This is a genomic window from Pedobacter sp. GW460-11-11-14-TSB4, from assembly GCF_059423705.1.
The window spans coordinates 115,343-173,013 of sequence record NZ_JBWKYI010000007.1; the positions used below are offsets into that span (position 1 = coordinate 115,343).

Sequence of the window (57,671 nt, forward strand, 5' to 3'; positions counted from 1 at the left end):
CTACGGCTGAATTATTACCAAATGAAGCGATTGTAGAACCTGTAACCTGTAGTGCTAACGGATCAATCACCATTCCCGAAGTGCGTGAGGGTTTTACTTTTAGCTGGGTAAAAATAGAAACCGATGGTAGTCGCGTACCTAAAGGGAACACACAGAGCATCTCTAATTTAGATGTCGGCACTTACGAAGTAACTGTTGATGATGGCTGTAAAGCATTCCCATCGGTGTTTATCATCAAAGATCAAAAGTTAACCAAACCTGCTATCCTGCCGGTTTCGCCTGCGTGTGGACAAACTACTTTTACCTTTACCGCTGAGGTTTTAAGAGGGAAAGGTGTGCTAAAATACGAATGGATAAATACGGCAACAAATGCTGTGGCAAGCAGAAGTAACCCCGCTAGTTTACCTGAAGGTACTTACTTCGTAAAAGTATCGGATGAGGCAAACTGCTCATTAGATTCTGATCCGATAACGGTTAAAAGGAAACCTCAACCTAAAATTGGGAATCCCACTAAAACTACTTCTGCAGCATGTGGTAAAGAAAACGGGGCTATTGTAGGTATTACCATTACAGATGCAACGGGTACCCTAAGCTACAAATGGTTTAAACGTGATCCGATCACAGGGATTTTAGGTACAGATGTGGTATCAACTACGCTGGATCTTGAAAATGTAGGAGGCGGCAACTATACCTTATCTGTTTCTGATGAAGGTCAATGTTCACCAGTTTCTTCATCTTTCTTTATCGGCACTTATAGTGATGTTGCCATTAACGGAGGAACAGTTACACCAGCCCGATGCGGTGTTAACAATGGTGTTATTGATGGTGTGTCGATTACCAATGCCGATACCTACGAGTGGTTAAGCCCAACCGGACAAAGCATTAAAAAAGGACCGTACTCGCCCGGAATGTCTATAAAAATGATTGACCTTGCACCAGGCACTTATACCTTAAGGGCCAGCAATTCGCTATATACCTGCACTTTAGACAAACCTTTTAGAGTGGATGCATTAACACCAACGGTTTATACTTTCACACCAACCGTTAATAATACCACCTGTGAACTGATTAACGGAAGTATCAACCTAAACTTCAGTTCCGTTCTTCCAACATTGTTTAAATGGGTAGATGAATCAGGCGCTACAGTTGCCGGAGCAACCAAAACAGGGAACATGATTGAACTGAAAAATTTGCCTGGAGGCAATTACAGAATGTTCGCTTATGATGTAAACAATTGCGAAACAGTTTTAGGACCTTATGCCATCAATATTACACCAAAACTAAACATCGTATCCAATACTGCAACCGTAATTAAAGATGGCTGTACCTTACAGAGAGGTTCTGTTAAAGGCATACAGGTAATTGGTGGTGTACCAGGTTATGATTTTAAATGGATAAACGAAGCTGGCGAAGCCGTTCAGTATACCCAGGATCTGATTAATGTTGGTGCAGGTACGTATCGCTTAGAGGTAAAAGACAAAACATCTTGTGGTTATGCGATCAGCGAGGCTTATACGGTAGTAGACGAACCTTTTAAAATCCTGGCTCCCATCATTAACGACTTACGTGTTTGTTATGTTTCTGATATCGTTTTACCTGTAATTGCACCAGAAGAAGGAACTTACCAGCTCTTTGAAAAAATTGATGATACCAAACCGTTTTTAGAAAACACCAACGGGATATTTAAATTTAAAGTCGCCAAAACAGCCGATTATTTTGTGCGGCGAAAATTGGGTTCCTGTACCAGCGAATTTACCAAAGTACATGTAGAGGTAACACACGACAATTTAGAGGTTACCAATACCATGACCCCAAATGGTGATGGTATGAACGATGTTTGGCAAGTTAGGGGTTTACCAGATTTTAAAGGCACCAACATTAAAATTTATACCCGGGGTGGGCAATTGGTGTACGAATCAATCGGTAATTACACAAAACCTTTTGATGGCAGGTTTAGGGATAAGGAATTACCGGCAGGTGTTTATTATTATGTGATCGATTTGCGGGCTGAATGTAAACCATTGGGTGGTAGTATAACCCTTTTACGTTAAAACTGCCTGCTCGGGCAAACTACCTGATAACGGTTGTTTAATAAAATACCCAGCACAATTTCGTGCGTGCCATTATTTACCGAGCGTAAACCTGAAGTATTTACATCATACGAATAACTTAGGTTTACTAACGATGCAATGTTAAGTCCGGCCAGAAGTGAAAAAGAATCGTTGTTCCTGAAACTGGTTCCAACCCAGAATTTATCCTGATAGGCAAATTTCAAATTCGCATCAAAAGTAGCCGGAGAGTTGGCCCAATACGAAATCAAACCAGACGGGATCATTGCGATATCCTCATCCAGAAATATTTTATAGCCCGCTGTTCCATAAAAAGTAGCTGCTTGATATGGGCTGGTTTTAACCTGGTTATTGACAATGCTGCTTTTATTTCCAATAAGCTGTTTAGCCGAAACACCAGCAAAAAACCTTGGGCTATATAGCCAAATACCTGCACCAATATCGGGTCTGATTTTATTGTTGTAATCGGCAGAGAATAAAGGGTCACCCGACTCGTCAGCTATAATTCCGCGCACATCAACACTAATTGATTTAAATCCGCCAGATAAACCAACTGATAAATTTACTTCATTTGTAATACCCAAATGATAGGCATAGGTTAAGTTTACATTGGTCTGCCGAACTAATCCTGCTTTATCAGTCATGGCCACCAGGCCAATTCCGTGGTGAGGTTCCGCTGCAGTATAGCTGTTTACAAAACTTCTGCTCATTGGATTATCGCCATTCCCGGCAAATGAGTTTACATTGCTCCGAACAAAATCTTCGCCAATAGCGGTACTTAAAGAAAGGTATTGCGTACTTGGTGCACCTTCTAATCCACTCCACTGTTTACGTAAACCTATTTTTAAATCTGTGTAATTATCTATTCCCGATAGTGCAGGGTTCAGCAAAATATTGTTAAAAATATATTGGGTGCTCCGGGGGATTTCTTGCGCATAGCTACAAAAATGTAAGCAGGCAAGCAGAGAGAGCGCGTAAAAAAATTTCATTTAAACCTTAGTGATGCGTTAATGGATTGATAAAGAAAGCCTATCAATACAAGGACTAAGATAATAAGTTGTAGCCAATTATAAAGTATTTAATATTTATCTGTCCTTTAACTTCAAATAGCGCTCCATCCAACATCTGCATTTAAGCGTTCTTTAAGATTTCGAGAAAAAACTGATAATTTTTACTTCAAAAACCGATACTTCTTTTGATGTAACCTCAAAATATTGTAAGTTTAAAGTTTTTTAAGCGCTTAGCTTAGAAAAAATTTTAAACCAATCAATGTTACGTGTCGATAGTTCTAAAGCCTGTAAAGTGGTGTACTCTTTGTGCAAACATGAGTACTTGGGCTATTTAATTGAACCTCACGTTGTTCAGCTCAATCCACAAGGAGATTTTTCTTTTACCTATCAACGGATTTTCACACATACCGCAGAAGAATTTAATGCCTGTTTAAGTGATATTGATTATAAGCTGATCAAGATTTTAGATGACATTGAGCAAGACTCGCTGATTAAAAAATATTACAAGAAACTAATCAGGCCAACTGAGTTTTTCACTAAAATTTTCGACAATAAATTTTACGAAAATGTTCGCCCTAAAATCGAAAAGAAACTTGCCGAAGCTTTAGAGCTTTTAAAGGTTAAAAACGAGCTTTATGTAATGGACAAAGATGGCTGGCCGGTAGAACGTAAAATCGAACTGGCCGATGAGCCCGCCTCTATCCTTTTTCATTTCCGCCGAAATGAAACGGAAACACGTTATTTCCCGACCATCAAGTATCAGAATCTACGCATCGAATTTATGTTTAAAGAAGCGCAGATTATCAGTAACAAACCTGCGTGGCTATTGCTTAACGATGTATTGTACTTTTTTGATCAGGATATTGAAGGGAAAAAACTGCAACCCTTTTTAAATAAACGCTTTATTGCCATACCCAAAACAACCGAAGCTACTTACTTTGAAAAGTTTGTTGCCCCTTTAATAGAAAAACACCATGTGTATGCCGAAGGTTTCGAAATCAGAACCGAACAGTTTGAAGCCACACCTGTAATTAAAGTTTTGTATGTGGATGGCGGACTTTCTCAGATTCAGTTGTACTTTAAATACGGCGAATATATTTTCCCTGTAGAAAATGCGCATAAAGTAACCGTACGTTTAGAAAAAACGGCCGATAACTATATTTTCCACCGCATTAAACGTTCGGCAGAATGGGAGAAAAAACAGTTCAATCTGTTATTATCATTAGGATTAAAAAAAACAAGCTCGCTGTTTAGTAACCTGGAAGTGATTTCAGCTGATGAAAACCCGAGTTATGCAGCCATTAATTGGGTAAACGAACATATCGAACTTTTACAGGCAGCAGGTTACGAAATTGAACAGGCCACAGGCCAGAAAAAATTTGTTTTCGGTGCCAGCAAAATCGATCTTGAAGTTAAAGAAGGAAACGATTGGTTCGATATCCATGCTGTGGTATGGTTCGGAAAATACCAGATTCCTTTTCTTTCGCTAAAACAACATATCCTACACAAAAAGCGGGAATTTTTATTGCCCGATGGCGAAGTGGCCATTATTCCCGATAAATGGTTTACGCAATACGGTAGTTTGTTCAGTTTGGCAGAGGCCGGAAAAACGCTGAAATTAAAGAAACACCATATCGGTTTAATCAACGATTTGGCCGAAGATAGTTTAGCTAACGTGACACTTGAGCGTAAGTTGCAGCGCTTATCAGATTTCGAAGATATCGCCGATACGCAAATGCCTGTTCATTTTAAGGGCAGTTTACGCGATTACCAGAAAGCCGGTTATAACTGGTTCAGCTTTTTACGCGAATACAATTTCGGTGGTTGTTTGGCCGACGATATGGGTTTGGGTAAAACCATCCAAACATTAGCCATGCTGCAAAAAGTGAAGGAAGACGATCAATTGCTTGAAACGCAAACGACCTCACTTATCATCATGCCTACCTCTTTAATTTATAACTGGTTAACAGAGGCTAAAAAATTCACTCCAAAGCTAAAAATACTGGCACATACGGGTACTAACCGAAATAAAGATGTAGCCAATTTTGCCAATTACGATATTATCATTACCACCTACGGTGTAACCCGAGTGGATGTAGATGAACTGAAAAACTTTTATTTCAACTACATTATTCTTGATGAAAGTCAGAATATTAAAAACCCGGCATCAAAATCGTTCAAAGCCGTGAGAAGCTTAAAATCGAAACATAAACTGATTTTGAGCGGTACGCCCGTAGAAAATTCAGTAAGCGATTTATGGTCGCAGTTAACCTTTTTAAACCCAGGTTTATTGGGTACACAAGCATTTTTCTATGAAGAATATGTACAAGCCATAGAAAAGAAAAAGGACGAAGAAAAAGCGCGCAAACTACAATCGATTATCAAGCCATTTGTACTCCGCAGAACGAAAGAGCAGGTGGCGGCAGAATTACCACCTAAAACGGAACAGGTAATTTACTGCGACATGAGCGAAGATCAGGCTGCTTATTACGAGAAAACAAAATCAGCCTACCGCAACGATTTATTGCAGAGCATGGACGATGGAACTTTCGCGCAGAAACAGGTGCAGCTTTTACAGGGATTAACCGCCTTACGTCAGCTGGCCAATCACCCCATAATGATTGACGGGGCTTATGTTTCAGATTCTGGAAAGTTTGAAAACGTGATCCACACACTGGATAATGTGCTTAAAGGCGGACATAAGGTTTTGGTTTTTTCTCAGTTTGTAAAACACCTCGATATCTTCAAAAAACATTTTGAGGCGGAGCATATCCCTTTTGCTTATTTGGATGGTGCAACGCGTAACCGGGGTGAAATTGTTTCCGAATTTCAGCAGAATACCGAATTGAAGGTCTTCTTAATCTCTATAAAAGCGGGTGGCGTGGGTTTAAACCTAACTCAGGCCGATTATGTTTTTATCCTCGATCCATGGTGGAACCCGGCAGTAGAACAACAAGCCATTGATAGAACGCACCGTATCGGTCAGGATAAAAAGGTTTTCATTTACAAATTCATCGCAAAAGACACCGTTGAAGAGAAAATACTGGCCTTGCAAAACCGCAAAAAATCGCTCGCCAATTCTTTAATTACCACTGAAGAGAGTTTCTTTAAATCGCTCAGCAAGGAAGATATACGTGATATTTTGAATTAGGCATTCAATATTAACTCGTCATCTCGACTGAAACGCAGTGGAATGGAGAGATCTATCTTAATAGATTTCTCGACTACGTTGCACTCCGCTCGAAATGACGATAAATCTTATGGGCCACACATTTAATTTTCTTTTCAAAACTCAATTCCCTCTTACTTGTTATACAGTAGAACATAAATTCTACCATCATGACAAATCAAGATTTTAATACTGCTGTAAATAACGTTAAAGAAGCCTGGAAGTATCCGGAATTATTCGAAAACGTTTCAAAATCTGAGCGCTGGTTATCTGGCGCGGCAGGAACATATTTACTTTTTAAAGGCATCACCAGCATTTTTTCGCATCCGGTAATTGGTTTAACCGGTGCTGCAATTGGTGCAGGATTATTGTACCGCGGCATTACAGGTTATTGCCCTATGCGCGATTTGGCAGAACAGCGCAGCGCAGACATTGCGCCTGATGAAGTAATTATTAGCGAAACTTACGTTGTTGACGATTTGGGGTAAAATTTTAAATACCAAATTTCCATTTCTTAATAAACTGGTTAACTTTAAAAAGTTAAACCACAATCATGAACAAGTATACACTATTATTTATTCCTGCGCTTTTTGCAGGGCAAGCGATGGCACAAGATAAAAAACCAGATCCTGCCAAAGACCCAAAAACAACCGAGGTTTGGGAACCCGTTCCAAAGGTTGTTACACCAGGTAAATTGCCTCAGGATGCGCCATCTGATGCAACCATTCTTTTTGGTGGCAGAAATTTAGATGCATGGCATTCAGTTAAAGATCCATCTAAACCAGCCGAATGGACAATCGACGATGGATTTTTCACCGTTAAAAAAGGGACTGGAAACATTGAAACGAATAAAAAGTTTACCGATTACCAGCTGCATATGGAATGGAAAATCCCTGAAAACATATCGGGCGAAGGTCAGGCCCGTGGCAACAGCGGGGTATTTTTAGCCTCAACCGGCGGCGGCGATAATGGTTATGAAATCCAGATTATGGATGCTTATAACAACAAGACTTATGTGAACGGACAAACAGGTAGTGTTTACAAACAAGCGATTCCATTAGCCAATGCCAACAAAAAACCAGGCGAGTGGCAATATTACGATATCATTTGGAACGCACCACGTTTTAACGAAGATGGAACCGTACAAAAACCTGCGAGCGTTACCGTATTTTTAAATGGCGTACTTTTACAGAATGGTTTTGTATTAAAGGGCGAAACCAGGTATATCGGTGCCCCTGAATACAAAAAACATGGCCCTTCTTCAATTAAATTACAAGATCACGGCGATCCAAGTCCTGCGATTAGTTACAGAAACATTTGGGTTAGAGAATTATAATTTCAACAAAACAACAATATAGTCCTCGTTTGTAACGAGGATTATTGAAAATTGCGATTTTATCGCTACAACAAAACAACAATACAAAACCTGCAGGCCAAAAGCTTGCAGGTTTTGTTTTATAAGATAATTTGACGGATAATTGCATCAGATTATTAGCGTTGAATTTTATGAACAAAGGCAGATTAGAAGCATTTAGTGATGGCGTAATTGCAATTATCATCACCATTATGGTTTTAGAGATTAAAGTACCGGAGCATGGCGATACATTGGCCAGCTTAAAGCCCCTTATTCCGAAATTTATCAGCTATGTTTTAAGTTTCACCTACGTAGGTATTTACTGGAACAACCACCATCACCTCATGCATGCCGTAAAAAAAGTAAGCGGATCAATGTTATGGGCTAATTTAAACTTACTGTTCTGGTTATCGCTTTTCCCGGTTACGGCCGGATGGATGGGTGAAAATCACTTTGCCTTTTGGCCGGTTGTGGCTTATGGTATCGTATTGTTTTTAGCGGCAATTGCCTACTTAATCCTGGTTATCACGATTAAAAAAACAGAGGGTGCACACTCGCTTGTCGTTGAAGCAATAGGCAACGATAGTAAAGGGAAAATTTCTTTAGTTTTTTATGCATTGGGCATTGGGCTTAGCTTCATAAACCCATGGATTGGCTGTTCGATGTATGTAATTGTTGCGGCCATTTGGTTTATACCTGATACCAGAATTGAACGGGCTATACATCAATCGCTAGAGAATAAAGATTAGTCTTTTCTCAAAATACCCATAAATGTTTCCCTGTCCATCATTTCGGCGCCTAAGCTCATTAAATGATCGTTCGGTAACTGGCAATCAATTAAATCGATATTCATTTTGCTTAAAAAAATCAATGCGGCTTTAGAAGCATTACTTACATGGCTAAACATACTTTCGCCACAAAAAACGCGGTTTACTTTTAAACCATAGAGCCCGCCAACCAGTTGATCAGCTTGCCAAACCTCTACACTGTGCGCATAACCTTGCTGATGGAGATTAATGTAAGCCGCTTGCATTTCGTTGGTAATCCAGGTGCCATCCTGCCCTTTCCTTTCAGTAGTTGCACAATTGCGGATCACTTCGGCAAAAGCCTGGTTAAAAGTAATCTTGAAAATTTCCTGCTTTAAAATTTTACGCATGCTTTTACTGATCCTGATCTGATCAGGATAAATTACACATCGCTCGTGTGGCGAATACCAAAGGATGGGCTCACCTTCACTAAACCATGGAAATATTCCATTCGAATAGGCCATTAACAACCGCTCCGTACTTAAATCACCGCCAATAGCCAATAAACCGTCCTCTTCTGCCAAGGCCGGATCAGGAAAGCCCGGGTGATCATCTGGTAACTGAAAAAACATAAACAAAAATAAGAAAGAAAACAAAGATTAAACCCTGGCGTTTTAAATATGTCATACTGTAAAACAGTCCATTATGAGCGCAAAAGATAATTTCTTAAAAGTAAAACATCTTTATAACCGGGCGGGTTTCGGGATTTCTTATGCAGACTTACAAAAATTAAGCAGGAAAAACATCGATAAGGTGGTGGATAATCTGCTTAAAGATTCTCAAAAAAACGATCCCATCAATTTAGTGAACGATTACGAATCGAAGCGCCAGCTTCTGGTTCAGGCGGGTTTATACTCAAAAAAAGACCTGACCGATGAAGAAAAGAAAATGCGCCAGCAGATTGTGCGCGAGCAAAACGAAGTAAGCCGCGACCTGAATATTGCTTTCATTAACAAAATGATCAATACCGATGCCCCGCTAAGGGAAAAGATGACGCTCTTTTGGCATGGCCATTTTGCCTGCCGCAGCAACAACCCTTTTTTTGCGCAACAGTTAAACAATATTCAAAGAACAAATGCCTTAGGAAGCTTTAAAACTTTACTGGTTGAGGTTTCTAAGTCGCCGGCAATGTTGCAATACCTGAATAACCAGCAGAACAGAAAAGGTAAACCAAATGAGAACTTCGCACGCGAGCTCATGGAACTTTTCACCTTAGGCAGGGGAAATTATACCGAGCAGGACATTAAAGAGTCTGCCCGCTCATTTACCGGCTGGATGTACGACAAGGACGGCTCATTTATTTTCAGACAAAATCTGCACGATGCCGGAACAAAAACATTCTTTGGTAAAATCGGGAATTTTGAAGGCGAAAACATTATCGATATTATCCTCGAGAAACCAGAAACCGCACAGTTTATCGCCCGGAAAGTATATAAATTCTTCGTAAATGATAACCCAAACGAGGCGCACATTAAAGAACTTGCTACTCATTTTTACAACTCGAAATACGACATCGCCTCGATGATGAAAAAAATGTTTACAGCTGATTGGTTCTATAGCCCTGAAAATGTAGGCACAAAAATTAAGTCACCAGCCGAATTTTTAGTGGGTTTAAGTCGCGAGTTTTATGTTACCTACAACAAACCACAGGTTTTAATACAGCTACAAAGCAGTTTGGGGCAATATTTATTTAACCCACCTAATGTTGCAGGCTGGCCTGGCGGACAAAGCTGGATTGATAGTTCATCGTTAATGTTAAGGATGCGCATTCCCTCTCTTGTTTTAAATGATGGGGAAATCGATTTCAGCGGTAAAGCTGATCCTGAAGACGAGGCCGTAATTGCCTTAAGCCGGACAGCTACCAGCAATGCAAATGCCAACATGAAACCAAAATCGTATGTAAACGCAAATGCAGACTGGCCTAAATTTTTAAATACCTTACCAAAGGGATTAACGCCATTGGAACTTACCGAGTTTTTATTGCAGCCCAAATTAAACGCCAAAATCACAACGATGGTAAGCGATAATAAAGGATTGCGAAGTACAGCAGTAGAAATTACCAGCATGCCCGAGTATCAGTTGTGCTAGAGAACAGTTAATAGTTGATGGTGAAGAGCCCATTAGCTAAACACCCAAACCAATGAACTATTGACTGATGAAAAAGCGAACCAAAACATTAACAAGATGAACAGAAGAAACTTTTTAAGAAATACAGGATTTGTTGCAGCAGGTTCGCTATTCGTTCCGGCTTTTATGAAACCACTGGAGGCCATGGCGCTTGATGAACTGAGTCTTTATAAAAACCTGGTTGTGGTACAGCTTTCTGGCGGAAATGATGGTTTAAATACCGTTATTCCCTTTGGAAACGATATTTATTATCAAAAAAGAAAAAGTATTGCCATTAAACCTGAAGAGGTGATTAAACTGAACGATATGCAAGGGCTAAATCCGAACATGGCCGCCCTGCAAGAAATTTATGATCAAGGTTGGATGACCATTATCAATGATGTTGGCTACCCCAATCCCGACCGTTCACATTTCCGTTCGATGGATATCTGGCAAACAGGGAGCGATAGCAATCAGTTTCTATCAACCGGATGGATTGGCCGCTATTTAGATAGCAATTGCCAGACCTGCAAATTTCCCTATACGGCGATAGAAGTGGATGACTCACTTTCTCTGGCCATGAAAGGGCAAACCAAAAAAGGAATTGCCTTAAAAGATCCTGCGGCTTTGTTCCGTAATACAAACGATCCGTTTTTTAAAGCGATGTTGCAGAATGATAAGGAACATTTGGATGAAGATAATTTAGGTTATTTATACAAAACCATGATCGAAACGTCATCTTCTGCCAATTATATCCAGAATACATCTAAAATTTACCAGTCTAAATCCACTTACCCTACTTCAGGCTTTGCAAACCAGTTGAAAACCGTTTCTAAATTTATTTCTTCGGGATTAAAAACCAGGGTTTATTATGTGTCGTTAAGTGGTTTCGATACACACGTGAATCAGATTGGTCAGCAAGGCAATTTGCTTAAACAATACAGTGAGGGTATGGCTGCTTTTTTAAAAGATTTAAAATCAAACAATAAACTGGAAGATACCTTGGTGATTACTTTCTCTGAATTTGGCCGTAGGGTAGAGCAAAATGCCAGTAATGGTACCGATCATGGAACGGCAAATAACATGTTTGTTTTTGGTGGAAAATTAAAGAAACAAGGGATTTTTAATGCTGCGCCTAATCTAAGCGATCTGGATACAGGCGATTTAAAATACCAGCTGGATTTCAGGCAGGTTTATGGTACCATCTTAGATAAATGGCTGGATGTAAACAATGCTGATATCCTGAACAAAAAATTTAATACACTCGATTTTATATAGGTTTACCAAAAAGTCAAGTTTCATAGCACCTTGGCTATTAAACTTGACTTCTTTTTTATTTATTTCCTTTTCAATACATACACAGGCCTGCTGCTGTCCTTATCAATCTGATCGGTATAGGTATTAAAAAGTTCATAACCATATCTTTTCAGTTTATTGAGGCAATCCATCTGAGAATTGAAAAGTAAATCATTTCCATCGTCGTCTCTTACGTTCAATTCTTTATTTCTTTTGAATTTTTGTCCATAATCTATTCTGGCAATATAGGTATCGCCACCGTTGTAAATCGGTTTTACCTCAATGTATTCTACCTTGATGTCGCTTAATTTAAAGCCGTTTACATTTTGTCCTTTGGCATTAGACAGCCCAAAGCACGCGACAATTGCCGCTGCAAGAATTAATTTTTTCATGTTGTGTTTCTTTTGTGTGTAATTCTAAATTACAAAGAATACAAGTAGAATGCATGAATAAACTGTAACAAAATACCCAATATTAAATCTTAACCTTTAAAAAATATAATGAACTTTTTAGGCAATATTATCTGGATTATTTTTGGCGGTATCTTTATTTTCTTTGAATACATTATCGGGGGGCTAATCCTTTGCCTAACCATTGTGGGTATTCCTTTTGGTATCCAATGTTTTAAATTCGCCATTGTAGGCCTTGCTCCGTTTGGGGTTAAAATCACCGATACTTCATCAAATACAGGCTGCCTGTCTACCATTATGAACCTGATCTGGATTTTATGTGGTGGTTTCTGGATTGCATTGACCCATTTATTTTTTGGTATCCTGCTTTGCATTACCATTGTGGGTATTCCATTCGGGCGCCAGCATTTTAAGTTAATGAATTTGGCTTTCACCCCGTTCGGGAAGTCGATTTCTTGATTTGGATAATCTATATCGTTCCGTCATTTCGACCGCAGTGAAGAACCCGAAGGGGCTGCGAAGCAAAATCTGTATACATTTTTTTGAAAAGCAGGGTTCTATGTTTATCGGATCCGAAAGTCCCGCCATTCGCTTTATCCCGATGGCAAAATCGGGATGCCCGCTGCTGTCGGGTTTATTGAACTGTGGCCTGTTTCCATTAGCAAAAAACGCTATACCTAGCCCCGATTGAATGGATGCCCACGATACTTCATCGGGGCAGGAAAGAAAGCGGGACTGTTGAAACCGATGAGCACAACAACTGCGCTCCAAATTATTGGATCAAGCCTATAAATTTAGAATGTTCGATCGCTTCTTCACTATAATTAAATAAACATGCCTTCACCCCTCTCTCTTCGACCATTTTAAGCAATTGTCTTGTTTTTGCTTCTTTCTCTGGCCGAATATTACGGATGTATACCGCTTCGATATTTTTTGGATACTTCTCCACTATAGTTGAATAAATTTCGGGGTCCTGCTGGGAGTTATCTCCAAAGAAAACAAACTTCTGATTGGGGAAAACGTCTAAAATCCGCATTACCCTCAATAATTTACCTTCATGCCCTGTTTTACCTGTTCTAACTAAATCCTTCCATCGTTTTAATGTATTTAAAAGGAAAGCACCTTCCGGCAGTTTATTGAATCTGAAAGTCTCGACCAGATAATCGTAAAGGTTCCATTCGCTGCTGCTTACATAAAAAAAGGGATTGGGCTGATTTACTTCGGTGTGCGACAGGGCCAATTGCTGATAGTGACTGGCTGCCTCTGGAAAAGTTTTACGTGTATGCGGATTTTTGATAAACAGCTCCCTTAACCGCCGCCCAATAGTTGCCGAATGAGAAATCATTACGGTATCATCCACATCAGAAATAAAGGCATACTGCGTAATGTGTGGTACATATACCCTGCCTTCTCCTTCACTTAAAACCGTCCCGTCTTTACCAATGGCTTGCACGTTAACAAAATGCCAGCCCGCAGGCACATCGTTTTCGGCCTTCCATTCGAATTTAAAAAAGCCATCTCCTTCGGTTTTATTGTAAATCGTCTGGTCGAAAAATTGCAAACGTACCTCTACAAAAGCATAGGGTTTTAAGATGAAAAGCTTTAAAAGATGTGCAATATTAACAAAGAGATTGTTGCTATAAACCTGCTGTGTTTTTGCCTTGCGTTTAAAAACATGACCATAAACAACCAAATTATGTGCGTGGCCATAGCCATGGTATACTTTAACGCTTACAGATTTATTCATCAATATTAAAACAGAGTTTATTAAAAGTTGTTTGTGATGTACACTTAAGATAGCCAAATGAAATTATTATTCATCATCAACCCAGGCTCAGGCAGTCATGACATTAACTTGAAGGAAGTAATTTCTACCCATTTCGATGCAAAAAATACGGAGATCGATCTTTTTGAATTACCAGAAGACTGCTCTTTAGAAAAGATAAAGGCGCGGATTAAAAGTGCAAAAGCAGATCGTGTAGTGGCCGTTGGTGGCGACGGGACCTTAAAACTGGTGGCCGAATGTTTACTGCACACCGAAACCCCTATTGGCATTATCCCTGCCGGCTCGGCCAATGGGATGGCGAAAGAATTAGGCATACCAACTGATATTGAACTGGCTTTAGCCATTTTGGATAAAGGCCGTTTACAAAAAATCCATGTGGTTAAACTTAACGATGAAATCTGTATCCATTTATCCGATTTAGGTTTTAATGCTTACCTGGTAAAGAAATTTGATAGCCTGCCTCAACGCGGGATGTGGGGCTATGCAAAAGCCACCTGGCATGCCCTTTGGAACCATAGCAGAATGGAAGTACAATTGAAGCTTAAAGATGAAACCGTTACTTCTAAAGCAGCCATGGTGGCCATAGCCAATGCAACCATGTATGGTTCTGGCTTAAAAATAAACCCTGATGGAAAGTTAGACGATAATCTCTTTGAAGTGGTTTTGGTAAAAGATTACTCTTACCTCGAGATATTAAAAATATGGATCACCAAACTGCCTTTCAATCCTAAAAAAATAGAGGTTTTTCAAACTGCTGAAGTCAAAATTTCTTCGAAACACAAAGCACACTTCCAGGTTGATGGAGAATACATTGGCAGGGTGAATACGGTTGAAGCAAAAATTCTTCCTGCTGCCATAACCGTGGTTTTACCTGAGGTATCAGACCCGATAGCCACCGGGTGATGAGCGGTGAATTCTAATGGTAAAATACAACCTGAAGAATTCGGCAATAAAACAGATACGGAACAAAATATCAAACCACCGTTCGCCGAGGTTTAATATTTCCGGTAAATAAGTAATAAAACCGATAGAAAATACCCATACCACCAAACGGAATGGAAACTGAATGTAATAGGTGATAAAACCGAATTTTTTAAATAAGATTAAACCTGTTGCCGATACGAAGAGAGACACAAATAAGGGCAGCAATAAAACAACCTTGGCCTGCGAAAGTATCTGATCGGGGATTTCGTTCAGGTGTGTTAAAATCTGCCAAAACTGTTTAGCAAGTAATACAATGCTGAGGATATCCAATAAGGCAAAAAATCTGCTGGTGTTTTTCATTTACTTACAATACTTTGCTAAATAATCATCAGCCATTTTACTCCCCATATATTTAACAAATAAGAAATCCTCGCAGGCTCCTTGTTTATCGCCCTGTTTTATTTTTTTCAGGCCCATTTTTACCCGGTCGTCCAGATATTCATCATCAATGCCCAGCTGGTTTTTAATGGCAATAATTTGAGCCTCTTGCCCGGGTTTTGCCTGATCGATATTTTTATAAAAATTAATGACAGAATTGGTCAAACCTTCTTCAGCCAGATAGGTACGGATGGCTTCTTGAATATCTTCACTCGATTTTCCTTCGCAATTGTAGCCCGAAAGTTTAAAATTAACCGGAGCTACAATCGAAACTGTGGTATCGTAACCAGCCGGAACCTGCCATTTACCGCTGCTTAAACGCACCAACCGCAGGGCTTCTTCATCCAGCTCAGACAAAATTCCTTTACTAATTCTCGAAAAGTAAACCTTACCCTGGACATCGAGCTTAAAACTCACACTTACTGTTCCCTGGATACAATTATCTTTCGAAAACTGGGGATAAATCGTATTCTCTCTTAAAAAGTTTGTAAAACCACTTTTACCCGATTTAAACTGAACCTGGCCCATGGCCAGTGAACAGCAGAAAAGCAAACAAAAGGTGAACAGATTTTTCATCATACTAATTTACGGTTTATTCAGGTTTAACCGCAAAGAACACAAAGTTTTTCGCAGAGGAAGAAGGAGTTTTTTTGCCACGGAACTAATGCGGTCGTCATGCTGAATTTATTTCAGCATCTTTCCTGCTGCAAGCCCCTCAGATGAATCGAAGGGGGCGACACAAGGATTAAATATTTTAAGGATGTTTCTCAAAGAAAATATTATTAATTGAACTCTTATAAGTGAGTTCGTATTCCTTGCGGTTAAAAAAACGTAGCCTCCAAAATTAAGTTCGGGTCGGGGCAGTTTGCCAGGTATTTTTCCCTTTCGCTAAATTTACAAACACCCGGGTAATCCCCTTTTAATCCTTCCATATTTTTGATCAATTGGAAATGAAGGTGTGGCGGCCAGTAACCATTCTCTTCTTTTGGGCCTAACGTTGCAATTTTAGCCCCGGCAGGAACAAATTCACCTTCTTTAAGCCCATTTAACGAAGCCAGGCTTAAATGCCCGTATAACGCATTAAACTTAAATCCATCTATTTCATAAGCCAGGATAATGGTTGCGCCGTAATCGCCAAAGTTATCGTTATTGGCGAAGCTCTGAACGGTGGCGTTGTAAAAATTGTAGATTGGTGTTCCAACCGGACCCCAAATATCTACTCCTAAATGTAATCTGCGGGGCTCTTCGGCGGCATCAAAATGAGCACTTCTCGAATATATGGTACGGTGTTCATCATAGCCACCAATTCCGTAACGGGCATTATTATCCGCCAATTTTTCATTTACCCAGGCCGAAAACAAATCGGTATTATCCAAAATTTCATCCATTAACTTGGTATTGGCCGCTGTAAAATCTAAAGCTAAAAGCTGGTCTCGTTTTACATCAAAATCAACCACCCTATGGATCGACGAAGCATTTGACCGGATAAGCTGCTCGAAAGTTTGCATTAATCACCTATTTAAAAATATAAACGAGATTATAAATATAATGAGATAAGGCTCCGCCGATTACAAACAAGTGCCAAAGCTCATGACTGTGCATCCACCTAAACATTTGTTTATCCTTTGCATAATAATAGGTTCCGGCAATGTAAAAAATGCCACCGAACAGCAACCAGAAAATTGCACCAACAGGTAGTGTACCGAGCATTTTTCGTAGCAAAGGCACGATCAAACAACCCATTAAAATATAAATCGATAAAGAAATAGCAGTGCTCTTTAATCGGTTAAAGATTTTAAGCAGACAACCTACCATAGCGATAATCCATACGATAGCAAATAAACTCCACCTTAGCCAGCCATCAAAAACCAGCAAGGCTGTTGGCGTGTAAGAGCCTGCTATCATCAGATAAATGCAGCAATGATCGAATTTTTGCCAAAAACGCACGCCATAATCAGTAGCCGGATAGCCATGATACATGGCACTTACGCCAAACAGGATAAAAGTGCCAATGCTATAAATCCAGGCTGCCGTATATTCAATAGGTGTATTGCATTTTTGAAGCAATATATAGCCTGCCGGAATCGCAATTAATGCCGGTATGAAATGAGTGAAGAAATTTACGGGTTCCCTTAGCTTCCTCACAAGGATTATTCGCTGTCTTCGTCTTTTTGTCTGGGTTCTTTTGCAATCTTATCGAATAGATGGTCCATACGCTCTACATATTCGTTGGTGTCATCTACGAAGAAAGTAAGTTCTGGCACAACCCTAACCTGATGGCGGATTCTGCTGCCCAGTTTATATCTGATCTCGCCCGAATGTGCATTAACCGTATTGATAGAAAGTGTGGTATTATTGGTATTAAAAAAGCTCAGGTAAACTTTAGCCACTGCCAAATCCGGCGAAACCCGAACGCGGGTAATGGTTACCAATGTATTAGGCAAAAATGCAGCACCTTCACGCTGAAAAACCTGTGCTAACTCCTCTTGTAATACTCCTGCAAATTTCTGCTGACGTTTACTTTCCATAATGTTATAATTATCAATTACCAATAATCAATTATCAGACCCTGCAGGGCCTAAAATTAAATTGATAAGGTTTTAAAATTATCAATTACCAATAATCAGACCATGAATAATCTGCTAATATTAAATGGTATTAATAATAAATATTTTAAAATGTAAAATCTTTTGAAACCTCACAACCTGAGCTCGATTATATTCTCCTAGGGCGATCGTCATGCTGAATTCATTTCAGCATCTCTCTTGCAAATAGACCCTGAAATAAATTCAGGGTGACGATTCTAGCTTAAAAACATCTAGAACAATCTAATAGGAATTTAATTAATCAAACTGTGGTTTACGTTTAAAAATCTGTAAGGTTTATTTTTCGTATCGCAATGACGAAATTTAATCTAATATAACAAATTACTATCATACGGGTATCTCGCTACATGTGCAGCTTTAACCTTATCGTACAATAATGTTTTAAACTCTTCTAAGTTTTCCTTTTCTGTAGCCGATATAAACAATACAGGTACTTTATCATGGCTCATCCAGCTTTTCTTAAAGTCTTCTAAAGTCAGCTTACCATCATCCTCTTCATCATCAACCTCTGGCGAAACATAAGCATCAATTTTATTAAAAACTAAAATCATGTCCTTATCAATTGCGCCAATATCTTTCAACGTTTCGTTAACCGTGTTAATCTGATCTTCGAAGTTAGGATGCGAAACATCAACCACATGGATCAGTAAATCTGCTTCACGCACTTCATCTAAGGTAGATTTAAAACATTCTACCAAATGGTGAGGCAATTTGCGGATAAATCCTACCGTATCAGAAAGCAAGAAAGGCAAATTTTCAATCACCACCTTACGCACGGTCGTATCCAGAGTTGCAAACAATTTATTTTCTGCAAACACTTCCGATTTCGACAGCATATTCATGATGGTCGATTTACCCACGTTGGTATAACCTACCAAAGCTACGCGAATCAACTGTCCACGGTTTTTACGCTGCGTTTCGTTCTGCCGGTCTATATTTCTTAAACGCTCTTTTAACAAAGAGATTTTATTTAAAATAATACGCCTGTCACTTTCTATCTGCGTTTCACCCGGACCACGCATCCCGATACCACCTTTCTGGCGTTCCAAGTGCGTCCACATACCCGTTAGGCGGGGTAAAACATATTGCAATTGTGCCAGTTCTACCTGTGTTTTTGCCTGTGCAGTTTGGGCCCTGTTGGCAAAAATATCGAGGATCAGATTGCTTCGATCTAAAACTTTAACGCCAAGCTCACGATCAATGTTACGCAGTTGCGATGGCGACAATTCATCATCGAAAACCACCACATCAATTTCTTCCGATTTCACATAAGCTTTTATCTCTTCCAGTTTTCCGGTACCCACAAATGTAGCACGCTCTGGTTTCAGCATTTTCTGTGTAAAAACCTTTTCTACCTTCCCCCCAGCTGTATCTACCAAAAAGGCCAGCTCATCTAAATATTCTTTTGTTTGGGCTTCTTTTTCGCCAGGTGTAACCACTCCAACTAAAATTGCCCGCTCCTGCACAATGGCAGTATCATAAAATTTTTGTTTTCCCATGTAATTAAGGCAAATATACGAATTTGCCAACGTGTAAATCCATTAACAAACCATGTGGATGCAATAAAAGTTTTAAAAGCCCCACAGCAAAAAGCGCCATCATTGCTGTAAAAACATAAACTGATGGCAATATGACCAATCGTAACACTTGGATGCGCTCAGGTGGCTTAGGTGGTCAAAATATTTTTAGGAAAACAGGGTTCTGTGCGTTTCGGTTACAAAAGTCCTGCTATCGCTTCAAATCCTCGCTCCTACCTCGCTGTGGGTTTTTCGCTTTATCAGGTTTATTTAACAGCAGACTGAAGCCCTTAGCTGAAAGACTAAATACGAAACAAACAGCTATATCTGCGCTACAAATTCCTTTATTGCAACACCGGGATCATCAGTCTTCATAAAATTTTCGCCAATTAAAAACCCGTTAAAACCTGCGGCTTTTAGATCTTTAATCGTTTGTGTATTGCTAATCGCACTTTCCGAAATCTTTAAAAATTCATTTGGGATTTTATTCACTAAATCGAACGAAGTCTGGATATCTACTGTAAAATCGCCAAGGTTTCTATTGTTTACCCCAATAGCATCCAGGTTCGGGCAGATGCTTCGCTCCAGCTCTTCCAGGTTATGCACTTCTAACAGCACATTTAATCCTAAATCTTTTGCAAACTTCCCGAAATCGTTAATCTGCTGAGGGGTTAATATGGACGCAATCAACAAAATAATATCAGCACCCCAGGCTTTTGCTTCCAGGATCTGATACGTGTCAATCATAAAATCCTTTCTTAAGATTGGAATATGGTTGGCAGCCCTCGCGGCCAGAATATCATCGGTTTTACCACCAAAAAAATCCACATCGGTTAAAACCGAAAGCGCAGATGCACCCGCGGCGTTATAAGCCTGTGTTACCTCGGCAACATCAGCAACACCATTAATTAAACCTTTGGATGGTGAGCGGCGCTTAAACTCGGCAATAATCCCGGTGCGGTCTGCTGCCAATAAAAATTCTTTAAAAGAATATGGTGCTCTTTTAAAATGCACCGAATTTTCTAAATCCTGAACAGAAACCAAAGCTTTAGCAGCTGCAACTTCTTCCTTTTTACGTAATACGATTTTATCTAATATGTTCATTTTACTAATCCGTCATGAGTTTGTACCATAAGTTGTGATTCCATTCGAACTTGTCACGTTGAGCTTTCCGAAGAATCGGGACGAGTGGTCGAAATGCTTTGCGAGCATCTAAACAGGCCCTTCGACAGGCTCAGGATGACAATGCCTATATTTATGATACAGCCTCATCTAATCATTAACTAATCCCAGTAGATCCTGAATCAAGCTCAGGATGACGACCGGATGAATTTATTTTATACAGTTGTACTACTACTTAACCAATTCTCCATCATCTGCTTTCCATACTCCGTTAATACACTTTCAGGGTGAAACTGTACACCACGAACATCTAAAGTTTCGTGTCTTAATGCCATAATTTCACTTTTATGATCTCTTGCTGTAATTTTTAAACACGATGGGAAGTTATCTTTACTCACCACCCAACTATGATAGCGGCCAACATTTATGGTTTGCGGACATTCCCAGAACAAAGGTTCATCGCCATCTACAACAGTTACTGGTGTTGCAATGCCGTGCATGGGTCTGCCTAAGTTTAATAAAGTGCCGCCAAACACTTCAGCAATGGCCTGCTGACCTAAACACACGCCAAAAATACTCTTTGTTGGCGCATATGTTCTGATTACATCCAATAACAATCCGGCCTCTTCCGGAATACCCGGACCTGGAGAAAGTAAAATTTTATCATACTTTTCTACATCAGCCAGGTCGAATTTATCGTTTCTCCAAACTTCCGCTTCGTAGCCTACTTCGTTAATTAAATGCACCAAATTATAGGTAAAACTATCGTAGTTATCAATTACCAGGACAGTTTTCTTATTTATATCTTCCATTATATCTTTATTTACATTTTCCATCTCATATCATCCATTTTATACCTCACCTAAATCCCCTCTGCCATTTGCACCGCTTTACGCAATGCGGCAATTTTATTGTTCACCTCCTGCATTTCGGTTTCAGGAACAGAATCGGCCACAATACCTGCACCTGCACGATAATGCAGTTCGTTATTCTTGCTCATAAAAGTCCTGATCATAATGGCATGGTTAAAATCTTCGTTGAAACCCATAAAGCCAATTGCACCGGCATAAAAATTCCTGCCCAGTTTTTCATTTTCATCAATCAGCTGCATGGCCTTGTATTTTGGCGCACCACTTAGGGTACCTGCCGGATAAGTATCGGCAACAACTTTAAAAGCACTAACGTTTTCCTGCAAATGACCGCTCACCTTACTTACCAGGTGGATCAGGTGCGAATAGTATTGTACCTCTTTAAAAGATTTTACCTCTACGCGGTTACAGTGTCTGCTTAAATCGTTTCTGGCCAAATCAACCAGCATAACATGTTCTGCACTTTCTTTGGGATCTTGTTCTAATTTACGGGCCTGTTCTGCATCTTCAATGTCGTTTCCGCTACGTTTAAAGGTCCCGGCAATTGGGAAAATATTGGCTGAATTATTTTTGATGGTAATTTGCGCTTCGGGTGAAGAACCGAACAGTTTAAAATTGCCATAATCAAAATAAAAGAGATAAGGCGATGGGTTTATCGAACGCAGGCAACGGTAAACATTAAATTCATCACCGGAAAAGGCTTGCTTAAATGCTCTGGAAGGTACAATCTGAAAAACATCACCTCGGTAAATATGCTTTTGCAGTTTCTCTACCAAATCCATAAAACCCTGATCGGTTAGGTTGGAACTTTCCTCCCCACGCAGTTGAAACTTATATTCAGGATAATTTTTATTCTGGATCAGGTATTCCATTTTTTCCAGTCCACCCTCTTCTTCTCCTTCGAAAGTATTTTTGAAAAGGGTAATTTCATTTTTGAAGTGATCGATGGCAATAATATAACGATACAGGTGGTACTGCATTTCCGGAATTTCTTCACCTTCGGGCGTTTCGGAAGTAAATTTGATATCTTCAAAATGTTGTACAGCATTCCAGGTAAAATAGCCAAACAGCCCACTCGAAATAAATTTGATTTCCGGTAACTCCGTTTCGCTGAATTTATCTTTAAAATCAGTGATTTCTTCAATCAGGTTCTTACTTTCAGTAATTTCTACCGCGCCATCGGGGAAATAAGTCTCCAGTCGCGATCCTTTTAAAATAATTCCGGCAACAGGATCGGCACAAACAAAACTCATTGAGTTTTCTCTACTGTGGTAATCAGAACTTTCTAACAGGATGCTGTTAGGATACACATCACGTAAGCGTAAATAAATGCTCACTGGCGTTGTGGTATCGGCAAGCATTTTTTTGTAAGTCGTATTAATTTTATACATGATAAAGGTAAATGGTGTAAGCTATAAGGCTTAAGGTTTTCATTTCGTATTTTTTAACAATAAAAAGCCCGGCGTGTGGTTCTACGCCGGGCTTTAATGGTTCTTTAATAAGGTTTAGGTTGATAAACTATATTTTGTTCATACGCAGCCAGCGCAATTCGTTCGAATTACTTTGCCAAAGCCATGTATGTATATTGTTGATCATGAGCAACAAAAATATAAAGAATTTTGAAAAATGGAAATAATAATGAAAATAAATTCAGTCGGAATTCGCTAGCCGATAGTCCAAAGTCGATTATAGCACAAAATTATCCTCATTTACGACACTTTTGCGCCATACCCCTGGCGCTCTGCCTATGATACCCCAAAAAACGATCTTCCCGGTACAGCTTTAACCATCAACAGAATGGCAACAATGATCAGGATCAACGCCAATCCAAAGAAAACGGCAATGGTGCGGTGTTTTGCAACAGCATCAGTCACTTTTTTCGATTTAGCATTACCAACCGTAATTAAAATAATTGCAATAATCATCATAGCGGTATGCTCAGCCTTAAAGTAGCGACCAATAGCATCGCTCATTGGCAATTTGGTTAAGGGGCTCAAGAAATACAATACCAGACCAATCAATAACTGAATGTGTGCACTGATCAGTGTAAATACATTCAGCTTGCGGTTACCTTCTGTGTAAGTTTTATTACCAAACCAGCCCGACAAAGCATTGATTACAGCAATAACCAATAGAATTAATACGATGTAGCGCCATCCGGAGTGCGCAGATTTTAAGATGTTGTACATTTTTATCAAATATGTTTAGTCAAAAATAGACATTAATTGTAAAAAATAGGATATTCAGCAGAATGAACGCTTATTTATATTAGTTTTAAACAAATTAAACACTAAACTTATTATGAAGAAAATTTTACTCGCCATTGGGCTGGTATTTTCTACTACATTTCTGTTTGCACAGCAAACCTCCTTTCCTGTTAACGGTTCTTTTGATACCAGACCCGGAATGTTTGCTTTTACCAATGCAACCATAGTAGTTAATGCCAACCAAACCCTTACAAATGCCACACTCTTAATCAAAGGACAAACCATTCAAGGTGTTGGTACTGGTTTAGCCGTACCTAAAGGCTATGTTGTAATCGATCTTAAAGGAAAATTTGTTTACCCATCTTTAATTGATGCCTTTAGCAGTTATGGCCTTAGCGAAGTGCCTGCACAACAGCGTGGTTTCGGAGGTCAGCGACAATCTATTTTCGTATCGACCAAAAAAGGCGCTTACGGGTGGAACGAATCTATCCGACCAGAAACTTATGTAAAAAACATTTTTTCTACCGACAGTAAAAAAGCAGATGAACTACGTAAGGTAGGCTTCGGTAGTGTAAACGTAATTAACCGCGATGGCATAGCGCGTGGTGTTTCGGCAGCTGTAACTTTAAATGAAGGCACCGATAACAGCGTATTTTTAAAGGACCAGACTGCAGCAAATTATTCGTTCAACAAAGGAACATCATCAAACGATTATCCGACTTCGTTAATGGGTTCGATTGCTTTATTGCGCCAAACCTATTATGATGCACAATGGTACGGCAAACAAAAAGATGAGTATAATATCTCGTTAGACGAATTTGGCAAGCAGCAAACCATTCCACAAATTTTCGAAGTAGATGGATGGCAGAATATCCTCCGTGCCGATAAAATCGGTAAAGAATTTGGCAAGAAATACATCATTAAATCGACCGGCGATGAATACCAGCGGATAAATGAGGTTAAAGCCACGGGTGCAAGTTTAATTATTCCTTTAACTTTCCCTAAGGCATATGATGTGGAAGATCCTGCAGAAGCCAGAAACGTAAGTTTATCGCAAATGAAGGGTTGGGAACTGGCACCAACCAATCCGGCAAGTTTAGAAAAGGCAGGAATCAAATTTGCCCTAACGGCATTTGGCTTAGAAAACAGCCGCGATTTTTGGGCAAATATCCGCACAGCGATAGAAAATGGCCTGACCGAAAAACAAGCTTTACAATCGGTTACTGAAATCCCTGCCTCACTTTTGGGCATCGGCGATAAGGTAGGCTCATTGGAAAAAGGAAAAGTAGCCAACTTTTTAATCTCTTCTGATAACCTGTTCAAAAACGGAAACATTATTTTCGAAAACTGGGTACAGGGCAAACGTTTCATTGTAAACAAAATGGATGTGGGTGATATACGTGGCACCTATAACCTAAATGTTGATGGTGTTGGCGCTTTGACCTTAAAAATTACGGGTACAGGTGGCGGATCGACCGCTGCAATTGAAAGAACTGGTGTAGATAGTGTAAAAACTACGGCCACTTTTACCAGAAACGGCGATTGGGTAAGTATCAATTTCAATTTAAAGAAAAACCCTAAAGGTGATGTTCGTTTAAGTGGTTACATCACTTCGGCAAACCCGGTTACGATAAAAGGCGAATCGGCGCTGGCCGATGGCACTAGCGGAAAGTTTACCGCAACCTATAAAGAAGCGGCGAAAGAAACACCTAAAAAAGAAGAACCAAAAACTACTTTGGCTTTAGGCCCCGTGATTTATCCTTTCTCAGCCTTCGGAAGCACGGAACTTCCAAAGCAAGAAACGGTTTTAATCAAAAACGGAACTGTTTGGACGAATGAAAAAGACGGAATCCTCCAAAATGCGGATGTACTTTTAGAAAATGGAAAAATTAAAGCGGTTGGTAAAAACCTGTCGGCAAGCGGCGCAAAAGTGATCGATGCTACCGGCAAACATGTAACCGCTGGTATTATTGATGAGCACTCGCACATTGCAGGTGCTGGTGGTATTAATGAGGGTGCACAATCGGTTTCTGCTGAAGTACGCGTTGCTGATATCCTCAACTCCGAAGATGTAAACATTTACCGCCAGCTTGCTGGTGGTGTAACCACTTCACAAATTTTGCACGGCTCGGCCAATCCGATTGGTGGTCAATCGCAATTGATTAAACTGCGCTGGGGGAAATCGCCAGAGGAATTGAAATTTGCAGGCGCTGACGGCTTCATTAAATTTGCCCTGGGTGAAAACGTGAAACAAAGTAATTTCGGTACAGGTGCCCGTTTCCCGGTTACCCGTATGGGTGTTGAGCAAACTTTTGTAGATGAATTTACCCGCGCAAAAGAATACCAAAAAGCTTTATCGGTAAAAGGGAACAGTGTACGTAAAGATTTAGAATTGGATGCCATTGTGGAGATTCTGAACAACAAACGTTTCATTACCTGCCACTCTTATGTACAGAGCGAAATTAACATGTTAATCCATGTAGCCGATAGCTTAGGCTTCAAGATTAATACCTTTACGCACATTTTAGAAGGATACAAAGTGGCCGATAAAATGAAAGCACATGGCATTGCGGGCTCAACCTTCTCTGATTGGTGGGCATATAAAAACGAAGTGGCCGAGGCGATTCCTTACAATGGAAAAATCATGCATAACGTTGGCGTAACTACCGCTTTCAACTCTGATGATGCAGAAATGGCCCGTCACTTAAACCAGGAAGCAGGTAAATCAGTATTATATGGTAATGTGCCTGAAGAAGATGCCTTTAAGTTTGTAACCTTAAATCCGGCAAAAATGCTGCACATCGACGATAAAGTGGGCAGTTTAAAAGCAGGAAAAGATGCCGATGTAGTGATCTGGACCGCTAATCCACTTTCTATTTATGCCAGGGCAGAGAAAACTTTTGTAGATGGTATTGCTTACTGGGATATCGAGAAAGATGCACAGGTAATTAAAACGCAGCAGGCAGAAAAAGCACGTCTGATCCAAAAGATGTTAGAGAGTAAAAGCAAAGGTAGCCGTACACAACGCCCAATGGGTGATGCCCCACGCCTGTACAATTGCGAAACTTTAGAAAACTATTCAGCAGAATTAACCGAGAAAGAACATGCACACTAAACAATATTTATTCAGTCTGGCTTTATCGGCAACAAGCCTGATGTGTTTTGCGCAGGCAAACATTTCGCCAGCTAAAAAGCAAAGTAAAACCATCGCCATTACGGGTGCAACCGTACACGTAGGCAACGGAACAGTGATCGAAAACGGCACCATCCTTTTTGGGAACGGGAAAATTATTTCGGTTACCGCCAACGGACAGGTACCACAAGATGATGTTATGCGCATTGTAGCCACAGGTAAACACATTTATCCGGGCTTTATTGCTGCAACCACTAATTTGGGTTTAACAGAAATTGAAGCCGTTAAAGCAACCTTGGATTTTCAGGAAATCGGCGATTTTAATTCGCACATCCGCTCTATAGTGGCTTACAATACCGATTCGAAGGTTCCGGCAACATTACGCAGCAATGGCGTATTAATGGCACAACCAACCCCTCAGGGTGGCACAGTTTCGGGCAGTTCATCAGTGGTGCAGCTTGATGCCTGGAACTGGGAAGATGCAGCGCTTAAAACCGACGATGCCATGCACATGACCTGGCCGGTTACCCCACGTTTTAGAGGTGGCTTTGGCGGTTTTGGTCGTCCACAGCAATCGCCGGAAAGCTTAGCCGAAAGAACACAGGCGGCCATTGCACAGCTAACCTCCTTCTTTGCCGAAGCCAAAGCCTATTCGGAAATGGGTAAACCAGAAGTAATTAATACCCGTTTCGAAGCAATGAAAAAAGTATTCGCGGGTAACGAAAAATTGTTCATCGCGGCGGAGAGTCAGAAGGATATCGTTACGGCAGTTAATTTTGCCAGGAAATTTGGCATCACACCAGTAATCACCGGTGCGGATGAAGCTTATCTGATAATCGATTTCTTAAAAGAAAACAATATTACGCTGGTGGTGAAACAGCCTCATGCTTTACCCAATAACAATGACGATGATGTTAATATGCCTTACAAAAACGCGGCAGTATTAGCCAACGCTGGTTTAAATGTGGTATTGAGTATTGATGGTTACTGGCAGCAACGCAACCTGCCTTTTATGGCGGGTACGGTTACCGCCTGGGGCTTAGATAAAGAAAAAGCCTTGTCAACCATTACCTTAAATGCGGCCAAAGCCATGGGTGTAGATAAAACCACAGGTAGTATCGAGACGGGCAAAGACGCCACTTTCTTTATTTCTGCTGGTGATGCTTTAGATATGCGCACCAACAAAGTGGAGCAGGCTTTTATTCAGGGGAGAGATATCAACCTGGATAATTTACATAAACAGCTGGATAAAAAATTCAGCGATAAATATATCACTGAGAAGAAATAAGTTAACACCAGTTTAACGCAAACGGCCAATATTAATTTATTGGCCGTTTTTTATTTTAACATCAGGCCTAAAAACCACCAGGTACTAAACCTATTATTAATATTAAATCAGAATTCAGTTAACAGCACATTAACATCTTTGTCATCATAAAAAATCAGAAAACTATTCACGATGAAACCTGCCAGGGCACACAAAAAACCTCAGGCAAGCTTCATCATTCCTAAAAAACAAATGATGATGAAAAATTTACTTATTGTAGTATTGTTGCTTTTTTGCTTTGCCAACAATTCGGCAATGGCACAAACAACCCAGGCATCCATTTCGGGTGTAATTACCGATCAGCAAAAGAAACCCATCCCCGGGGTTTCGGTTCAAATCAGAAACAACTCAACAGGTTTCACCACTAAAACATCTACCAACGCCCAGGGCGAGTATACTTTTAAAGAGCTTCCATTGGGTGGCCCTTATTCGGTTAAAGCCCTTTATGTAGGCTTTGGCGAGCAAACCAGGAATGGTTATATGTTAAACCTTGGCGATGTGGTTAAGGTGGGTATCACCATGCAGGAAGCTTCGCAGGATTTAGACGCGGTACAGGTTGTGGCTTCGGGTTTGAGGAACAAAGTTCAAAACTTTGGTGCTTCTACAGAAATTTCGGCCAAAACCATGAACCAATTACCTGTAAACGGGCGTAATTTTTCTAACTTAATGGATTTATCTCCTTTAAGCCGTGGCGGAAATATTTCGGGGCAGTTAGGTTCATCAACCAATTATACCATTGATGGGATGAATGCTAAAAACCCAACCTCGGCTGGTAGTACCACGAGTCGTAGTGGTGCGCCATATTCAATTTCTATTGAGGCTGTCCGCGAATTTAAGGTCGTAACCAATCAATATGATGTTACATTAGGCAGAGCCGGAGGCGGTACAGTAACCGCTGTAACTAAATCTGGTACAAACACAGTAAGCGGAAGCGCTTTTGGTTATGGCCGTTCAGATTGGTTAGCCAGCCGTTATGATATTAGAGGCGTAAAACGTGATAATGATTTCTCTACTTATCAATACGGCTTTACTTTAGGTGGGCCAATTATTAAAGATAAATTACATTATTTCGTTGGTTTAGATCATCAGAAAGATGCCCGCCCATTAATCATTGCCGACGTTAATGGCCCTGCTGATGAAGCACGTTTCAGAATCACCAATAGTACTTTAGCACAGTTTTTGGATGTTGCCCGCACGAAATATGGAGTAGCAAATACCCCTCAATATGGTTCATTCGACAAAAAGCGTGGTTCGGATGCTGCATTTGCCCGTATAGATTGGCAAATTAATGACAGAAATTTATTAACCATTCGTGATAATTACACAAACGATAGAAACCCGCTAGGTTTAGCAGATAACACCACGATAAATTTCTACGAAAGTTACGGTAACGATAAAAATGTCGACAATAATTTATTGGCAACTTTACGTTCAACCATCAGCAGTAAAATTACTAACGAATTAAAAATACAACATTTATATACTTTCCAGGCGAGTACACAAAATGATGAATTAACAGGTGCCATTCCAAGAGCAATTGTTGGAAATATAAAGTCTGACCTTGCCGATGGCACCAAGGGCATCTCTACGGCAATACAAATTGGTGGCCACCGTTTCGGACAAGAAGGTTTTACCAATAATGTGTTTCAATTGGTAGATAATTTTTATTATAATACGGATAAAGTTAAATATACATTTGGTGTTGATGTGATGTATACCAATGCAAAATCTCTTTATGGTAGTGAAGTTAATGGCCGTTTCGAATACTCAACTTCTCAGATTCAAGATCCTGCTTTTCCAAATGACCCTACAAAAAAGATCGAAGTTCCGGCGATTACAAACTTTAATAACCTTGCTCCAAACAGATTTTATCGTGAAGTACCTTTGGTTGCAGACCCAACTGTTAAAGCCGGCATATGGAACGCCGCTGTTTACGGCCAAATGCAGACTAAATTAGCAAGAGGTTTAGATTTTATAGGTGGTTTACGTATTGATTATAGCACTTACCCAAAATCGCCCCTTAATCAGCAACTATTTGATGCTATTGGTGTGAGAACAGACCATGAATTAAAACAATTTTTAATTCAACCAAGAATTCAATTTAACTGGGATATTAACGAAAACCGAACAGACTTTGTTCGTTTCGGAGCAGGTATTTTCGGCTCGGATGTTAACAACTATGTAACCATTAATAACTTAACCTTTGATGGTAAACATTTGGCAACAGTTGATGTTTTTGGTGCTGATGTACCAAAACCAAACTTTATTGGTTACCGAAACGGAAGCGAGCAAACGCCTTCTTTACCATTGTTACAAGTACCAACCATTAATACTTACGCAGAAGATGCCAAGATTCCGGTAGTTTACAAAGCCAACTTATCTTACAGTAAATTGATTACCGATAAGTTAAAGGTTGGAATAACCGGTTATGCTACCTTAGGACGTAATAACTATATGTATGTAGATAGAAACATGGCTGCCAACCCATATTTTACCCTACCTAATGAAGGTAACCGTGGTGTTTTCGTACCAATTGCAAGCGTTGCTCCAGGTAATGGCGTTGCCGATTGGAAAGGCGGCCGTTTAACCAATCAATTCGGTCGTGTACTGGAATTAAATAGCAAAGGTAAAGTAAATCAATTCGCGGTAGTTTTAGATGCAACCTGGAACTACTTTAAAGATGGAGAAATCTCTGCAAGTTATACCTACAACGACACAAAAGATAATACATCGTATAATGGCAACGTGGCAAACTCTGCTACTTTATCTCTACCTGTTAAAGATGATCCAAGGGATTTAAGCAAAATGTCTTATTCAGATAATCAATTCCGTAATAAGGTTGTTATTTATGGCACGTCGCCAAGTTTTTATGGCTTTAGATTAGGCGTTCGTTACTCTGGTATTGGTGGAACACGATATAGCTTATTGGCTGGTGGCAATATTAATGGAGATTTTGTGGCTACAAATGATTTAGCTTTTGTATTCGATAGAAACAATCAAAATATTCCTGCAAACATTCGCACAGGTTTACAGGCATTATTGGATAATCCGGACGCCAGCCAAAGTTTAAAAGATTATATTAATAAATATTCTGGTCAGATAGCTGAGCGAAATGGTGGCGTGAATGACTTTTTTGGCATTGTTGATTTAAAGTTAAGCTATCAACTACAATTGAATAAAAAGCATAGTATTGAATTCTCCGGAGATGTATTTAATTTTGCAAACCTACTTAACAAAAAATGGGGTGTAAATGAAACTTTGGGCAACCAGGCTTTATATGCGGTTAGCGCATTTGATGCGACAAACAAAGCTTATACTTACCGTGTAAATAACACCGGCATCGTTACTCCGTCGGGTAACCCTTGGCAAATACAAATCGGTTTACGTTACGGATTTTAAACAAGATTTAGCTATTTTCTTAGCTTAAAGTCATAAAAGAGGGGAATGGATTTTTATCCGTTCCCTTTTTTTATGTTTGCATTAACAAACAGCAAAACTTAATGGGATTATTACTTAATTACCTGAAACACCACAAGTGGATTGTGGCCCTAGCGCTATTGCTGGCAGGCATAAATATTGGTTTTTCACTTTTAGATCCATATATCACCGGTCGCATTTTAGACCGCTTTATCAATAAAAAAGATTCGTTAACCTACAACCAGTACCTTTGGGGTTCTCTTGGTTTAATCGGGCTGGCTATTGGCGCAGCCATGGTTTCGCGGATTGCTAAAAACTTTCAGGATTATTTCACCAGTGTAATTGTTCAGAAAGTTGGTGCGAAAATGTATGCCGATGGCTTGCAGCATTCTTTAAAACTGCCTTATCAGATTTTCGAAGATCAACGTAGTGGTGAAACCCTGGGTATTTTACAGAAAGTACGGTTAGATTCGGAAAAGTTTATTACCTCTTTTATTAGTATCCTTTTTGTCAGTTTAATCGGGATGATTTTCGTTATCGTGTATTCGGTTTCGGTAAGCTACAAAGTTACTTTAGTTTACTTTTCGGCTATCCCGATTATCAGTTTCGTAAGCTGGTTTTTAAGTCGCAAGATTAAAACCATCCAGCGCTCTATTGTTGGCGAAACCACAGCTTTGGCGGGCTCGACAACTGAATCGTTAAGAAACATCGAACTGGTTAAGAGTTTAGGTTTGGCCGATCAGGAAATTGACCGCTTGAACAAAACCACTTACAAAATCCTTGGCTTAGAACTTAAAAAAGTGAAATATGTGCGCAGTATGAGTTTTGTTCAGGGCACTACCGTAAACCTGGTTCGAAGTACAATGGTGCTGGTGCTGCTTTTACTTATTTTCGACAATACGATTTCGGCCGGACAGTATTTTTCCTTCCTTTTTTACTCGTTTTTCCTTTTCGGACCGCTACAGGAGCTGGGTAATGTGATTTTAACCTGGCGCGAGGCCGAAGTTTCGTTGGGTAACTTTAAAAAGATTTTAAGCACACCGGTCGATAAAAAACCTGAAAATCCGACTTCGATTGCTAAAATAAAAGACCTCACCTTTAACAATGTTGGTTTCAAACACCTAACCGCCAATAGAAATGCTTTAGATAATATTTCGTTTAAAACCCATCACGGGCAAACCATTGCTTTTGTTGGCCCATCGGGTTCTGGAAAAAGTACACTGGTCAAACTATTGGTTGGTTTATATCCGGCAAAAGATGGTGAGATTTTATATAATGGCATCCCAAGTAACGATATCGATTTGGATGCCTTACGCGAGAAAATTGGCTTCGTAACGCAAGACACCCAGTTATTTTCAGGTACGATAAGAGAAAACCTGTTGTTTGTTAACCCCAATGCTACGGATGAAGAATGTTATAAAGTGCTCAATCAAGCTGCTTGTCAGACACTTTTAGCCAGAGCTGATAAAGGTTTAGATTCCTTAATTGGCGAAGGTGGCGTTAAAGTTTCTGGTGGCGAAAAACAACGTTTATCAATCGCCAGAGCATTACTCCGTCAGCCAGATATTTTGGTTTTTGATGAGGCTACTTCATCGCTGGATTCGATTACGGAAGAAGAAATTACCAAAACCATCCGTTCGGTATCGGATTTAACCGATCACATTACCATTTTGATTGCCCACCGTTTATCGACCATAAAACATGCTGATAAAATTTATGTTCTGGAGAAAGGCAACATCATTGAAGAAGGAAGACATGAAGAATTAATTGCACAAAACGGATTGTACCAGGCCATGTGGCGCCAACAAATTGGCGAAAGAGTTGTTGAAGCTTAAGGAACAATATCTTTATTATGTTACTAGCACAAGCAGAAAGCAACCAGATTGCAATGATCATTATTATAGCAGCCATACTTTGGCTGGCGCTAATATTAGTCGCATTGTACCATATATCGAGAAACAGCAGCATGGGTTTCTCGGTAAAGGTGCTTTGGTTTATCATAATCCTTTTCGCTCCATTTCTAGGCTCGATTATCTATTTGATCTGGGGTAAGAATAAGAAGTTTTAATTTTCGCCATGCTCCGTGTCTCGCGGACCATTTTTGTTTTTCACCACCAAGAAACTAAGGCACAATAAAAGTTAAATATCATGCGGGCGTCGATAGTTTTGCATGGGGGATAGCAGAGGAAATCTCCCGATTCATCCTATCATGTAGATACATCTTTTGATTTGGGTTTTTATGCATCTTGCTAACTAACGTTAATAAAGTTCAGGCTTTGCCGAAGAACTTCGTCAATCCCAAGTGGCAGAAAAATCAAAAAAACAGTTACAGAATAGAACAAATAGCACTACCAAACCTTAAACGCAGTGGTTTTGTGTTCAATAATCATGATTCTCAGCTTATAAAAGGTACTGAACACAAAACGAAGTGCCGCTGTTTTTTTGATGAGCCTAGGGCAGTGAGAAGCCACCTTGCCGGATTGACAAAGCGCTTTGGGTACTTTGGCGCTCCAAAGTACCATGCCCCGCGGCAGAGAGCGGAAAATAATAAATATTTGTGTCGACACTTGATAGTTTTTTTAGAATCAGGCAACTCTATCGCCATGATCCGTGTCCTCATGGACTATTTCAATTTTCTCCTTAAAAAATAATACTGTTAGTAGAATAAGTCTATTTTTTTGGAAAGCAAGACCAATAGTTCTTCGGTTTGGTTCCGTCCCGCTGTTCCTCCTGCCGATAAATGTTAATGAAAAGAATAATAATCTTTTATCGGCATCCGTGCCATCGGGTTTAGATGGCAAAGGAATTGATTTTGAGCACAATGCTCTTTAACTATTAACAACAGCAGCGGCTAAATTAACTAAACCTGACTGTACGAAAATCCTTTTTGTTACAGCTAATCAACAGGTACGTCAAACCATTAACAAAAAGATTGAAGGAAAGGCAGGGCTACCGAAAAACCTTGCACACCATTGCTTTTCTGTTCATAAAGAAGATTATAACATTTGCATTTTTTAGATTAACGACCCTAAACTATATAAACTTATCGCCATGGTCCGTGTCCTCACGGACCATTTCAATTTTCTCCTTAAAAAATAATACTGTTAGTAGAATAAGTCTATTTTTTGGAAAGCAAGACCAATGGTCCTTCGGTTAGGTTCCGCCCCGCTGTTCCTCCTGCCGATAAATGTTAATGAAAAGAATAATAATCTTTTATCGGCATCCGTGCCATCAGGTTTAGATGACTAGGGTAAAACGTATAAGTGACATTTTTTAACTACTATGGGTTTTGCATGAGGGATAGCAGTGGAAATACTTTTTTGATTTTTCTTCAAAAAAGATTGTAACGGATAGCCCGACCCTTGCGCAGCTTGGGGCATGCCCAAATCTTTTACTAAAACAGCGTTTACTGGTTGTCAAAAAACTTTAATACCAAAGCTTATTTACAGCATGATAGAGGCTCAACTAAATTTACTCCGTAGCTTTCCGCTGCACTACAGGTTAGCATGACGAAACGATTAAACCGCTTTACTGGTCTGCTCATTAATATCCTGCAAACTTAATTTCGTTAAAGATTTCGTTTTTAACCAGGTGATGCCAGCAATGACCAATGTCATGCTTCCTCCAAATACCACCGATGGGATGGTACGCATTAACTTTGCGGTAAGGCCCGACTCAAAAGCGCCAATTTCATTTGACGATCCAATAAACATACTGTTTACAGCCGATACACGCCCACGCATTTCATCTGGTGTTAGCAATTGCATAATGGTTGATCTGATGATTACACTTACACTATCAAAAGAGCCTTCTAAAAAGAGGAAGAAGAGTGTTAAATAGAAATTTTTAGATAAACTCCAGCAGATGATGCTTAAGCCAAAACCAGTTACCGCAATCAATAAATTTCGCCAAGGTTTGTTCATTGGAGAAAATCGAGTCATCGCAAGCATGGTAAAAACAGATCCTGCAGAAACAGCGGCCCGCATGAAGCCTAAACCTTCGGGTCCAACTTTTAGTATATCATTGGCAAACACGGGTAATATGGCTACCGCACCGCCAAAAAATACAGAAAACAAATCTAGACTCATCGCCCAAACCATCATTTTGGTTTTAAACACAAAATTTATTCCTTTAAGCAAACTCTCTTTAATATTTTCTTTAGGCACAAACTGTGGAGGATGAACTTTTAAAAAGAAAATACAAATGAGGGCTATAAATACAAAAGAAATAATTACAATATATGTTACGGTAATACCGAAGAAACCGTAAGTCATCCCACCTATTGCCGGCCCTAAAATAGAGGCCATCTGCCAGCTCGAACTGCTCCAGGTACTTGCATTTGGGTAAAGGTTTTTTGGCAAGATCTGAGCCATTAAAGAGAATGTGGCTGGCCCGAAAAACCCTCTTGATATACCCATTCCAAACACGAGTACATACATAATCAATGCGATCAGATTAACCTTAAAATTAAACAGGGTAAAAATGATATCGATCTGCCGAAGGTTGAACTGCGGCAATGTTACCAGCAGCATAATGAGGGTACAAAGAAATACGCCTCCAAATATTTTGAGTAATAAACCTCTTTTTTCACTCTTATCTGCAACATAACCTCCATACAACGCAATTCCTATTGCAGGAATAGCCTCGCACAGGCCTACAAATCCTAAAGCCAATGGATCTTTGGTTACATGATAAATATAAATTCCAAGCACTACCGCCTGCATTTGATAGGCAAAAGTGAAGAAAAAACGCATGCCTAGGTAAGAGCGGAACTCCCTAAAGCGCAATGCGGCGTAAGGATCTGGTTTTGAAATAACCGAATTGGGGTCTGAATCTGCCACAGGAAAAAAATTATATGCAAAACTAAGCTTTGAAAATTAAATACAGGAATAGACAAAGGTTTTAGATTGCTTATTTCTCTATTAAAAAGTAAAAATATGTTATTGCATAAAAAACCCGATGAATATGATTGTACATATCCATCGGGTAATCAAGTGCATTTTTTAGTATCCCGGGTTTTGCTCGAGCAAATTATTCTTGTTTACTTCATCACGGCTAAATGGCCTGAAATAAAGTTTATTGTCCCAGCTTCTGTTTTCCTGTGCATTTTCTACAACCGGACTATAAGTATAATCGTATACAGTAGGGTCATAATGGTAAGGCGCAGACATGGTTTTACCCGGCTTAAATTTACCGGTAACTTTAATATAGGTAACTTTTCTACCTAATGTTTCGCCGGCAATTAACCACCTGCGTGTATCGTGATAACGTTGTTCCTCATAGGCCATTTCGATGCGGCGCTCGTGACGATAAACCTCCCGAAGTCCGGCCTGGTCTGTTGCCGTAACCGCTGGCATACCTGCTCTGAAACGGATTTTATTTAACCAATTGGTCGCATTACCCAATTCGCCAAGCTCAATACTGGCTTCGATGTAATTGAATACCGCTTCTGTATACCTAAAGAAAGGCCAGGGCACATTTTGCGACATAGAGGCATCAACAATAGTTGGATCCGGATCAATAAATTTATGATAGTAATAACCTGTCCAGCTACCGTTCCAGTTTTCGATAGAACTTGCTCTGGTATCCAGACCTTTAAAATCGAACTTATTGTTTTTGTCATCCAACAGATCATATACCCCTGTCTGGATTTGACTGGCTGGATCTACATTGCCAGAAGCTTTATCACGGGGTTTCCAACCGGCACCATCATATAAAACAGTAGCGTAAAAGCGTGGATCTCTATTTTGATAAGGCTCAGCTTTTTGTGCTGGGTTTGTCCAACTAAATTTAGAACCGTCTTTCATTTCATAATCATCAACCAATAAGCCAATTGGTGTATTACCTGCCCAGTTATGGTAACCGTTAGGGCCATTTTGTTGCGCATGCTTAATATTATTCTGAACGATGAAATAACGTGCAAAAATTAATTCGGCAGCTGCCGCAGCATCTATATTGGGCGCTTTACTGGCACCACCCATCGCTATACTTTTATAATTCCTGCTTCCTTCCGTTACCGATACTGGCGCAGATAAATCTAACAAATAGCCTTTTGTGGCATCCATTACTGCTTTTGCAGCCGTTTGAGCCAATTTATAACGATCGGCTTGATCCCCACTTGCATAACTTAAGAAATCTAATTTTTGAGCGGCAATTCCACTAACTTTATTTGTAAGCTTTGCCCTGTCATGCAAATCGCTCGCCGCATAAATCAATACCCTTGATTTAAGTGCCAAAGCAGCGGTAGCAGTGGTACGCCCTTTTTCCATCGTTTTGCCTGTTAAAAGTTTATTCGCCTCATCGCAATCTTTAATAATGAAGTTTACACATTCTTCATAGGTATTACGCTTTACATTATAATTATCGTTGAGTACGTAAGTTTTTGTAATAATAGGTACTGCTCCATAAAAGCGTAATAACTGCTGATAAAAATAAGCACGTAAAAAATATGCTTCGCCCGCCAGCTGGTCTTTTAATGTTTGGCTGGTTAGTGCATTATCTCCACCGGTAATTTTCTCGATGGTAATGTTGCAGGCCCGGATGCGGTTATACATTTGTTTATAAGCCCATGTATCATCCACCCATCCCAATGTAGATGGGTTAATGGTAGCACTATTAACCAGATCGATACCACGGGTAGGGTGTGTAAACAAGGCTTCGTCAGAAACTGATGCTAACATCTGTTCAGAAAAGCCGCCGTTACCCAGTCCGTTATAGATATCGTTCACAAATGCCTGCGCAGTTGCAGGATCTTTCCATACCGACTCGGCAGGCACCTGGCCAGGTGATTCTACGTTCAAAAAATCCTTTTTACACGCAAATGCAAAAAAGGTAATAAGAACCAATAGATATAAATTTCTATTTTGAATTATTGTTTTCATATTCTTCTTTGTAATTGATAAACAGCTATACATTGTTAAAAAGTGGCTTTAATACCCATATTAATTACCCTAGCTTGTGGATAGTATTGTCCACTTGTATTGGTAGATTCGGGATCCCATATCTTGATTTTATCAAGCGTAGCCAAATTGAGGCCATTTGCATATACCCTTACACTATTTAATCCAACTTTTTCAACCCAGGTGGTTGGCAATGTATATCCTAGCTCTACATTCTTAAGTCTGATGTAGTTATTGCTCCTTAACCAATAGGTATTGTTTAAGGCATTATTGCTATCGGTATAATAGGTAGCACCCCTATTTGATAAGCGCGGGTTTACCGAACTTGGATTATCAATGCTCCAGCGGTTCAGGTACGACCACTCCAGGAAGTTACCAATATCTCCCGATTCTGTTAAACCAACAATCTGCATTCCACCCGTTGCTCCTTGAATAAGCACTGATAAGTCAAATCCTTTGTACTGAACATTAAAATTTACACCGCCCGTAAAAGTTGGAGTTCCATTTTTATCCAAACGGATCTTATCATCTGCATTAATTTTACCATCCTCATTCCTGTCCTTAAATTTCATGTCGCCTGCGCGAAGATTACTCGTTAATGCACTATACTTTTGTTTATTGGCATCAGCTTCTGCCTGATCTTTAAAAACACCATCATAATCGTACACCAACCACGAACTGGTTACCCTGCCAGTAGAACGCTGCCATTCTGGGGCACCAGGGGTTTCATCCCAAAAAACGATCTTGTTTTTAGCATAGCCACCATTTACACTCACGCCAAAATTTAAATCACCAACCTGGTCATTGTAGCTTAATTTAAATTCGAAACCTTTGTTGTTTACCTTTCCTAAGTTAACAGGAGGTAAACGATCGGTAATGCCCGAACTTTCAGGCACCGAACTACCTCTGCTGATCAGAATGTTTGTACGCTTATTATAGAAGTAATCGAACTCTAACGACAATTTATTATTTAAAAATGATGCATCTAAACCAATATTTGTATTATTTGCCACTTCCCATCCAAAATCAAAATTGGGCACCTTACCTTCAGTTAAGGTTTTAGTTACCAGATCATTAAAGGTATAGGTACCAAAGTTCATCAAACTGAGGTATTGATATTCCTGCAGGGCATCGCCAAAATAGGCTTCAGCCCCCATTTGCCCCCATGAGGCCCTTAATTTCAAATTGTTGACGAATTTAACATTGTCTTTGAAAAACGGCTCTTCAGATAAACGCCAACCTACTGATACCCCTGGGAAGAAACCGAAACGTCTATCTGTTGGAAAGATATAAGATCCATCTACCCGCCACAAAAATTCAGCAAGGTATTTTTCTTTATAGTTATAGCCCACCCTTCCAAAATAGCTTAACCTTGCTCTTTTAAATAGATTATTCGGGTCACCAGGATTATTGCCTAATGATTGCTCCCTTTCATCACCTGCAAGCAACTCTTGAACAGATGAAGATATAAAGTATCTTCTAAACGCAGTAAAACCGTCGTTGTTAACTGTTTCGCGTGTTACGCCGGCCATTAAGCCAATAGTATGGTCGCTAATCTTCTTATCATAGTTAACCATTCCGGTTAAGTTTATGGCTAATTGTCCACCTGCAGTTTCCCTAAGCCTTGGATCGGTATATTGAGAACGTACCGTACCTGCAAGCACAGGTGTTACACCATCGGCTGCAAACGTTTTCTTGTCCCAATCGTAAAGTGTCCAGGGCAATTGCCAGTTTTTTTGTCTGCCAGAATATTTGTCTATTGCAGCTGTACCGGTTACCTTTAATCCATCAACACCAGGAATTTTAATTTCTGCTTTACCTGTAGTTTGAAAGTAATCTCTAACATCCTTATTAGTTCCTGTTAAATCTGTAGTAGAAACCACCGGATTATAACCATATTCAATATCCCTACCAGGCAACCCGTTAGGCCATATGGCTATCTCGTTAGGTCTCCCCCGCATTAAGAATCTAAAGATATCACCCGCTGAAACAGTTGGAAAATTACGGTCTTCCTCTCTTGCACTTACTCCCAATGTTGTAGTAATATACTTGCTTAATTTTGCTTCCAGGTTAAAACGCATATCATACTGCTGATAACCTGTGGCAGAATTTTTATAATAGCCATCCTGATTTAGATAGCCTAATGAAAGCAAATATTTAACATTTTCACTCCCTCCATTAATCTGAACGTTGTGTCTTTGCTGAGGAGACCAATTTTGGAAAGTAGTTTTAAACCAATCAGTATTGGGATACCTTAGCGGATCTGAGCCATCACCAAATTTCCTGATTTCGTCTGGTTTGTAAGCGGCATTAATCGTTTTACCGCCAGTAGATAAATAAGTACCTGTTGTTTTGAAACTGTTCCACGCTGCTGACCATTCATTCGGATTAAGATCAGAGCCGAAAATATTCAGTTCATTTAAAATCTCAGCATATTGAGTCGAATTGGCCATTTTTGGTATACGTGTTGGTTGTTGCAAACCATAACTAAAATCGTAAGAAAATTGTGGTTTGCCCGATTTACCTAATTTGGTGGTAATCAGGATTACCCCATTTGCAGCTTGCGAACCGTAAATGGCTGCAGAAGCATCTTTTAAAACGGATACACTTTCGATATCGTTCGGGTTTAACCTTTCAATTCCACCGGCCCGGTTAGGAATTCCATCAATTACGATTAAAGCATTGTTATTCCCGAGTGAGTTTATACCCCTGATCCGGATGGTAGAACCATCGTAACCAGGCTCACCACTTCCCTGTAATGCAGTTACGCCTGGTAAACGGCCGGCTAACGAATTGGTTAAGTTCACAGAAGAAGATTTGGCCAGCTCCGAGCCTTTAACCGCGGCAACCGCACCAGATACAACCGCTTTCTTTTGCGTTCCGTAACCTACTACAACTACTTCAGTAAGGTTTTGGTTGTTTTCTACCAAACGTACGTTAATGCTGGTTTGGTTTTTTACCTGAATCTCCTGATCAACGTAGCCTACATAGGTAAATACCAGGGTTGCATCTTCAGGTACCTTGATACTAAATTTACCTGAACCATCTGTTACTGTCGTTGCAGCCCCTCCTTTTAACTTCACACTCACGCCCGGAATAGGACCCTTGGCGTCAGTAACCTGTCCTTTCACAATAATGTCCTGAAGTGGGGGTCTGTAAAAATCAAAAGGTTCTTTTTCATGCAATGATGCTTTGGCAGACATGCTGAAAGGTGGAGAAAAAACGAGACAACCACCGCAAACAAGAAACATGCTACTTCTGGCAAAAGTCCTCAATAGATTTTTTTTCATAGTTTTTCAATTTATTTTGGTTAGATAATAGTTGTATGATAATTTAATACACTTCAGTAATATTGAATTGTCTTTAAACAAATCATTTAAACATGACTTATTGATATAATCATTTACACCACATTAACATCAAAAAATTAAGGCCCTTTCCGATTATATCAACAAATCATCATTAACCATATGAAATCCCTCATAACTACTTAAAAACAATTTTCAGGGAATGAAAATCACTGTGTACGACATACCCAGTTTTGGACTTGCCGGCTCAACATTTCATATTTGGTTACACGCAAGATAGGAATATTAGAAAATTAAAAAAGGGGGTAGAATAATAATTATAAGGGGCTGAATCGTAAAAAAACAATTACACAACTACGCAAAGTAGTACAAATAATACACTACTAAATGTTATTGCAAATAAGGAGAAAATTTGTGGATTTGGCGCGTTAACTGATCTTGTCGAAAGAAATACCTCTTTCTAACTTTTGCAGGTAGGCTTTTAAGATTGCGTTTTCGGGTTTTGCCAGTTGCGGATCGTCTTCAAAAAGAGCAATTACGGTGTTCCGTGCTTCAGATAAAATAATCTGGTCTTTGGCCAGGTCGGCAAGCTTCAGATCTAAAACACCGCTTTGTTGTGTTCCGGTAATATCGCCAGGACCACGGAGCTGTAAATCTATTTCTGATATTTCGAAACCATTGTTGGTCCTTACCATTGTTTCTAAGCGGATCTTGCCCTCTTTACTCAGTTTATTCCCACTCATTAATATACAGAAAGACTGTTCTGCCCCACGGCCTACTCTACCGCGCAACTGATGGAGCTGTGAAAGCCCAAACCTTTCGGCATTTTCGATGACCATAACCGAAGCATTAGGCACATTTACGCCCACCTCTATTACGGTTGTAGCCACCATAATCTGGCTTTTACCATCAATAAACTGCTGCATTTCGAACTGTTTATCCGCATTGGGCATTTGTCCATGAACAATACTCATTTGGTAATCCGGTCTAGGAAACTGATAACTCAGCTGCTCAATGCCCGCTTCGAGATGTAAAAGATCTAATTTCTCGCTTTCTTTAATTAAAGGATAAACAATATAAACCTGCCTGCCTTTGGCAATTTCCTGCTTCATAAAACCAAACATCCTGAGACGTTGGCCTTCAAAAAGGTGTTTGGTTTCTATGGGTTTTCTACCCGCAGGTAATTCGTCGATGATCGAAACATCAAGATCACCATATAAGGTCATGGCCAAAGTGCGCGGAATGGGTGTAGCGGTCATCACGAGAATATGTGGTGGAATGATATTTTTCCGCCAAAGTTTAGCGCGTTGCTCCACACCAAAACGGTGTTGTTCATCAATTACAACCAGCCCCAGATTCCTAAACTGAACCTTATCCTCAATCAGGGCATGTGTTCCGATCAGAATATCGATTTCCCCACTCTCCAATTGCTCATGCAAAATCGTGCGCTCCTTCTTTTTAGTGTTTCCTGTAAGGATGGCAACACGCACCAGGTCGTCAGTTACCAGCGATGTGATAGATGCATAGTGCTGACGGGCTAAAATCTCCGTAGGCGCCATCATACAAGCCTGATAGCCGTTGTCATTTGCCAAAAGCATACTCATTAGTGCAACAGCAGTTTTACCACTCCCTACGTCGCCTTGAACAAGCCGGTTCATTTGTACGCCCCGTTGGGTATCAATTCTGATTTCCTTAACTACCCGTTTTTGGGCATTCGTTAATTCAAAGGGCAAAAACTCGTTATAAAAACGGTTTACTTTTTCGCCAACTTTTTCAAAAGTTACGCCTTTAAACTTTAACTGGCGCAAATGTTTATTGTGTAAAAGCTGCAATTGGATGAAGAACAATTCCTCAAATTTAAGGCGTCTTTCCGCAGCGCTTAAATCCTGCTGATTTTTAGGAAAATGAATATTCAGCAAGGCCAGTCTTTTATCTGGCAGCTGATACTTATCAATAATGTATGGAGGTAAATTTTCTGGAACCTGAGGAATAATCTGATCCAACAGGCCGGCGATTAAACGTTGTAAGCCTTTTGAATCGAGATTAAACTTTTTAAGCTTCTCTGTTGAGTTATAAACCGGCTGCAAGGTTAAATTACCTCTTCCCACCTGTTTGCGCTGATACAGCTCCATTTCAGGATGTGAGATGCTGAATGTTCCGTTAAAGATGCTAGGTTTACCAAAAGCTACATAAGCAGTGCCAACGGTGATATTATCATCAACCCATTTTAAACTCTGGAACCAAACCAGTTCCATGATTCCGGTCTCATCTTTAAAAACAGCAATAATGCGCTTTGCTCTTTTATCGCCGATTACTTTTTTACTGATTACCCGCCCGATAATCTGAATATACTGCGAATCAGGATTGATCTGGTTAATCTTGAAATATTTTGTACGGTCGATATACCTGAACGGATAATGTGCCAGCATATCCTGATAAGTGAACAGGCCGAGATCCTTTTTTAAAACATCGGCACGACTTGGCCCAACGCCTTTCAAAAACTCAACAGGTGTATCTAATACCGAATTAAACAAAATATTTTACTGTTTCTTGTAAACAACACTCTTTAGCAAAGCCGCATTAAAAATAACGATCGATAACAGCAAAAGCAAATAGGCGAAAAGTTGGTGCAGATCTATTTTTTCCTTAAAGTAAAAAAATGCTACTGTAAAAGCAACTATAGGATTGAGATAGATTAAAATACCCAGGGCAGACGAAGGCATGCCCAACAGGGCATAGGAATTTAAGAAGAGCGGAATAATGGTAAACACAATGGCAATCAAAAATATATGTGCCCAAAAGAAGGTTTCAGTAGGAAAAGGTGCAGCGTTTAAAAAATACAAAGGCAGCATCATTAACCCTGATAAAATTAACTGAACGCCTAAAAAGTTAAACTTATCTACATCTTTAATCACTTTTAGCACAATAACATATAGCGCATAAAAAGAGGCGATGATAATGGCCCACATGACTTCGTGTAAAGAGCCTGTTGCCAATAGGATGATGCTTATAAATGCAATAATCAGGGCAATAATTTTAGCCTTGGTTAATTGTTCTTTTAGAATGATAAATCCACAGAGCGCAGTTAATAGCGGGCACACCATATAGGCAAAGGCTGCGGCCTTTAAACTCACACTATTTACCGCATAAATGTAGGTGAACCAGTTTCCGGTTATCAGAAATGATGACACGATGGTAAGCAGCAATAGTCTGGTTTTCTGGCGGGTGTTTAATGATTTTAATAAATTCAAATCATTTTGTAAGGCTTTCCTTCTGAATAAAAGAATGGTAGCCCAAACCACGATAATGGAAATAAATATCCTGTAGTATAAAATTTCGTGTGGCGGAAAACCTTTTATGTTACGCAAAGGCACAGACATTGTTCCCCAGATTATGTAAGGAACAATGCCCGCTATAAAATATTTGCTTTTGCTTTCCGTCAAAATTAGCCTACAATGGCAATTACAGAGATTTCTACATTAACATTTTTAGGCAATACCGAAACCTGAACCGTTTCGCGGGCTGGAAAATCAGCTGTAAAGTATTGTCCGTAAACTTCGTTTACCTGCGCAAAGGTACCCATATCGCTTAAGAAGATGGTAGACTTTACTACGTTATCGAAAGTTAGGCCCGCCTCAAGCAAAACGGCTTTAAGGTTACGCATGACCTGATGTGTTTCTTCTTCAATATTACCAATGTTTAGTTCTCCACTTTCGGGATTAATGGCCACCTGGCCTGATACGAATAAAAAGTTTCCAGCTTGTACAGCCTGGCTATATGGTCCAATTGGAGCTGGAGCATTCGTTGTTTTAATAATTTGTTTCATACAATTTGGGTTATTTGGCAAGCCACTGAATAAGCTTATAGATGATACCTGCAAGAAAAATTAAGATAGCCAATGCATTAATAAAATGCATGATTCTCAGATTGATATTATTTGGCCTTTTAGGATCCTTTTTTCTAAAGAAGTACATCATGCAAACTTAGCTAAAAAGCTTAACACAGAAAATTAAAAGGCATAAAAAAAGTCCCGATTTTCATCGGGACTTTTCTAAATCTTATATTGAAATACTAGTTTCTAGCAGTTTCAACACGACGGTTTTGGATACGACCTTCTTCAGTATCGTTAGAAGCAATTGGATTAGCTTCACCATTACCTTTAGTAGCAACTTGACTAGCGTTAACGCCAGAGTTTACTAAGTAAGTTTTAACAGAGTTAGCTCTGTCTTTAGATAATTTCAAGTTATATGCAGCAGTACCTTCGCTTGAAGCGTAACCGTTTACAGTTACTTTACCACCGTTTTCACGTAACACTGAAGATAATTTATCTAAAGTAGGGTAAGACTCAGTTTTTAAAACTGAAGAGTTGAAATCAAAACCAATTTTTTCGAAACCAGTTACATTAGAAGCAACTGAATCAACTGGAGCTGGTTTTGGAAGAGGACAACCTGAACCATCAACAGCAGTACCAGCAGGAGTTCCTGGGCATTTATCGAATTGATCAGCAACACCGTCACCGTCAGTATCTTTTTTCAAATCTTCAACAGATTTTTCAACAGCAGAAACACGGTTTTTCAATGCTTCAACTTCTTGACGTAAAGTTGGATCTTTTAACTCATCGTACATAGTAGCTAATGGGTTAGTCCACTCTAAACTTGGTTTAGCAGAAGAACCTAAAGAGAATTCTAAACCAGCATAACCGTAAGAGAATTTATCTTTACTTTCGCCTTTTGCATAAACTCCATCAACGTTATCAGCGTCAACAAAGTTCATGGTGTAACCTAAGTTAAAGTTAACACGCTCAGAAACTTTGAATTTAACACCAGCACCAACTGGAATATAGAAACCTTTTACGTAATCTTTAGCGTCATGTCTGTCATCAATAGGACCAATAGCTTTACCTTTCCAGTCAATAACTCCACCAGATGCGGTAGTGATTTTTGGAGCATAAGCTAACATACCAGCACCAGCTGTTAAGAAGAAACCTACTGAATTCTCACGACGTAAGAAATCGATTGAACCTACATTTACAACACCACGTAAATCTACTGCATATTGCAATTCAGTTTCGAAATCTTTTACAGCTGAAGTGATTCCTTCATTAGTACCTGAAAGTTTACCACGTGTTCCGTTTAATTCTAAACCGAAAGAGTGACCTAATTGTTTACGGATGTTTAAGCCGTAGCCTAAGTTAGCATCCCATCTGTTAAAGTCATTTGAACCACCGATAGCAACAACTGGCATTAAAACACCACCATGTACACCGATAGACCAAGTTCTGTACTGTCCTCTACCACCAAATACCTTGGTAGCAGAAGTTGTTGCAGGTGCATCTTGAGCGACAGCAAGAGAAGCTACTCCTGTTAATGCCACTAAAGAAAGTGCAACACTTTTCTTTAAAGTAGAATAATTCATAATCTTTTTCTTTTTTAAGGGTTAAACAATTTAATTGATTAATTTTTTAGTAATCGCAAAATTAAACAAAATTTTAAATTTTCAAACTTTTATACAAACTCCGTTCCAAACTTCACAGTAATTAATCATTTTATTACATTTGGCCATTACCCATATAAAAATACCATTTTCATGAAATATCCTACCATCAATCAGTCATTATTTATTTTAAATCGAAATAATTTCACTAAACACCTAAAAAACAACTCATTAGCTATATTCAATTCAAGTGATGAATTCCCTAGAAGTGGCGATCAGAACTTTATTTTTAAGCAAAATCCTGATTTATTTTATTTATCCGGAATTGATCAGGAACAAACAATTTTGCTATTATTCCCCGATTGTCCTAATCCATTGTACAGAGAAGTCCTGTTTTTAAGACAGACTAACGATTACATTAAAGTTTGGGAAGGATACAAGTATACCAAAGAGCAAGCAAAAGCGGCATCAGGTATTCAAGCGGTATACTGGTTAGAAGATTTTGACAACATACTCCATAGTATTGTAAACTATGCTGAACATATTTATTTAAATACGAATGAAAATGACCGGTATGCTCACGAAGTTCCTTATCGTGACATTCGTTTCATTGAGAAAATGAGGGCAAAGTACCCCTTACATCATTATGAACGTTCGGCACCTATCATGCGAAATTTACGCGCAGTTAAATCAGATGTTGAAATCGAATTAACAAAAAAGGCTTCGGCAATAACCCGTGATGCTTTTATCAGGGTATTAAAATTTACAAAGCCCGGTGTTAAAGAATATGAAATTGAAGCGGAGATTATACACGAGTTTATCCGCCAGGGTGGAACAGGCCATGCCTATACCCCTATTATTGCTTCTGGCCACAATGCTAATATCCTTCATTACAACGATAATAATCAGGAATGTAAAGATGGCGACGTGATACTTTTCGATTTTGGCGCTGAATATGCCAATTACAATGCAGATATGAGTCGTTCTATCCCTGTTAATGGCCGTTTTACGCAAAGACAAAAGGATGTTTACAATGCCGTATTGCACGTGATGAAGGAGTCGATTAAATTAATTGGCGAAGGGACCATATGGAATACTTACCACGAGCAGGTTGGTGAAATTATGACGGAGCAACTGGTTAATCTTGGACTTATTTCTACAGCAGACGTGAAGAATCAAACCGCAGCCTGGCCAGCTTATAAAAAATATTTTATGCACGGCAATTCGCATCACCTAGGCATCGATGTACATGACTTTGCTGGAAGATATACGCCATTTGCTAATGGCAACATCCTTACAGTTGAACCAGGCATTTATATTCCGGAGGAAGGTTTGGGTATCCGTTTAGAAAATAATATTCTGATCACCGGAAATGGAAATATAGATTTAATGGCCGATATCCCACTAGAAGCTGAAGAAATTGAGGATATCATGAACAGTTAATCAATTCTCAGTTGGTAGTTTACAGTTAATTGATAATAACTAATCGATTAACCTTTAAATTCATCAGCAAAACGATAAATATTAAAATCATCTTCTTTCAAGGCTGCCTGAACTTTTTCTAGCAGCCTTTTTTTATCTATACCCCTCATTTTCTCATGTTGAATGAGTCTCCAGGCTTTCTCTGCAAACAGAAAAGCCCTTCGGTTATGATCAGAAGTCAGGGGTTTGATTATCCATGCACATAGTTCATCAATACCGGTATTTTTATCGGCCACTGTTTTTAATATTGGGATAGTCTTCATACCCTGGTGTACGATTTTCTTTAAATTATTGGCAAAAATAGCTGCGCCTTCCCTGTCAGCCTTATTTATCACAAAACAATCGGCAATCTCCATCAAACCAGATTTGATATTCTGTACCTCATCGCCAGATTCGGGCACCAAAACAACAACAGTTTTATCAGCCAGTCCGGCAATTTCGACTTCCGATTGTCCTACGCCAACAGTTTCTACAATAATCAGGTCAAAATTAGCTGCTTTTAAAACATCAACCATTTCGATAGTTTTTGCCGAAATACCCCCTAAAGCGCCACGCGTAGCCAGCGAGCGAATAAAAACATTTGGATTATTAAATTGCCCAGCCATACGAATACGGTCGCCTAACAATGCCCCAAAATTAAATGGAGAGGTAGGATCTATGGCCAATATAGCAATGTGCATTCCTTTCGCCACAAAATGGCTGGTTACTGCATTTACCAGGGTACTTTTACCTGCACCTGGAGGCCCTGTAATACCTAAAACCGGAACATTAGCCCAACTATCTAAATCTCTTAAAATCGCATCAGCCGGTGTAATGTTATTTTCGACAAGGGTTAATGTCCTTGCCAAAACCCTGTAATTTCCAGCCTTTACTTCTCTTAAAATGGATAGATGCGTATTCATCAATAAAACTATCTTTGTACAAATAAACAAAAATTATCAGCTACAAAGCACCTATAATGAAAGTTACCGGTTTTACCTTTTTAAGAAATGCAATTGTAAACGATTATCCGGCAAAAGAAGCCATACTTTCCATATTACCTTTATGTGATGATTTTATTGTTGCCCTGGGGAACTCTTCAGACGAAACTTCTGAAATGGTTAAAAGCATCGATCCTAAAATCAGGACTATTGATACCGTTTGGGATGACAGCATCAGAGAGGGCGGCCGGGTTTTTGCCGACGAAACCAATAAGGCTTTAGCAGAAATCAGTAAGGATACCGATTGGATGATCTATATTCAAGGGGATGAGGCCATACATGAAGATTATCTTTCCCTGATTAAAAAAGAAATGGAGCTAGAGCTTCACAACAATAATGTTGAGGCCTTACTTTTAAAATATAAACATTTTTATGCTTCTTATGACTATCTGGCTGAATCCAGACGCTGGTATAGAAGAGAAGTTCGGGTGATAAAAAATTTACCCGGTGTAAAATCTTACCGTGATGCACAGGGCTTCAGAATTAACGACAGAAAACTTAAGGTTAAGTTAATCGATGCCTACATTTATCATTATGGCTGGGTTAAACCACCAAAAGGATTACAAGGTAAAGTGCGAAACTTTAATCAGTTTTATCAAACAGAAGAATGGATTGAAGAGAATTATCCCGTGCAGGAAACTTATGATATGCACAATGCCGATCGTTTGGTTCATTTTAAAGGCACTCACCCAAAAGTAATGCAGGCAAGAATTGAGGCTGCAAACTGGAAATTTGATAAAGATTTAACCAAGGAAACCCCAAAAATGAATTTTCGCAGGCGGGTTTTGCAAAAAATTGAAGATTTAACTGGTATGCGCTTGTTTGAATACCGGAATTATAAAATTGTAAAGTAGATGCAGAAAAGTGTTTCGATCATCATCCCTAATTATAACGGCAAGCATCTGCTCGAACAATACCTGCCTTCTGTTTTTACCGCGGCTCAAAATGCGGGTACAGAATTTGAAATTATTGTTATAGATGATGGCTCAAAGGACGACAGCATCTCTTTTATCAAAGAAAATTACAAGGAGGTAAAACTACTGATCAATGATCAGAACCGAGGTTTTTCTTATACCTGCAATCATGGTATCCGGGAAGCCAAACACGAATTAATCTTACTCTTAAACTCTGATGTAAAGCTTACGCCAGATTATTTTGAGCACCAGTGGAAATATTTTAACAAACCTGATACGTTTGGCGTGATGGCCCGCATCATGAGTTTCGACGAAAGCAGGATTGAGGATGCTGCCCGTTTTTTATACTATGGTGGCTGCCGGATTAAAGCAAATAAATTCTATTACAGCGAAAATTCAGCAGATGGAAATGTTTATACAGCCTACCTATCTGGCGCCAACGCTTTGGTTGATGCAAAAAAGCTCAAAGAACTAGGTGGTTTTGATGAAATCTACTCTCCTTTCTCATCAGAAGACTTCGATCTGAGCTTACGTGCCTGGCAATTGGGCTGGAAATGTTATTACGAACACCAATCGTTTTGTTTTCACCATGTAAGTGGCAGCACCAAAACACAGATTAAATCTAATTTTATTAAAAAGATTTATTATCGAAACCGTTACATCCTCCAGGGTATCCATCTACACGGGCTAAGAAAGGTTCTTTACCCACTCCAACAGGTTTTTACCGAACTGATTCCAAAATTGCTTACGGGCAAAACCTGGGTACTGGAAAGCTACAAAGACTATTTAGCCCATCAGATCCACATTAATGCCAGTAGAACAAGGCTTGATACACTGAAACAGAAATATCATTCAAACCTAAACGTTTCGGATATAATGACCATTATCAATCAATCAATTAGCACCAAAAAAATTAACCGATTGTAATTTTAAACCCATTGGGTTTTGAAAACCGGCAAGGTATATTTGAAAACCGTACATTTGCCAAGTTTTAATTAGATTTTTTTTGGAGCTGTTTCATTACATTTCTCCATTTTACATATTCCATTTTATATCAAAATGAAAACATATTTTCGTTTATTATCATTTGCCAAGCCAATCGAAAAATTTGCCATACCTTATATTATTGCAACATTATTCGCCATAATTTTTAACACCTTCTTGTTTACCCTGCTAGGGCCTTTATTAGAAACTCTTTTTATAAAAGACGCACCCACTACATTATCAAAAGTTAGCTCATCAATCGATTTTATGGGCAAATTTAGCCAATATATACAACACGCTATTGATGCGTACGGTAAAACTGAAACCTTAAAATTGGTATGTATTGTTATAGTGGTTACCGTGATATTAGCAAATCTTTTCCGTTATCTCTCACAGAGATTCATGGAAGATTTAAGGGTGCACACTTTACTTAATCTTCGTAGAACAGTTTTCAACAATGTAATGAATTTGCATGTTGGTTTCTTTAACAATGAACGTAAGGGAGATATCATTTCTAAAGTTGCATCAGATGTTCAGGTGGTGCAATTTACCGTTACCAACACCTTACAAGTGATTTTTAAGGAGCCATTACAATTATTATTCTACGTTGGTGTACTCATTTCGATCTCGGTTAAGCTTACATTATTCTCTCTACTGGTTATCCCTGTATCAGGTTTTATCATTAGTAAAATCGTTAAACGCTTAAAACACCAGGCTAAAGAATCTCATGAATCTTTCGCAAAAATGATAGGTTTCTTAGATGAATCTTTAAGCGGCATTAAAATCATAAAAGCCTTTAATGCTACACCAAGGATTAAAGATAAGTTTGACCAGGAGAATAAGTTCTATTCTTACCTGAATAGAAAAATGGCAAGAAGGCAGCAGCTTGCCTCACCCGTATCACAAACATTAGGGGTATTTGTTGTCGTTTTTATTGTGCTTTATGGTGGAACAATGATTTTAACTGGTCAGGGAGATCTTACACCTGCAAAATTCCTGGTTTATATTGCTACCTTCTCGCAGGTAATGCAGCCAGTAAAGGCACTTACCGATTCGTTTAGCGGAATCCATTCGGGTATTGCGGCAGGGGAACGGGTTTTGGACTTAATGGATACCAAACCATTATTGGTGAATGCGCCAGATGCCAAAGTGCTCGATGGTTTTAACAGCGCAATCAGCCTTCAGGATGTATCATTCAGTTATGGCGAAAAACAAATACTTAACTCGATAACCTTCGAGATTGAAAAAGGAAAAACTGTTGCCCTGGTTGGTCCGTCAGGTGGTGGAAAAAGCACATTGATGGATCTGCTTCCGCGTTTTCATGATCCAAAGTCAGGGGTAATTAAAATTGATGGCCACGATTATAAAGAACTTACTGTAGAGAGTATCAGGGCGCAAATGGGAACCGTTAACCAGGAGTCTTTTCTTTTTAATGATACTATTTTTAACAATATTGCCTTTGCAAAACCAGATGCAAGCATGGAAGAAGTGGTGGCAGCAGCAAAAATTGCCAATGCGCACGATTTTATCGAGAATGCAGAGAACGGTTATCAATCTTTGGTTGGCGATAGGGGGAATAAACTTTCTGGCGGACAGAAACAACGCGTTTGTATTGCGCGCGCAGTATTGGCAAATCCGCCGATCATGCTTTTAGATGAGGCAACATCTGCACTGGATACTGAATCAGAAAAACTAGTACAGGATGCATTAAATAATTTAATGAAAAATCGCACATCGATTGTAATTGCGCACCGTTTAAGTACAATACAACATGCGGATAAAATTGTTGTGATTGATAAAGGCAGTGTGGTAGAAACCGGAAGCCATAGCGAATTAATGGCAAAAAATGGCTTATACAAGCGTTTAATTGATATGCAGGCTTTTACAGAGTAAATTTATGAGTACAGTTTTAAATTTAGCCAGATCAATTTCTTCACCCGTTTATGCATACGAGTATTCTATATGTACACTCGTAACCAGAAAAGCAGAATACGAAGAAATGTTAAACTCATTTCTTAACAAAGGATTTGATGAAAAAAGCTGTGAATATTTGTTTATTGATAATTCCGAATCCTGTAATTTTGAAGCCTTTAAGGGGTTAAATCAATTTCTTCAACAGGCAAAGGGGAAATATATCATCTTGTGCCATCAGGATATTATCATACACGATCACGATCAGAACCATTTATCGGAAAGGATTTCAGAGATCGAGAAGAATGATCCCAACTGGGCTATTTTAGCCAATGCTGGAGGAGTAAACTTTAAATGGATTGCCACTAATTTAACGCAAGGATCAGGCCATATCATTAAAGAAAAAAGATTGCCATTAAGGACAAGAACCGTTGATGAAAACTTCATGGTTGTTAAAAACAGTGCGAATTTGGCACTATCGCACAATTTATCAGGATTTCATCTTTACGGGCCTGATTTATGCCTAATTGCCGATGTGCTAGGTTTCAGTGCCTATGTAATCGACTTTAATATTATTCATAAAAGCAATGGCAATCCAGATGCATCTTTTTATAGATTAAGAAAAGAATTTATTGAAAAATATAATCATGCATTTAGAAGTCGTTTTATGACAACCACCATTACCCGCTATTATATCTCCGGCAATTGGTTTTCAGCATGGTTTTGCAACCTTCAACCCATTAAGTTCATAGTTAGGCAATATTACAAAGCTTTTAAGCCTAAAAAATTATATGTATTAGATATTAAACAGGATGCTTAAGATAAAGAAAGATTCTACCATCTATATTTTCTGTGCCCCAAATTTTGCAACCGGTGGGCCCGAAGCATTACACCAGTTGGCACACCAGCTGATCAGCATGGGTATGGATGCTAAGATGTATTATTTTCCGATTAAAGACAGTAATATTGACCCTGTACATCCATTTTATAAAAGCTATCATGTTCCTTACGTAACTGCGTTGGAGAATTCAACATCTAACTTCTTAATTATACCGGAAACTTCTCCTGAAATTATATTTAAAAAGGAATTTAGTAAAATCAAAAAAATAATCTGGTGGTTAAGCGTAACCAATTATTACAAAATGTTAGCGCCTGTTATCAGACGGACTAAGCGTAAACCATCCTACTGGATCAGGAAATTATACAATCCCATTCAGTTTGCAACATTAGAAAAAATCAGGCAAATGGACGTTGCAAATATTGGCCATTCTTATTTCTCAATGGATCATCTGGCTAAAGCCGGTATAAAACCGATCGGCCAGATATCAGATTACATGAATCATCAGTTTTTCAACCGTGTAAATAATCAGATTGAGAAAGAAAATATCATCATTTATAATCCTGTAAAAAATGGCGAGTATCTACAAAAAATAATTGCAAAAACGCCATCACTAAACTGGGTAGCACTAAAAGGCTTAACACCGGAAGAGGTAGCCGACAGAATGAACAGAGCTAAGCTTTACGTAGATTTCGGTTACCATCCGGGTAAGGAGCGAATGCCAAGAGAAGCCTGCATTATGCGCTGCTGTATGATTATCGGTAGAGAAGGATCGGCTGCATTTGATGAAGATATGCCAATCCTTGACAAATATCGCTTTGACAAAACTGACGATAATATTAGTGCAATTGTTGAAGTGATTCATACTTGTTTAGATCATTACGAGGAGGAGATTAAAAATTTCACCTCTTACCGCGATGCACTTTACCAGGAAGAGCAAAAATTTGAAGATGCAGTTAAGGTCGTTTTTGTAAATGCATAAATCTTTTTTCTGCTGATGATGCAACCTCTAATTTCTATAGCACTGTGTACATACAATGGAGCAAAGTATTTGCAGGAACAGTTAATGAGTATTGTTAACCAAACCTATAAAAATATTGAAGTTGTTATTGTTGATGACTGTTCGACTGATAATACGGTAGATATTGTAAAAAGTCTTGAAAAAAGTTTTCCCCGGATCAAATTGTATCAAAATGAAAAGAATCTGGGTTTTAATAAGAATTTCGAAAAAGCAATAGAACTTACTACCGGAGATTATATCGCTATTAGTGACCAGGATGATATCTGGGAGTTAAACAAACTCGAACTTTTATTAAATCATATAGATGATAACTGGCTCATATTCTCAAACTCAATATTTGTTGATGAACATAATAACGATTTAGGCAAAACGCTCCTTCACCCATCATTTAAACTTAGGGAAAGAGATTTCAGAAGTTTGCTTTTTTATAATTTCGTAACGGGGCATACTACCCTACTTTCACGAATATTTATTCCTTATATTTTCCCCATTCCAAGTTCGGGTTATTACGATTGGTGGATGGGATTTATTGCACTTTACCATAAGAAAATTGCGTATTTGAACATGAATTTAACCAGACACCGCATACACGGTAGTTCTGTAATGAATAAAGAAGAACAAGCTAATTCCAGCAACCAAAAAGTGGCCAGGTTTTTAGAAAAAACGAAGAATTTGGAAATCTTAAAAAATTACCCAAACCTAAGTCATCAAGATAAACAGCTGATCTCTGATTTGTTTGAAGCTTACTCAAAAAAGAAAAAATACAATCTATTTCTGATCGTAAAAATGATCGAAAATTATCAGCACTTTTTCCCAGATTTAAAAAAGAGGAATCTCATCAGTAGATTTAATTTCGCTTTAAAAATGGGCTACTAATATAAAAACAGTTTTATGCACAATTCTAACAGCAAAAACGAGCTTAAGGCCATTGCACTTTATCTACCTCAATTTCATCCTTTTAAAGAAAATGATAATTGGTGGGGAAAAGGATTTACAGAATGGACAAATGTCACCAAATCAAGGCCAAAATTTAAGGGCCACTATCAGCCACATCTACCAGCAGATTTGGGTTTTTACGACCTGAGATTATTAGATACTATGGTTGAGCAAGCTACCCTTGCCAAAGAATATGGCATTTATGGCTTTTGTTTCTATCACTATTGGTTTAATGGAAAACTTTTAATGGAGACACCGATAGAGCAAATGTTAAAATCTAGTAAACCCGATTTCCCTTTCTGCTTATGCTGGGCCAATGAAAACTGGACGAGGCGATGGGATGGACTAGAAGCTGATGTTTTAATTAAGCAAGAGTATGATTTAAATGATGATCTTGATCACATCCGATATCTGATGCCCTTTTTTAAGGATGAAAGATACATAAAAATAGATGGAAAACCTGTTTATTTAATGTACAGATCTGAGCTCCATCCAAACATCAACGAGGCTGTAAAGATTTGGCGGGAGGAAGCTAAAAAAGCTGGATTTGATGACATTTATCTCATTAGGGTTGAAAACTTTAAAAGAGATTTTGATCCTAAATACCATGATTTCGATGCGAGCATGGAGTTTGCTCCAGATTTTTCGATCGAGCTTCAGAAATACAGCAAAAAACAACCACTTAGTCATTTATTCAGAAAGATCTTACACAACAGCTCCTTAAAACAAAGTGGGTTACTGGCGAATAAAGTATTCGACTACGAGGAAATGGTTGAGAAAATGGCCAAAAAGGAGCCTAAAAATTATAAATACTTCCGATCCGTTTTCCCTAGCTGGGACAACTCTGCTCGAAGGGCTAAAGATGCCACTGTATTTGTGAACTCAAGCCCAGAAAAATTTAAGGAATGGGTTGCAAAAACCGCGGCATACACCAAAGAGAATTTTCAAGGAGAAGAGCGACTAATGTTTGTAAACGCCTGGAACGAATGGGCAGAAGGATGCCATTTAGAGCCAGATCAAAAATATGGCCACCACTATTTACAGGCATTAAAAGACGGGCTCGAATCTTAATAACTAATAAAACCCCAATGATGTAAAAGAGTAAGAAAACGATTTATAAAATCAGTTTATGCTTTCCAATATATTTTCCAGTATTGAAACTTGCTTTTTTACTTCATAACGGGCTGCTTGAATCTTAATTTCGTCTACATTAAACCTTTCTGGGTTATTTTTGACTTCCATCATTGCAGTAGCCAGATCTTTTGTCCTCCAAGAGTCTACAACTATGCCTGTGCCGCCCTTCACAAACTCACTAATCCCACCCGAATTGAAGCCTACAATTGGTTTCCCCAATGCAGCGGCCTCTAGCATTACCAAGGGGAATGAATCTTCTCTAGAC

The 57,671-nt window shown here is 39.2% G+C and carries 46 protein-coding genes (2 of these 46 running past the window's edge); 22 read left to right on the top strand and 24 right to left on the bottom strand.

Features of this window, described 5'->3' with window-relative positions:
- Positions 1-2,051, top strand: partial view of a T9SS type B sorting domain-containing protein gene (locus AC07YT_RS09375; RefSeq protein ID WP_086548779.1) — the 3' portion only. Its footprint begins 1,480 nt before the window's first position; the window shows 2,051 of its 3,531 coding nt (coding positions 1,481-3,531); its start codon lies off the left edge, out of view; the stop codon is at positions 2,049-2,051.
- Here the strand turns inward: AC07YT_RS09375 and AC07YT_RS09380 are convergent.
- Complete coding sequence (locus AC07YT_RS09380; RefSeq protein WP_086548778.1) at positions 2,048-3,058, bottom strand: PorP/SprF family type IX secretion system membrane protein; 1,011 nt, start codon at positions 3,056-3,058, stop codon at positions 2,048-2,050. The two genes, AC07YT_RS09375 and AC07YT_RS09380, sit on opposite strands and share 4 nt — an antisense overlap.
- A 280-nt stretch (positions 3,059-3,338) precedes the next feature.
- Between AC07YT_RS09380 and AC07YT_RS09385 the strand changes: the two genes are divergently transcribed.
- The 4 genes from AC07YT_RS09385 (at position 3,339) to AC07YT_RS09400 (ending at position 8,351) form a co-directional block, all read left to right on the top strand.
- Positions 3,339-6,230, top strand: coding sequence for a DEAD/DEAH box helicase (locus tag AC07YT_RS09385; protein ID WP_086548777.1), 2,892 nt, complete (start codon positions 3,339-3,341; stop codon positions 6,228-6,230).
- A gap of 188 nt (positions 6,231-6,418) precedes the next feature.
- On the top strand, positions 6,419-6,736 hold the full coding sequence (locus tag AC07YT_RS09390; RefSeq protein ID WP_086548776.1) for a YgaP family membrane protein: 318 nt from the start codon (positions 6,419-6,421) through the stop codon (positions 6,734-6,736).
- A 65-nt stretch (positions 6,737-6,801) separates the two neighbouring features.
- Complete coding sequence (locus AC07YT_RS09395; protein ID WP_086548775.1) at positions 6,802-7,584, top strand: 3-keto-disaccharide hydrolase; 783 nt, start codon at positions 6,802-6,804, stop codon at positions 7,582-7,584.
- Positions 7,585-7,754: 170 nt separating this feature from the next.
- Positions 7,755-8,351: a TMEM175 family protein gene (locus AC07YT_RS09400; protein ID WP_086548774.1), complete on the top strand. Its 597-nt coding sequence runs from the start codon at positions 7,755-7,757 to the stop codon at positions 8,349-8,351.
- Here the strand turns inward: AC07YT_RS09400 and aat are convergent.
- On the bottom strand, positions 8,348-8,980 hold the full coding sequence (gene aat / locus AC07YT_RS09405) for a leucyl/phenylalanyl-tRNA--protein transferase (RefSeq protein ID WP_086548773.1): 633 nt from the start codon (positions 8,978-8,980) through the stop codon (positions 8,348-8,350). The two genes, AC07YT_RS09400 and aat, sit on opposite strands and share 4 nt — an antisense overlap.
- Positions 8,981-9,053: 73 nt before the next feature.
- Between aat and AC07YT_RS09410 the strand changes: the two genes are divergently transcribed.
- Positions 9,054-10,496 (top strand): DUF1800 domain-containing protein, encoded by a 1,443-nt coding sequence (locus AC07YT_RS09410; protein WP_086548772.1) that lies wholly within the window; start codon positions 9,054-9,056, stop codon positions 10,494-10,496.
- A 96-nt stretch (positions 10,497-10,592) separates the two neighbouring features.
- Complete coding sequence (locus AC07YT_RS09415; RefSeq protein ID WP_086549486.1) at positions 10,593-11,792, top strand: DUF1501 domain-containing protein; 1,200 nt, start codon at positions 10,593-10,595, stop codon at positions 11,790-11,792.
- Between the two features lie 59 nt (positions 11,793-11,851).
- Here AC07YT_RS09415 and AC07YT_RS09420 read toward each other — a convergent pair whose 3' ends face one another.
- Positions 11,852-12,202, bottom strand: a complete 351-nt coding sequence (locus AC07YT_RS09420) for a hypothetical protein (protein WP_086548771.1) — start codon at positions 12,200-12,202, stop codon at positions 11,852-11,854.
- A gap of 108 nt (positions 12,203-12,310) precedes the next feature.
- On the opposite strand from AC07YT_RS09420, the gene AC07YT_RS09425 reads away from it, so the two are divergent.
- Entirely contained in the window at positions 12,311-12,679 is a 369-nt protein-coding gene (locus AC07YT_RS09425; RefSeq protein ID WP_029274540.1) for a YccF domain-containing protein, read from the top strand.
- A 313-nt stretch (positions 12,680-12,992) separates the two neighbouring features.
- Here AC07YT_RS09425 and AC07YT_RS09430 read toward each other — a convergent pair whose 3' ends face one another.
- Positions 12,993-13,967 carry an App1 family protein phosphatidate phosphatase gene (locus AC07YT_RS09430; protein ID WP_086548770.1) on the bottom strand — a complete coding sequence of 325 codons (975 nt, stop codon included), beginning with the start codon at positions 13,965-13,967 and terminating at the stop codon, positions 12,993-12,995.
- A gap of 57 nt (positions 13,968-14,024) precedes the next feature.
- Here AC07YT_RS09430 and AC07YT_RS09435 point away from each other — a divergent pair, with 57 nt between their 5' ends.
- Complete coding sequence (locus tag AC07YT_RS09435) at positions 14,025-14,909, top strand: diacylglycerol/lipid kinase family protein (RefSeq protein WP_086548769.1); 885 nt, start codon at positions 14,025-14,027, stop codon at positions 14,907-14,909.
- Here AC07YT_RS09435 and AC07YT_RS09440 read toward each other — a convergent pair.
- The 10 genes from AC07YT_RS09440 to AC07YT_RS09485 all read right to left on the bottom strand — a co-directional run bounded on the left by AC07YT_RS09440 (position 14,886) and on the right by AC07YT_RS09485 (position 23,671).
- Positions 14,886-15,290 (bottom strand): hypothetical protein, encoded by a 405-nt coding sequence (locus AC07YT_RS09440; RefSeq protein ID WP_086548768.1) that lies wholly within the window; start codon positions 15,288-15,290, stop codon positions 14,886-14,888. The genes AC07YT_RS09435 and AC07YT_RS09440 overlap by 24 nt on opposite strands.
- Positions 15,291-15,947 carry an energy transducer TonB gene (locus AC07YT_RS09445; RefSeq protein WP_494945290.1) on the bottom strand — a complete coding sequence of 219 codons (657 nt, stop codon included), beginning with the start codon at positions 15,945-15,947 and terminating at the stop codon, positions 15,291-15,293.
- 242 nt (positions 15,948-16,189) lie between these two features.
- Positions 16,190-16,876 (bottom strand): peptidoglycan DD-metalloendopeptidase family protein, encoded by a 687-nt coding sequence (locus tag AC07YT_RS09450; protein WP_086548766.1) that lies wholly within the window; start codon positions 16,874-16,876, stop codon positions 16,190-16,192.
- Between the two features lie 7 nt (positions 16,877-16,883).
- Positions 16,884-17,513 (bottom strand): PAQR family membrane homeostasis protein TrhA, encoded by a 630-nt coding sequence (trhA, locus tag AC07YT_RS09455; RefSeq protein ID WP_494945291.1) that lies wholly within the window; start codon positions 17,511-17,513, stop codon positions 16,884-16,886.
- A 5-nt stretch (positions 17,514-17,518) separates the two neighbouring features.
- Positions 17,519-17,896, bottom strand: a complete 378-nt coding sequence (gene rbfA, locus AC07YT_RS09460; RefSeq protein WP_029274533.1) for a 30S ribosome-binding factor RbfA — start codon at positions 17,894-17,896, stop codon at positions 17,519-17,521.
- A 386-nt stretch (positions 17,897-18,282) separates the two neighbouring features.
- Entirely contained in the window at positions 18,283-19,473 is a 1,191-nt protein-coding gene (gene hflX / locus AC07YT_RS09465; RefSeq protein ID WP_086548764.1) for a GTPase HflX, read from the bottom strand.
- Positions 19,474-19,812: 339 nt separating this feature from the next.
- Positions 19,813-20,595 carry an indole-3-glycerol phosphate synthase TrpC gene (gene trpC / locus AC07YT_RS09470; protein ID WP_086548763.1) on the bottom strand — a complete coding sequence of 261 codons (783 nt, stop codon included), beginning with the start codon at positions 20,593-20,595 and terminating at the stop codon, positions 19,813-19,815.
- 233 nt (positions 20,596-20,828) lie between these two features.
- Entirely contained in the window at positions 20,829-21,425 is a 597-nt protein-coding gene (locus tag AC07YT_RS09475; RefSeq protein ID WP_086549485.1) for an anthranilate synthase component II, read from the bottom strand.
- 50 nt (positions 21,426-21,475) lie between these two features.
- Positions 21,476-22,873 (bottom strand): anthranilate synthase component I family protein, encoded by a 1,398-nt coding sequence (locus AC07YT_RS09480; protein WP_494945292.1) that lies wholly within the window; start codon positions 22,871-22,873, stop codon positions 21,476-21,478.
- 354 nt (positions 22,874-23,227) lie between these two features.
- Complete coding sequence (locus tag AC07YT_RS09485; protein WP_086548761.1) at positions 23,228-23,671, bottom strand: cytochrome B; 444 nt, start codon at positions 23,669-23,671, stop codon at positions 23,228-23,230.
- A 112-nt stretch (positions 23,672-23,783) separates the two neighbouring features.
- Between AC07YT_RS09485 and AC07YT_RS09490 the strand changes: the two genes are divergently transcribed.
- From AC07YT_RS09490 to AC07YT_RS09510, 5 genes are all read left to right on the top strand, one after another.
- Entirely contained in the window at positions 23,784-26,804 is a 3,021-nt protein-coding gene (locus AC07YT_RS09490; protein ID WP_086548760.1) for an amidohydrolase family protein, read from the top strand.
- Complete coding sequence (locus AC07YT_RS09495; protein ID WP_086548759.1) at positions 26,794-28,110, top strand: amidohydrolase family protein; 1,317 nt, start codon at positions 26,794-26,796, stop codon at positions 28,108-28,110. The genes AC07YT_RS09490 and AC07YT_RS09495 overlap by 11 nt, the downstream gene beginning before the upstream one ends.
- A 171-nt stretch (positions 28,111-28,281) precedes the next feature.
- Positions 28,282-31,548, top strand: coding sequence for a TonB-dependent receptor (locus AC07YT_RS09500; RefSeq protein WP_494945293.1), 3,267 nt, complete (start codon positions 28,282-28,284; stop codon positions 31,546-31,548).
- Positions 31,549-31,649: 101 nt separating this feature from the next.
- The gene (locus tag AC07YT_RS09505) at positions 31,650-33,401 is read left to right on the top strand and encodes an ABC transporter ATP-binding protein (protein WP_086548758.1); all 1,752 of its coding nucleotides are present in this window, start codon (positions 31,650-31,652) and stop codon (positions 33,399-33,401) included.
- Between the two features lie 17 nt (positions 33,402-33,418).
- Positions 33,419-33,634: a PLDc N-terminal domain-containing protein gene (locus AC07YT_RS09510; RefSeq protein ID WP_086548757.1), complete on the top strand. Its 216-nt coding sequence runs from the start codon at positions 33,419-33,421 to the stop codon at positions 33,632-33,634.
- Positions 33,635-35,084: 1,450 nt separating this feature from the next.
- On the opposite strand, the gene AC07YT_RS09515 is transcribed toward AC07YT_RS09510, so the two are convergent.
- The 8 genes from AC07YT_RS09515 to AC07YT_RS09550 all read right to left on the bottom strand — a co-directional run bounded on the left by AC07YT_RS09515 (position 35,085) and on the right by AC07YT_RS09550 (position 47,188).
- Entirely contained in the window at positions 35,085-36,407 is a 1,323-nt protein-coding gene (locus AC07YT_RS09515) for an MFS transporter (RefSeq protein ID WP_086548755.1), read from the bottom strand.
- Positions 36,408-36,569: 162 nt separating this feature from the next.
- The gene (locus AC07YT_RS09520) at positions 36,570-38,447 is read right to left on the bottom strand and encodes a RagB/SusD family nutrient uptake outer membrane protein (protein ID WP_086549483.1); all 1,878 of its coding nucleotides are present in this window, start codon (positions 38,445-38,447) and stop codon (positions 36,570-36,572) included.
- Between the two features lie 35 nt (positions 38,448-38,482).
- Positions 38,483-41,755, bottom strand: coding sequence for a SusC/RagA family TonB-linked outer membrane protein (locus AC07YT_RS09525; RefSeq protein WP_494945294.1), 3,273 nt, complete (start codon positions 41,753-41,755; stop codon positions 38,483-38,485).
- 446 nt (positions 41,756-42,201) lie between these two features.
- Positions 42,202-44,307, bottom strand: coding sequence for an ATP-dependent DNA helicase RecG (gene recG, locus AC07YT_RS09530; RefSeq protein WP_086548753.1), 2,106 nt, complete (start codon positions 44,305-44,307; stop codon positions 42,202-42,204).
- A gap of 6 nt (positions 44,308-44,313) precedes the next feature.
- On the bottom strand, positions 44,314-45,216 hold the full coding sequence (locus tag AC07YT_RS09535; RefSeq protein ID WP_086548752.1) for an EamA family transporter: 903 nt from the start codon (positions 45,214-45,216) through the stop codon (positions 44,314-44,316).
- Between the two features lie 2 nt (positions 45,217-45,218).
- Positions 45,219-45,599, bottom strand: coding sequence for a RidA family protein (locus tag AC07YT_RS09540; RefSeq protein ID WP_086548751.1), 381 nt, complete (start codon positions 45,597-45,599; stop codon positions 45,219-45,221).
- A 10-nt stretch (positions 45,600-45,609) separates the two neighbouring features.
- Positions 45,610-45,750, bottom strand: coding sequence for a DUF6728 family protein (locus AC07YT_RS09545; RefSeq protein WP_494945295.1), 141 nt, complete (start codon positions 45,748-45,750; stop codon positions 45,610-45,612).
- A gap of 94 nt (positions 45,751-45,844) precedes the next feature.
- On the bottom strand, positions 45,845-47,188 hold the full coding sequence (locus tag AC07YT_RS09550) for an OmpA family protein (protein ID WP_086548750.1): 1,344 nt from the start codon (positions 47,186-47,188) through the stop codon (positions 45,845-45,847).
- A gap of 171 nt (positions 47,189-47,359) precedes the next feature.
- Between AC07YT_RS09550 and AC07YT_RS09555 the strand changes: the two genes are divergently transcribed.
- Positions 47,360-48,649: an aminopeptidase P family protein gene (locus tag AC07YT_RS09555; RefSeq protein WP_086548749.1), complete on the top strand. Its 1,290-nt coding sequence runs from the start codon at positions 47,360-47,362 to the stop codon at positions 48,647-48,649.
- Between the two features lie 47 nt (positions 48,650-48,696).
- Here the strand turns inward: AC07YT_RS09555 and meaB are convergent, their stop codons facing one another.
- The gene (gene meaB / locus AC07YT_RS09560) at positions 48,697-49,590 is read right to left on the bottom strand and encodes a methylmalonyl Co-A mutase-associated GTPase MeaB (RefSeq protein ID WP_086548748.1); all 894 of its coding nucleotides are present in this window, start codon (positions 49,588-49,590) and stop codon (positions 48,697-48,699) included.
- Positions 49,591-49,646: 56 nt separating this feature from the next.
- Here meaB and AC07YT_RS09565 point away from each other — a divergent pair, with 56 nt between their 5' ends.
- The 7 genes from AC07YT_RS09565 (at position 49,647) to AC07YT_RS09595 (ending at position 57,343) form a co-directional block, all read left to right on the top strand.
- Positions 49,647-50,522 (top strand): glycosyl transferase, encoded by an 876-nt coding sequence (locus AC07YT_RS09565; RefSeq protein ID WP_086548747.1) that lies wholly within the window; start codon positions 49,647-49,649, stop codon positions 50,520-50,522.
- The gene (locus AC07YT_RS09570; RefSeq protein ID WP_086548746.1) at positions 50,523-51,509 is read left to right on the top strand and encodes a glycosyltransferase family 2 protein; all 987 of its coding nucleotides are present in this window, start codon (positions 50,523-50,525) and stop codon (positions 51,507-51,509) included. It abuts the gene before it with no gap.
- A 132-nt stretch (positions 51,510-51,641) separates the two neighbouring features.
- Positions 51,642-53,459, top strand: coding sequence for an ABC transporter ATP-binding protein (locus tag AC07YT_RS09575; RefSeq protein ID WP_086548745.1), 1,818 nt, complete (start codon positions 51,642-51,644; stop codon positions 53,457-53,459).
- Between the two features lie 4 nt (positions 53,460-53,463).
- Positions 53,464-54,297 (top strand): hypothetical protein, encoded by an 834-nt coding sequence (locus AC07YT_RS09580; protein ID WP_086548744.1) that lies wholly within the window; start codon positions 53,464-53,466, stop codon positions 54,295-54,297.
- On the top strand, positions 54,290-55,297 hold the full coding sequence (locus AC07YT_RS09585; protein WP_086548743.1) for a hypothetical protein: 1,008 nt from the start codon (positions 54,290-54,292) through the stop codon (positions 55,295-55,297). The genes AC07YT_RS09580 and AC07YT_RS09585 overlap by 8 nt, the downstream gene beginning before the upstream one ends.
- Positions 55,298-55,312: 15 nt before the next feature.
- Positions 55,313-56,212, top strand: a complete 900-nt coding sequence (locus tag AC07YT_RS09590) for a glycosyltransferase (RefSeq protein ID WP_086548742.1) — start codon at positions 55,313-55,315, stop codon at positions 56,210-56,212.
- A gap of 15 nt (positions 56,213-56,227) precedes the next feature.
- The gene (locus AC07YT_RS09595) at positions 56,228-57,343 is read left to right on the top strand and encodes a glycosyltransferase WbsX family protein (protein WP_086548741.1); all 1,116 of its coding nucleotides are present in this window, start codon (positions 56,228-56,230) and stop codon (positions 57,341-57,343) included.
- Between the two features lie 51 nt (positions 57,344-57,394).
- On the opposite strand, the gene AC07YT_RS09600 is transcribed toward AC07YT_RS09595, so the two are convergent.
- A protein-coding gene (locus tag AC07YT_RS09600; RefSeq protein WP_086548740.1) for a glycosyltransferase family 4 protein crosses the window boundary here: on the bottom strand, positions 57,395-57,671 show its end. It continues 833 nt past the right edge of the window; only the last 277 of its 1,110 coding nucleotides appear in the window; its start codon lies off the right edge, out of view; it ends in the stop codon at positions 57,395-57,397.

Coding starts and splice junctions, on each gene's coding strand:
- AC07YT_RS09540 (WP_086548751.1), bottom strand. CDS start 45,599: ATGAAACAAATTATTAAAACAACGAATGCTCCAGCTCCAATTGGACCA.
- AC07YT_RS09440 (WP_086548768.1), bottom strand. CDS start 15,290: ATGAAAAACACCAGCAGATTTTTTGCCTTATTGGATATCCTCAGCATT.
- AC07YT_RS09550 (WP_086548750.1), bottom strand. CDS start 47,188: ATGAATTATTCTACTTTAAAGAAAAGTGTTGCACTTTCTTTAGTGGCA.
- AC07YT_RS09425 (WP_029274540.1), top strand. CDS start 12,311: ATGAACTTTTTAGGCAATATTATCTGGATTATTTTTGGCGGTATCTTT.
- AC07YT_RS09380 (WP_086548778.1), bottom strand. CDS start 3,058: ATGAAATTTTTTTACGCGCTCTCTCTGCTTGCCTGCTTACATTTTTGT.
- AC07YT_RS09490 (WP_086548760.1), top strand. CDS start 23,784: ATGAAGAAAATTTTACTCGCCATTGGGCTGGTATTTTCTACTACATTT.
- AC07YT_RS09565 (WP_086548747.1), top strand. CDS start 49,647: ATGAAAGTTACCGGTTTTACCTTTTTAAGAAATGCAATTGTAAACGAT.
- AC07YT_RS09495 (WP_086548759.1), top strand. CDS start 26,794: ATGCACACTAAACAATATTTATTCAGTCTGGCTTTATCGGCAACAAGC.
- AC07YT_RS09400 (WP_086548774.1), top strand. CDS start 7,755: ATGAACAAAGGCAGATTAGAAGCATTTAGTGATGGCGTAATTGCAATT.
- trpC (WP_086548763.1), bottom strand. CDS start 20,595: ATGAACATATTAGATAAAATCGTATTACGTAAAAAGGAAGAAGTTGCA.
- AC07YT_RS09395 (WP_086548775.1), top strand. CDS start 6,802: ATGAACAAGTATACACTATTATTTATTCCTGCGCTTTTTGCAGGGCAA.
- meaB (WP_086548748.1), bottom strand. CDS start 49,590: ATGAATACGCATCTATCCATTTTAAGAGAAGTAAAGGCTGGAAATTAC.
- AC07YT_RS09510 (WP_086548757.1), top strand. CDS start 33,419: ATGTTACTAGCACAAGCAGAAAGCAACCAGATTGCAATGATCATTATT.
- AC07YT_RS09555 (WP_086548749.1), top strand. CDS start 47,360: ATGAAATATCCTACCATCAATCAGTCATTATTTATTTTAAATCGAAAT.
- AC07YT_RS09485 (WP_086548761.1), bottom strand. CDS start 23,671: ATGTACAACATCTTAAAATCTGCGCACTCCGGATGGCGCTACATCGTA.
- AC07YT_RS09590 (WP_086548742.1), top strand. CDS start 55,313: ATGATGCAACCTCTAATTTCTATAGCACTGTGTACATACAATGGAGCA.
- AC07YT_RS09415 (WP_086549486.1), top strand. CDS start 10,593: ATGAACAGAAGAAACTTTTTAAGAAATACAGGATTTGTTGCAGCAGGT.
- AC07YT_RS09500 (WP_494945293.1), top strand. CDS start 28,282: ATGAAACCTGCCAGGGCACACAAAAAACCTCAGGCAAGCTTCATCATT.
- AC07YT_RS09410 (WP_086548772.1), top strand. CDS start 9,054: ATGAGCGCAAAAGATAATTTCTTAAAAGTAAAACATCTTTATAACCGG.
- AC07YT_RS09475 (WP_086549485.1), bottom strand. CDS start 21,425: ATGGAAGATATAAATAAGAAAACTGTCCTGGTAATTGATAACTACGAT.
- AC07YT_RS09520 (WP_086549483.1), bottom strand. CDS start 38,447: ATGAAAACAATAATTCAAAATAGAAATTTATATCTATTGGTTCTTATT.
- aat (WP_086548773.1), bottom strand. CDS start 8,980: ATGTTTTTTCAGTTACCAGATGATCACCCGGGCTTTCCTGATCCGGCC.
- AC07YT_RS09575 (WP_086548745.1), top strand. CDS start 51,642: ATGAAAACATATTTTCGTTTATTATCATTTGCCAAGCCAATCGAAAAA.
- AC07YT_RS09435 (WP_086548769.1), top strand. CDS start 14,025: ATGAAATTATTATTCATCATCAACCCAGGCTCAGGCAGTCATGACATT.
- AC07YT_RS09595 (WP_086548741.1), top strand. CDS start 56,228: ATGCACAATTCTAACAGCAAAAACGAGCTTAAGGCCATTGCACTTTAT.
- AC07YT_RS09450 (WP_086548766.1), bottom strand. CDS start 16,876: ATGCAAACTTTCGAGCAGCTTATCCGGTCAAATGCTTCGTCGATCCAT.
- AC07YT_RS09585 (WP_086548743.1), top strand. CDS start 54,290: ATGCTTAAGATAAAGAAAGATTCTACCATCTATATTTTCTGTGCCCCA.
- AC07YT_RS09480 (WP_494945292.1), bottom strand. CDS start 22,873: ATGTATAAAATTAATACGACTTACAAAAAAATGCTTGCCGATACCACA.
- AC07YT_RS09390 (WP_086548776.1), top strand. CDS start 6,419: ATGACAAATCAAGATTTTAATACTGCTGTAAATAACGTTAAAGAAGCC.
- AC07YT_RS09445 (WP_494945290.1), bottom strand. CDS start 15,947: ATGATGAAAAATCTGTTCACCTTTTGTTTGCTTTTCTGCTGTTCACTG.
- AC07YT_RS09420 (WP_086548771.1), bottom strand. CDS start 12,202: ATGAAAAAATTAATTCTTGCAGCGGCAATTGTCGCGTGCTTTGGGCTG.
- AC07YT_RS09525 (WP_494945294.1), bottom strand. CDS start 41,755: ATGAAAAAAAATCTATTGAGGACTTTTGCCAGAAGTAGCATGTTTCTT.
- rbfA (WP_029274533.1), bottom strand. CDS start 17,896: ATGGAAAGTAAACGTCAGCAGAAATTTGCAGGAGTATTACAAGAGGAG.
- AC07YT_RS09580 (WP_086548744.1), top strand. CDS start 53,464: ATGAGTACAGTTTTAAATTTAGCCAGATCAATTTCTTCACCCGTTTAT.
- AC07YT_RS09505 (WP_086548758.1), top strand. CDS start 31,650: ATGGGATTATTACTTAATTACCTGAAACACCACAAGTGGATTGTGGCC.
- AC07YT_RS09545 (WP_494945295.1), bottom strand. CDS start 45,750: ATGATGTACTTCTTTAGAAAAAAGGATCCTAAAAGGCCAAATAATATC.
- AC07YT_RS09385 (WP_086548777.1), top strand. CDS start 3,339: ATGTTACGTGTCGATAGTTCTAAAGCCTGTAAAGTGGTGTACTCTTTG.
- AC07YT_RS09570 (WP_086548746.1), top strand. CDS start 50,523: ATGCAGAAAAGTGTTTCGATCATCATCCCTAATTATAACGGCAAGCAT.
- hflX (WP_086548764.1), bottom strand. CDS start 19,473: ATGGGAAAACAAAAATTTTATGATACTGCCATTGTGCAGGAGCGGGCA.
- AC07YT_RS09430 (WP_086548770.1), bottom strand. CDS start 13,967: ATGAATAAATCTGTAAGCGTTAAAGTATACCATGGCTATGGCCACGCA.